The 56,113-nt window shown below is 68.1% G+C and carries 52 protein-coding genes (2 of these 52 running past the window's edge); 22 read left to right on the forward strand and 30 right to left on the reverse strand.

Features of this window, described 5'->3' with window-relative positions; genetic code table 11:
• The 5 genes from FHT32_RS07845 to FHT32_RS07865 form a co-directional block, all read right to left on the reverse strand.
• Positions 1-599: the 5' portion of a response regulator transcription factor gene (locus FHT32_RS07845; RefSeq protein ID WP_176664072.1), read on the reverse strand. Its footprint begins 88 nt before the window's first position; the window shows 599 of its 687 coding nt (coding positions 1-599); the start codon lies at positions 597-599; its stop codon lies beyond the left edge, outside the window.
• A gap of 66 nt (positions 600-665) precedes the next feature.
• Positions 666-2,348: a sensor histidine kinase gene (locus FHT32_RS07850; RefSeq protein ID WP_176664073.1), complete on the reverse strand. Its 1,683-nt coding sequence runs from the start codon at positions 2,346-2,348 to the stop codon at positions 666-668.
• 337 nt (positions 2,349-2,685) lie between these two features.
• On the reverse strand, positions 2,686-3,165 hold the full coding sequence (locus FHT32_RS07855) for a hypothetical protein (RefSeq protein ID WP_176664074.1): 480 nt from the start codon (positions 3,163-3,165) through the stop codon (positions 2,686-2,688).
• Between the two features lie 339 nt (positions 3,166-3,504).
• On the reverse strand, positions 3,505-4,905 hold the full coding sequence (locus tag FHT32_RS07860) for a DUF5666 domain-containing protein (protein ID WP_176664075.1): 1,401 nt from the start codon (positions 4,903-4,905) through the stop codon (positions 3,505-3,507).
• Positions 4,906-4,919: 14 nt separating this feature from the next.
• On the reverse strand, positions 4,920-5,750 hold the full coding sequence (locus FHT32_RS07865) for a DUF6502 family protein (RefSeq protein WP_176664076.1): 831 nt from the start codon (positions 5,748-5,750) through the stop codon (positions 4,920-4,922).
• A gap of 309 nt (positions 5,751-6,059) precedes the next feature.
• Between FHT32_RS07865 and fusA the strand changes: the two genes are divergently transcribed.
• Positions 6,060-8,120, forward strand: a complete 2,061-nt coding sequence (gene fusA / locus FHT32_RS07870; protein ID WP_176664077.1) for an elongation factor G — start codon at positions 6,060-6,062, stop codon at positions 8,118-8,120.
• A gap of 41 nt (positions 8,121-8,161) precedes the next feature.
• On the opposite strand, the gene FHT32_RS07875 is transcribed toward fusA, so the two are convergent.
• From FHT32_RS07875 to FHT32_RS07885, 3 genes are all read right to left on the reverse strand, one after another.
• On the reverse strand, positions 8,162-10,426 hold the full coding sequence (locus FHT32_RS07875; RefSeq protein ID WP_371132146.1) for a hypothetical protein: 2,265 nt from the start codon (positions 10,424-10,426) through the stop codon (positions 8,162-8,164).
• Between the two features lie 134 nt (positions 10,427-10,560).
• Positions 10,561-10,998: a PPC domain-containing DNA-binding protein gene (locus FHT32_RS07880; RefSeq protein ID WP_176664078.1), complete on the reverse strand. Its 438-nt coding sequence runs from the start codon at positions 10,996-10,998 to the stop codon at positions 10,561-10,563.
• Positions 10,999-11,026: 28 nt separating this feature from the next.
• A complete protein-coding gene (locus tag FHT32_RS07885) occupies positions 11,027-11,389 on the reverse strand; it encodes a hypothetical protein (RefSeq protein WP_176664079.1) in 363 nt (120 codons plus the stop codon).
• Positions 11,390-11,641: 252 nt separating this feature from the next.
• On the opposite strand from FHT32_RS07885, the gene FHT32_RS07890 reads away from it, so the two are divergent.
• From FHT32_RS07890 to FHT32_RS07910, 5 genes are all read left to right on the forward strand, one after another.
• Positions 11,642-11,875: a hypothetical protein gene (locus tag FHT32_RS07890; protein WP_176664080.1), complete on the forward strand. Its 234-nt coding sequence runs from the start codon at positions 11,642-11,644 to the stop codon at positions 11,873-11,875.
• 14 nt (positions 11,876-11,889) lie between these two features.
• Positions 11,890-12,915, forward strand: coding sequence for a lysylphosphatidylglycerol synthase domain-containing protein (locus FHT32_RS07895; RefSeq protein WP_176664081.1), 1,026 nt, complete (start codon positions 11,890-11,892; stop codon positions 12,913-12,915).
• A 166-nt stretch (positions 12,916-13,081) separates the two neighbouring features.
• Positions 13,082-13,573: a hemerythrin domain-containing protein gene (locus tag FHT32_RS07900; RefSeq protein ID WP_176664082.1), complete on the forward strand. Its 492-nt coding sequence runs from the start codon at positions 13,082-13,084 to the stop codon at positions 13,571-13,573.
• A 49-nt stretch (positions 13,574-13,622) separates the two neighbouring features.
• Positions 13,623-14,600: a DUF72 domain-containing protein gene (locus FHT32_RS07905; protein ID WP_218088125.1), complete on the forward strand. Its 978-nt coding sequence runs from the start codon at positions 13,623-13,625 to the stop codon at positions 14,598-14,600.
• A gap of 42 nt (positions 14,601-14,642) precedes the next feature.
• A complete protein-coding gene (locus FHT32_RS07910) occupies positions 14,643-16,022 on the forward strand; it encodes an NRAMP family divalent metal transporter (protein WP_176664083.1) in 1,380 nt (459 codons plus the stop codon).
• Here the strand turns inward: FHT32_RS07910 and FHT32_RS07915 are convergent.
• The 3 genes from FHT32_RS07915 to FHT32_RS07925 form a co-directional block, all read right to left on the reverse strand.
• On the reverse strand, positions 16,003-16,746 hold the full coding sequence (locus FHT32_RS07915) for a UdgX family uracil-DNA binding protein (RefSeq protein ID WP_176664084.1): 744 nt from the start codon (positions 16,744-16,746) through the stop codon (positions 16,003-16,005). The two genes, FHT32_RS07910 and FHT32_RS07915, sit on opposite strands and share 20 nt — an antisense overlap.
• 19 nt (positions 16,747-16,765) lie before the next feature.
• Complete coding sequence (locus FHT32_RS07920) at positions 16,766-16,975, reverse strand: hypothetical protein (RefSeq protein WP_176663627.1); 210 nt, start codon at positions 16,973-16,975, stop codon at positions 16,766-16,768.
• Positions 16,976-17,112: 137 nt separating this feature from the next.
• On the reverse strand, positions 17,113-17,889 hold the full coding sequence (locus FHT32_RS07925; RefSeq protein ID WP_176664085.1) for a metallophosphoesterase: 777 nt from the start codon (positions 17,887-17,889) through the stop codon (positions 17,113-17,115).
• A gap of 158 nt (positions 17,890-18,047) precedes the next feature.
• Here FHT32_RS07925 and FHT32_RS07930 point away from each other — a divergent pair, with 158 nt between their 5' ends.
• Entirely contained in the window at positions 18,048-18,920 is an 873-nt protein-coding gene (locus FHT32_RS07930; protein ID WP_176664086.1) for a nucleotidyltransferase, read from the forward strand.
• 10 nt (positions 18,921-18,930) lie between these two features.
• On the opposite strand, the gene FHT32_RS07935 is transcribed toward FHT32_RS07930, so the two are convergent.
• The 4 genes from FHT32_RS07935 to FHT32_RS07950 form a co-directional block, all read right to left on the reverse strand.
• Entirely contained in the window at positions 18,931-19,287 is a 357-nt protein-coding gene (locus tag FHT32_RS07935; protein WP_176664087.1) for a hypothetical protein, read from the reverse strand.
• 34 nt (positions 19,288-19,321) lie between these two features.
• On the reverse strand, positions 19,322-19,474 hold the full coding sequence (locus FHT32_RS07940) for a hypothetical protein (RefSeq protein ID WP_176664088.1): 153 nt from the start codon (positions 19,472-19,474) through the stop codon (positions 19,322-19,324).
• Between the two features lie 106 nt (positions 19,475-19,580).
• A complete protein-coding gene (locus tag FHT32_RS07945) occupies positions 19,581-21,383 on the reverse strand; it encodes a thiamine pyrophosphate-requiring protein (RefSeq protein WP_176664089.1) in 1,803 nt (600 codons plus the stop codon).
• 27 nt (positions 21,384-21,410) lie between these two features.
• Entirely contained in the window at positions 21,411-21,656 is a 246-nt protein-coding gene (locus FHT32_RS07950; protein ID WP_176664090.1) for a hypothetical protein, read from the reverse strand.
• A 316-nt stretch (positions 21,657-21,972) separates the two neighbouring features.
• On the opposite strand from FHT32_RS07950, the gene FHT32_RS07955 reads away from it, so the two are divergent.
• Entirely contained in the window at positions 21,973-23,325 is a 1,353-nt protein-coding gene (locus FHT32_RS07955; protein WP_176664091.1) for an LLM class flavin-dependent oxidoreductase, read from the forward strand.
• Positions 23,326-23,405: 80 nt separating this feature from the next.
• Here the strand turns inward: FHT32_RS07955 and FHT32_RS07960 are convergent, their stop codons facing one another.
• The 5 genes from FHT32_RS07960 to FHT32_RS07980 are packed head-to-tail and all read right to left on the reverse strand — an operon-like array spanning position 23,406 to position 28,612.
• Entirely contained in the window at positions 23,406-24,275 is an 870-nt protein-coding gene (locus FHT32_RS07960) for an ABC transporter ATP-binding protein (protein WP_176664092.1), read from the reverse strand.
• A 29-nt stretch (positions 24,276-24,304) separates the two neighbouring features.
• Positions 24,305-25,120 carry an ABC transporter permease gene (locus FHT32_RS07965; RefSeq protein WP_176664093.1) on the reverse strand — a complete coding sequence of 272 codons (816 nt, stop codon included), beginning with the start codon at positions 25,118-25,120 and terminating at the stop codon, positions 24,305-24,307.
• Complete coding sequence (locus tag FHT32_RS07970) at positions 25,117-25,986, reverse strand: ABC transporter permease (protein WP_176664094.1); 870 nt, start codon at positions 25,984-25,986, stop codon at positions 25,117-25,119. Before FHT32_RS07970 ends, FHT32_RS07965 begins: the two co-directional genes overlap by 4 nt.
• Positions 25,983-27,098 (reverse strand): ABC transporter substrate-binding protein, encoded by a 1,116-nt coding sequence (locus FHT32_RS07975; protein ID WP_176664095.1) that lies wholly within the window; start codon positions 27,096-27,098, stop codon positions 25,983-25,985. Before FHT32_RS07975 ends, FHT32_RS07970 begins: the two co-directional genes overlap by 4 nt.
• Positions 27,095-28,612, reverse strand: coding sequence for an amidohydrolase family protein (locus FHT32_RS07980; RefSeq protein WP_176664096.1), 1,518 nt, complete (start codon positions 28,610-28,612; stop codon positions 27,095-27,097). Before FHT32_RS07980 ends, FHT32_RS07975 begins: the two co-directional genes overlap by 4 nt.
• Before the next feature lie 273 nt (positions 28,613-28,885).
• Between FHT32_RS07980 and FHT32_RS07985 the strand changes: the two genes are divergently transcribed.
• From FHT32_RS07985 to FHT32_RS08000, 4 genes are all read left to right on the forward strand, one after another.
• Positions 28,886-29,692 carry a MetQ/NlpA family ABC transporter substrate-binding protein gene (locus tag FHT32_RS07985; protein WP_371132147.1) on the forward strand — a complete coding sequence of 269 codons (807 nt, stop codon included), beginning with the start codon at positions 28,886-28,888 and terminating at the stop codon, positions 29,690-29,692.
• A 204-nt stretch (positions 29,693-29,896) separates the two neighbouring features.
• Positions 29,897-30,751 (forward strand): LysR family transcriptional regulator, encoded by an 855-nt coding sequence (locus FHT32_RS07990; RefSeq protein WP_176664097.1) that lies wholly within the window; start codon positions 29,897-29,899, stop codon positions 30,749-30,751.
• Positions 30,752-31,064: 313 nt separating this feature from the next.
• A complete protein-coding gene (locus tag FHT32_RS07995) occupies positions 31,065-32,054 on the forward strand; it encodes an agmatine/peptidylarginine deiminase (RefSeq protein ID WP_176664098.1) in 990 nt (329 codons plus the stop codon).
• 18 nt (positions 32,055-32,072) lie between these two features.
• The gene (locus FHT32_RS08000) at positions 32,073-33,167 is read left to right on the forward strand and encodes an agmatine/peptidylarginine deiminase (protein ID WP_371132157.1); all 1,095 of its coding nucleotides are present in this window, start codon (positions 32,073-32,075) and stop codon (positions 33,165-33,167) included.
• A 21-nt stretch (positions 33,168-33,188) separates the two neighbouring features.
• Here FHT32_RS08000 and FHT32_RS08005 read toward each other — a convergent pair whose 3' ends face one another.
• The 6 genes from FHT32_RS08005 to mltG form a co-directional block, all read right to left on the reverse strand.
• Positions 33,189-33,869 (reverse strand): ankyrin repeat domain-containing protein, encoded by a 681-nt coding sequence (locus FHT32_RS08005; RefSeq protein WP_176664099.1) that lies wholly within the window; start codon positions 33,867-33,869, stop codon positions 33,189-33,191.
• Positions 33,866-34,672: a TatD family hydrolase gene (locus FHT32_RS08010; RefSeq protein ID WP_176664100.1), complete on the reverse strand. Its 807-nt coding sequence runs from the start codon at positions 34,670-34,672 to the stop codon at positions 33,866-33,868. The genes FHT32_RS08005 and FHT32_RS08010 overlap by 4 nt, the downstream gene beginning before the upstream one ends.
• A gap of 117 nt (positions 34,673-34,789) precedes the next feature.
• The gene (locus FHT32_RS08015; RefSeq protein ID WP_176664101.1) at positions 34,790-35,176 is read right to left on the reverse strand and encodes a PilZ domain-containing protein; all 387 of its coding nucleotides are present in this window, start codon (positions 35,174-35,176) and stop codon (positions 34,790-34,792) included.
• Entirely contained in the window at positions 35,173-36,186 is a 1,014-nt protein-coding gene (locus FHT32_RS08020) for a DNA polymerase III subunit delta' (RefSeq protein ID WP_176664102.1), read from the reverse strand. The genes FHT32_RS08015 and FHT32_RS08020 overlap by 4 nt, the downstream gene beginning before the upstream one ends.
• Positions 36,183-36,839, reverse strand: coding sequence for a dTMP kinase (gene tmk, locus FHT32_RS08025; protein ID WP_176664103.1), 657 nt, complete (start codon positions 36,837-36,839; stop codon positions 36,183-36,185). Before tmk ends, FHT32_RS08020 begins: the two co-directional genes overlap by 4 nt.
• The gene (gene mltG / locus FHT32_RS08030; RefSeq protein ID WP_176664104.1) at positions 36,836-37,864 is read right to left on the reverse strand and encodes an endolytic transglycosylase MltG; all 1,029 of its coding nucleotides are present in this window, start codon (positions 37,862-37,864) and stop codon (positions 36,836-36,838) included. Before mltG ends, tmk begins: the two co-directional genes overlap by 4 nt.
• A 122-nt stretch (positions 37,865-37,986) precedes the next feature.
• Here mltG and FHT32_RS08035 point away from each other — a divergent pair, with 122 nt between their 5' ends.
• Positions 37,987-38,913: a folate-binding protein YgfZ gene (locus tag FHT32_RS08035; protein WP_176664105.1), complete on the forward strand. Its 927-nt coding sequence runs from the start codon at positions 37,987-37,989 to the stop codon at positions 38,911-38,913.
• A gap of 147 nt (positions 38,914-39,060) precedes the next feature.
• The gene (locus FHT32_RS08040; protein WP_176664106.1) at positions 39,061-39,999 is read left to right on the forward strand and encodes a hypothetical protein; all 939 of its coding nucleotides are present in this window, start codon (positions 39,061-39,063) and stop codon (positions 39,997-39,999) included.
• On the opposite strand, the gene FHT32_RS08045 is transcribed toward FHT32_RS08040, so the two are convergent.
• The 4 genes from FHT32_RS08045 to FHT32_RS08060 all read right to left on the reverse strand — a co-directional run bounded on the left by FHT32_RS08045 (position 39,993) and on the right by FHT32_RS08060 (position 46,090).
• Positions 39,993-40,868, reverse strand: coding sequence for a YbgC/FadM family acyl-CoA thioesterase (locus FHT32_RS08045; RefSeq protein ID WP_176664107.1), 876 nt, complete (start codon positions 40,866-40,868; stop codon positions 39,993-39,995). The two genes, FHT32_RS08040 and FHT32_RS08045, sit on opposite strands and share 7 nt — an antisense overlap.
• 70 nt (positions 40,869-40,938) lie before the next feature.
• Positions 40,939-43,731, reverse strand: coding sequence for a DUF6493 family protein (locus FHT32_RS08050; RefSeq protein ID WP_176664108.1), 2,793 nt, complete (start codon positions 43,729-43,731; stop codon positions 40,939-40,941).
• A gap of 14 nt (positions 43,732-43,745) precedes the next feature.
• On the reverse strand, positions 43,746-45,116 hold the full coding sequence (locus FHT32_RS08055; protein ID WP_176664109.1) for an SWIM zinc finger family protein: 1,371 nt from the start codon (positions 45,114-45,116) through the stop codon (positions 43,746-43,748).
• The gene (locus tag FHT32_RS08060) at positions 45,113-46,090 is read right to left on the reverse strand and encodes an alpha/beta hydrolase (RefSeq protein WP_176664110.1); all 978 of its coding nucleotides are present in this window, start codon (positions 46,088-46,090) and stop codon (positions 45,113-45,115) included. The genes FHT32_RS08055 and FHT32_RS08060 overlap by 4 nt, the downstream gene beginning before the upstream one ends.
• A gap of 78 nt (positions 46,091-46,168) precedes the next feature.
• Here FHT32_RS08060 and FHT32_RS08065 point away from each other — a divergent pair, with 78 nt between their 5' ends.
• The 8 genes from FHT32_RS08065 to FHT32_RS08100 all read left to right on the forward strand — a co-directional run.
• Positions 46,169-47,305 carry an iron-containing alcohol dehydrogenase gene (locus FHT32_RS08065; protein WP_176664111.1) on the forward strand — a complete coding sequence of 379 codons (1,137 nt, stop codon included), beginning with the start codon at positions 46,169-46,171 and terminating at the stop codon, positions 47,303-47,305.
• A 184-nt stretch (positions 47,306-47,489) separates the two neighbouring features.
• Complete coding sequence (locus tag FHT32_RS08070; RefSeq protein ID WP_176664112.1) at positions 47,490-49,832, forward strand: type VI secretion system Vgr family protein; 2,343 nt, start codon at positions 47,490-47,492, stop codon at positions 49,830-49,832.
• An 11-nt stretch (positions 49,833-49,843) separates the two neighbouring features.
• A complete protein-coding gene (locus FHT32_RS08075) occupies positions 49,844-50,290 on the forward strand; it encodes a hypothetical protein (RefSeq protein ID WP_176664113.1) in 447 nt (148 codons plus the stop codon).
• Positions 50,287-52,929 carry a DUF2169 domain-containing protein gene (locus FHT32_RS08080; protein WP_176664114.1) on the forward strand — a complete coding sequence of 881 codons (2,643 nt, stop codon included), beginning with the start codon at positions 50,287-50,289 and terminating at the stop codon, positions 52,927-52,929. The genes FHT32_RS08075 and FHT32_RS08080 overlap by 4 nt, the downstream gene beginning before the upstream one ends.
• Positions 52,926-54,044, forward strand: a complete 1,119-nt coding sequence (locus FHT32_RS08085) for a pentapeptide repeat-containing protein (RefSeq protein ID WP_176664115.1) — start codon at positions 52,926-52,928, stop codon at positions 54,042-54,044. Before FHT32_RS08080 ends, FHT32_RS08085 begins: the two co-directional genes overlap by 4 nt.
• Positions 54,041-54,790: a DUF3540 domain-containing protein gene (locus FHT32_RS08090; protein WP_176664116.1), complete on the forward strand. Its 750-nt coding sequence runs from the start codon at positions 54,041-54,043 to the stop codon at positions 54,788-54,790. Before FHT32_RS08085 ends, FHT32_RS08090 begins: the two co-directional genes overlap by 4 nt.
• Before the next feature lie 59 nt (positions 54,791-54,849).
• Positions 54,850-55,236 carry a DUF4150 domain-containing protein gene (locus tag FHT32_RS08095; RefSeq protein WP_176664117.1) on the forward strand — a complete coding sequence of 129 codons (387 nt, stop codon included), beginning with the start codon at positions 54,850-54,852 and terminating at the stop codon, positions 55,234-55,236.
• 155 nt (positions 55,237-55,391) lie between these two features.
• A protein-coding gene (locus tag FHT32_RS08100) for an HlyD family secretion protein (protein ID WP_176664118.1) crosses the window boundary here: on the forward strand, positions 55,392-56,113 show its 5' portion. It continues 559 nt past the right edge of the window; the window shows 722 of its 1,281 coding nt (coding positions 1-722); the start codon lies at positions 55,392-55,394; its stop codon lies beyond the right edge, outside the window.

The following is a 56,113-nucleotide window of genomic DNA, read 5'->3' on the forward strand; positions in this document are numbered from 1 at the left end:
GTGAGGTGGTTGCGCAGCGTGTGCTCGGTGACGAAGAGCTTCGCGGCCAGTGCCTTGTTGGAGGCGCCGCTGCCGGCGACGACGGTGTGGATGATCTCGCGCTCCTTCTGCGTCAGGCTGGCCCGCCTGGCGGCCTCGGGGTCGGCCTTCTGCGGCTTCTTCACCGCCGTGAGTTCGTAGAAGACGCGGCCGATGGATTGGGCATCGACGCAGAGTTCGCCGTTGTAGACGCGCTCGATGGCGTCGATCACCTCCTGGGCCGGGGCGTCCTTGCGCATCACGCCGCGCGCACCGTGCAGCACCGCGAGGTCGAGCGTGCGCTGTTCGCGCTCCGCCGTGAGCACCATGACGCGGGACCCCGCGTTCGACACGAGCTTCGGCAGGATGTCGAGGGCGCAGTGGCCATCGAGGTCCAGGTCGAGCACGATGACGTCGGGCGCGAGGCTTTCCGATGTCGCCACCGCGTCCTCGCAGCAACGGGCCGTGCCCACCACCTTCATGCGCGGATGCTCGCCATCGATCAGCCTGGACAGGCCCCACAGCATGGTCTGGTGGTCGTCCACGAGCAGGACGCCGATGGGGTGGGCAACTGGTTGCATGGTGGGCTCCTTGACTTGTCTTCTCATCGATGCAGTGCTTGCTGCACGGGGGGGTGTTGTTGTTTCTCAGATCGGAATCTCTACCAGCACCGCGGTGCCGCCGCTTTCGCACTGGCGGACCTGCGCCCGCCCGCCGAGGGCCGTGGCGCGTTCGGTGATGGAATGGGGACGGAACTGCGTGAAGCTCTCCTCGCAGGCCTCGTTCTCGATGCTCAGCTGAAGCCGCCCGTTCCTGCAGGCGATGTGGACGCTGCCGTGGCGGGCCTGGGTGTGCTTGCAGATGTTGTTGAGGCCTTCGCCGACCATCTGGAGGACTTCCGCGCTCACACGGTCGTCCAGGTGGAGCGGGCCGTCGACGTCCACGGCGATGTCGATGCCGTAGAGCCCCTTGATGCGCGCGGCCTGGCGGTGCAACTGGGGCAGCACGAGGCCGCGGGAGCTGTTGGCGCCTTGCCGCACCTCGCCGGCATAGCGGCGCAGGTCGGCGATGACGCCTTCGGCCACGCTTGCGAGCTTGTCGAGGTCTTCGCTCAGCGGGTTGTCGGCGGCCGCCTTCCTGCGCAGCGCGCACAGGCCCATGCGCAGGCCGATGTACGGCTGCACGGCCGTGTCGTGCAGGTCGAGCGCGAACTTCAGCCGCTCCGCCGAGGCCGCCTCGGACGCCATGCGGTCGAGCACCTCGATGGTCTCGATGGTCGGGAAGATCTGCTCCATGAGGTGCGAGAGGAAGAGGGCGTCGGACTTGTTGAAGAGCCCGTCGCGCGACGACACGAAGACCCGCCCCTCGCCCAGCCGCATCGGCAGCGGGGCGCTGATGAAGGCGCGTGCTTCGAGCATGGCGGCGATGGCCTCGCAGCGTTCGGCGCCTTCCTCGTCATCCGTGCGCCAGCCGTCCGTACCGGCTTGGAAGAGATGGCTCTGGGCGTAGAGCTGGCTCAGGGGCCAGGGCAGGTGGTTGCTCAGCACGGTGCAGTCCGGCGCCAGTGCCATCAGCGGAGACTCGGCGATGCGGCCGATCGTCTCCACGCTGACGTGCTCGCAGGTGTCGTCCTTGCGCAGCGTGCGCAGGGTCCAGTTGCCGGTGGAGGTGTCCCGCGTGAGCAGGATGCAGTGGCTCGCCCTGAAGAAGGCCAGCGTCTTCTCCATGGTGCGGGCGATGGTGCGGCCGGCGCCGAAGCGGGGGTTCGACAGCTGGCTGACGTCGCCGAGCAGGGCCAGGCGCCGTTGCAGTCCCAGCTTCGAGCCGCCCCAGTGCACGATCATGTGGCCCAGCGCCAGCAGGAAGGTGCTGCGCATCAGGAGCTGGGGGGCGTCGTTGCCGGTGCTGGTGGCCAGGCCGCAGGCGGCGAACGAGGCGACCGAGGCGATCGCCACCCGAGCGCCTTCCTCGAAGCCCCAGCGAAACGAGGAGGTGAGGATCGCGAAGAAGTAGAAGAGGAAGAAGAGGCTCTGTACGCCGTCGGTCACGAAGATGATCAGCGTGAACCACAGCACGTCCGACCAGTGGATGACCTTGCCCCGGAAATAGGGGCGGCCCATGCGCGTGCAGGCATAGACCAGCAGGCTGTGCAGTACGTATCCCGAGAAGGCCAGCCAGACGGCGCTCTGGATCTGCTGGCGGGAATCCCCGGCATCAACGACGACGGCCAGCAGCGCCGAAACCGACAGCACCAGCCGCATGCGAGCCACCATGAGCGCATCCGCGCCGACGCTGGCGTCGACGTCGGGAGCAGAGGGGCGGGCCAGCATGGGAAAGATTCCTTGGCATGAGGCGCGTCACGCCAGGCGGGCCGTCGTAGGGACGTGGGAGGGTCGGCTCGACCGTGTCATTTTGGAAATCATTCGTCCCACCTGAAAGTGACGTATGTGAAGGTTTCACATTACTACTTTGGTAGTCGAAAACAATGGGGGCGACCGTATCTGCCCAGCTTGTGACGTTTGTTGCATCCGGTAACAACACGAGGTTTGCCTTGGTCACGCGAGCGTTTGTCGAGGAGCGGCCATTCTTGGGATGGGGAGGCGCGCGATATTTGCGGGTACCCGGTCAGTGCGTGGCAGCGAGGCTGTTGCCGGGGCGGGGGATTGGTTACACCCGCCGCCCGACCAGCGCCGTGCGGCCCAAAGGCGTGACCCGCAGGACGATCGCCTGCCTGAATTTCTGCTGGGTCTGCCGGGCGCGGCAGGTGGGGGGAAGCGTGGCTTCGACCATGCCGGCCGCATTCAGCACGGCCACCGAGTTGATGCCGGCTGGGTCGTCCACGCGCAGGGGGAAGACCGAGTTGCCTATCTTGCGCAGGTAGTCGAGCGGCATGACGGGCCAGTCCTGCTCGTCTGCAGAGGCGGCCGAGCGGTCGCCCTTGAGGCTGGCGATCTCCGCGTGTCCTTCTTCGGTGATGGCGAACACCACCGCGCTCTCGTACTGCTGGTAGCCGAAGTGGTCGAGATGGAATTCGGCTTCCACGAGCCCGGTCGCCAGCAGGACCGATGCATTCCTGATGTCCGGGTCGGAGGTGAGCGTGACCGGAAACTTCTCATGCAGGAGCTGGAGGAGGAGGTTGAGCGGCATACATGCTCCTATCTGCACCTTGCGTGCAATTCGAGCCGTGGGGGAGTGGAGACCAGCTGAAAAGCCCACCAGAACCCCCGGTTCGCATCACCTCCTGGGCGCCGCTTCAGGGCGTGTGACGACACCGCGGACTGAAAGCCGCGGCGGCACGAATCCTGTTCGTCACGAGGTTCGGGAGCCATTTGCGGTTGAAATGGGATTTTTTCACTTTAGGAATTTCGTTGTACATCAACCCCATGCCTCTGTCGAGAGGGCATGCTCGTCGAACGGAATTTCGGGGGTGATTGGCGAGCGGAGCAGGGTGCCCGGGCAATGCGGGCGCCCTCGTGACGCGCTAGGTCAGGGCGTGAACGTCACCCGCTGGGCAATCAGCACACCGTCGACCACGCGGTCTCCCACGACGGTCACGCGCCGGCCGTTGGCCAGGTCCGAGGCCGAGCCATTGACGAAGTCGACGGTGCCGCTGCTGGCGTCGACCGGCTGGCCGCGCACCCTGAAGTCGGCGGCGGAGTGGTATGCCCCGATCGCCCCGATCAGCGTGAACGACGCCGGCCCGCCGGTGCCCGGCACATTGCGGATGCGCAGCTTCTTCACCACCAGCACGCCGCCCGACATGAAGCCGTCCACCTCGACCTTCACGCCGTTGCCGAGCGAGTTCGCGGGGCCGCCGGTGATCTGCCCGTTGGTCGCGTCGACCGGCGTGCCCAGCACCTTGAACGAGCCGCGCGAGACGAAGTCGGTGATGACGCCCGCGAGCTGAACGGCGATGCCGTCGCTTACCGGAATCGCGTACCAGCCCTGGATGGTCGTGGCGATGAGCACGCCCGCGGCCGGCGCGGCGGTCCCCCGGACGCGCACGATGGCACCGTTGGAGAGCGACGATGCGTTCATGCCCTGGAAGGCTGCCGTTGCGTAGTCGATCGTCAGCTGGCCGAGCGTGAAGGTCTTGTGCAGCGTGTCGAGGTTCTGCACGGTGCCCGTGACCAGGGGCGCGGTCAGCGTCGGCGCGACCTGGATGCGCGTGGCGCGCAGCGCACCCGGAGCGCCGGGCAGGCCCCACACCTGGACGATGCCGCCCGCGCGCACGTCGGCCAGGCCGTCCGCGTCGCCCCAGACGGTGGCCGAATCGATGCTGACGACGGTGCCCATCACGACGAAGCTGCCAGCCGAGGTGTCGATGCCCGAGGCCTCGCCCCGCAGCTCGGCAGCCGACTGGACCTGTGTGGCGATGCCGCTCGTGAAGTTGCCGTCGACCTTGCCGGCGACGCGCGCGCTCATGCCGATCTGCAGTTCGCTGGCGTCCTCGATGCTGAAGGTGGCGCTGTCGGTGTCGTAGCGCAGCCCGTTGAGGATGATGCTGCCCAGCCCATCCGCAGAGCCGATGCCGGCGGCGTCGGCGGTCACGCCCGTGCCGCCCGAACCCACGCCGGAGCCGTCGGTGTTGCTGTTGCCGGCGGTGCTCGTGCCGCCGCCGGTGCCTCCGGAGCCGCCCGCGCTGCCGGTGCCGCTGCCGCCTCCCGTCCCGTCGGCGCCGGTCCCCGTTCCTGCGGCGGCGTCTCCTCCGGTGCCCGTCACCGCCGCGCCACCTGTTCCGGCGCCACCGGCACCAAGCCCGCCGGCCGCCAGGCCGCCGCTGCTGCCGCTGCCTCCGCCACCGCCGCACGACAGCAGCAGCGCGATGAAGCCTGCGGACAGGAGGCCGAGCATGAATCGCCGCCAGGGGGTCTTGATGTTGTTCATGGCGTGGCTCGCTTTCAGTCAGGTGGTCTCGGTGGTGGCACCGGCACGTTCTCGGCGTTCTCGTCTTCGTAATAGGTGTAGATGCCGACCCGGATGCGCCCCGTCGAGCCGGGCGGGGCGCGGTCGACCGCCTGTGTCATTTCCTGGGCCAGCTCATGGTGCAGGGCGGCCCAGCGCTCCCTGACCAGCCGCTGGATCTGCTCGCATTCCCTCAGCGTGAGCCCGCGCGCGTACACCGCGCGCTCGAGCATCCGGGGCTCCTCGCCGAGGGTGTTGGACACGGCCGCCAGCAGGTGGTCGCGGCCGTTGTCGCCCAGGAAGGCGAGCATCGACTGGAGGTCTTCCACCGGCACGAAGCCGTCGGTCGTGAGCTCGACCACGCCTTCTTCCTCGCTCACCATGTTCAGGCGCACCAGCTCGTCGAGGATGGTGCGGTGATGCACGTCGCCGCGGCTGCTCATCCGCGCCACGGCCTCGAAGGAGGGCGCGGCGTTGCCCGCCGTGATGGGCAGGCGCCGGAAGGAATCGTCCTGGGTCAGCATCTGCAACCACAACGTGAAGGTCTTGGCCGCTGCCGACAGCTCGGTGTGGGGCAGGGGGTCGACGGTGGCCCGCACCTTGGCGGTCACGGCCTTGCGGTTCAGCCCGGTCGTGATGGACAGCTGGCTCAGGTTGGGCCTGGGCACGCCCTGGAAACGCCAGCTGCGCTGCGCTTCCTCGATCAGCAGGTCGCGCAGCAATTCCTCCAGGTGGGGATGCTTGACCCCCATCGCGAGGGCAAGCCTTACCACCGGGCGAAGAATGCGGGCACAAGCGGCGAGGGCCCAATCCAGCCGGCGTTCCATGAAAGCGAAGGCTATTCCAGAAAGTGCGTTTCAAAAGGCGGCTGCGGCAACTGCCGCCACCGGACGGTTTGCACACTATTGTCCTGCGCAACAGTGTTCATGTGAAAGCTTTGGACTACTGTTTAAGCCCTACGCAGTGCGGCATCGGCGCCTGGTCCACCGGCCGAACGCCTTATGCCGACCCGGCAGGCAGGGGTGCTCGCCGTGGCCTGCTTGCAACAGCCCGTTCAATCCCGTACGCTGGCCCGGCGTCCACGCCCAGCAGCCGGGACCGCCGGGCCGGCCTTGCGGACGCCAAGGAGTCCAGCCATGCCAAGCCGATCGAACGGCCCCGCGGCCGAAATGGAAGCAGTGCGAACGCTGGCGCTCGTCGGCGCCGCAGCCTCCGGCAAGACCTCCCTGGCCGAGGCCCTGCTGCACAAGGCGGGCGCCATCGGGGCCTGCGGCAGCGTCGAGCGCGGCAGCACCGTCAGCGACCACGACCCGCTCGAGCGCCGCATGCAGCACTCGCTCAACGCCTCGGTGATGCACCTCACCCATGCCGGCACCCGCATCCACTTCATCGACACGCCCGGGGGCGCCGACTTCCTCGGCCAGAGCCTGCCGGCGCTGGAGGCGGTGGAGACGGCGGCGGTGGTCATCAATGCCGCCACCGGCATCGAGCCGATGACGGTGCGCATGATGGAGTACGCGGCCTCGCGCCACCTCGCCCGCATGATCATCGTCAACAAGATCGACTCGCAGGGCGTCTCGCTGGCGGGGCTCCTGACCGACATCCAGGCCGCATTCGGCCGCGAATGCCTGCCGCTGAACCTGCCCGACGGCGTGGGCAGGCAGGTGGTGGACTGCTTCTTCAACCGCTTCGGGCAGTCCGACTTCGGCCCCGTCGAGGCGGCGCACCGCGCGCTGGTGGAGCAGGTGGTCGAGGTCGATGCGGCCTTCGTCGACCGCTACCTGGAAGAGGGCGACGTGAGCCCGTCGGAGCTGCACGCGCCGCTCGAGCAGGCACTGCGCGAAGGCCACCTGATTCCGGTGTGCTTCGTCTCCTCGCGCAGCGGCGCCGGCGTGGCCGAGCTGCTCGACGTGATCGTCAAGCTCCTGCCCGACCCGACCGAGGCCAACCCGCCCGACTTCCTCGTCGGCGAGGGCGCGGAGGCGAAGCCCATGGAGGCCAGGCCCGACCCGGCGCTGCACGTGCTGGCGCACGTGTTCAAGGTCACGATCGACCCTTACGTCGGCAAGATGGGCATCTTCCGCGTGCACCAGGGCACGGTCACGCGCGACAGCCAGCTCTACATCGGCGACGGCCGCAAGCCCTTCAAGGTGGGGCACCTGTTCATGCTGCAGGGCAAGGACCACGTGGAGGTGTCGCGCGCGGTGCCCGGCGACATCGTCGCGGTAGCCAAGGTCGAGGAGATCCATTTCGACGCCGTGCTGCACGACGCTGCGGAAGACAGCCACGTCCATCTCGCGCCGCTGGCGTTCCCGGTGCCGGTGCACGGCCTGGCCGTGGAGCCCAAGCGCCGCGGCGACGAGCAGCGCGCCTGGGAGATCCTCGGCAAGCTCGCCGCCGAAGACCCGTGCCTGCGCATCGAGCACGTGGTCGCGACCAACGAGACGGTGCTCTACGGGCTGGGCGAGCTTCACCTGCGCATCGTGCTCGACCGCCTGCGCGAGGTGTACCGCTTCGAGGTGCAGACGCGCCCGCCGCGCATCGCCTACCGCGAGACCGTGACCGCGCCCGCGCAGGGCCATCACCGCCACAAGAAGCAGACCGGCGGCGCGGGCCAGTTCGGCGAAGTGTTCCTGCGCATCGAGCCGCTGGCGCGCGGCGCGGGCTTCCAGTTCGACGACGAAGTCAGGGGCGGCGCAATACCCAACCAGTTCATCCCGGCGGTCGAGAAGGGCGTGCGCGAGGTACTGCTGTGCGGCGCGATCGCCGGCTACCCCGTGGTCGACGTCCGCGTGGTGGTGCACGACGGCAAGCACCACAGCGTGGACAGCAAGGACATCGCCTTCGCCACCGCCGGCCGCAAGGCCTTCATGGCTGCGATCCGCGAGGCCCGGCCGGTGGTGCTGGAGCCCATCGTGCAGATCGAGATCGACGTGCCCGAGCATGCGGTGGGCGACGTCACCAGCGACCTGTCGTCCCGGCGCGGGCTGGTGACCGGAACATCGACCCTGGGAGCCGGCACCGTGGCCGTCGGCGGGCAGGTGCCGATGGCCGAGCTGGCCAACTACCAGTCGCGGCTCAATGCCATGACCAGCGGCCAGGGGCGCTACACCATCGCGCTGTCGCACTACGAGGCGGTGCCGCCGAACGTGCAGCAGACGCTCACGGACCAGTACCGGGTGCGTGAAGAGGATTAGGGCTGCTGTCATCCTGCTCACGCACTCGCCTTCGGCGTGGGCTACTGCCCTGAAATGGTGGTCCCGTGCTGCAGCCGCGGCGGCAGCCGGTCGTCGAGCCAGTCCATGCGCCAGGCCAGCACCACGCCCATGCCGACGATGCAGACCGCGGCCAGCACGCCCGCAAGGCCGTGCCGTTCGCGGTAAGGGTCGGCGGCGATGCGCTTCGCGCCGGGCGGCACGCGAGCGGTCTGCGACAGCAGTCCGCCCAGCCGCACGTTCACCTTCATGCGCCCGTTGATGGCCCAGCCGCTGGCGTCGAGGATCGGCCCCAGGCTGCGCTGGCGCAGCTTCAGCCAGGCGATCAGCATGCTCGGCCCCGAGATCGCGACCACGATGCCGGCGAGCGCCACCGGTATCCACTGCCCCAGGTCGATGAACTTGCCGAAGATGCCGACCAGCACCGCGCTGATGCTGCCCAGCGCCACGCCGATGGCGGCCACGGTGCCGACGTCGACGCGGCCGGCCGTTGGCGTCGCGCCCGGCCGCCCCGGCGGTTTCGCGGCATCCGCGGCCGCAGGTCGATCGGCCGTCGCGACCCGGCCCGCCAGCGACTGCAACGCGCTCTGCGAGCCGGCCTCGCTCGCCGCCGCACGCTTGGCCACCTGCTCCTCGACCAGGCGAACGAACTTCTTGTACGGCGCGAAGAAGGCCTGCGCGACGCTGGTGGGGTTCTCGATGAGCCTGGTGATGGTGGCATCCCAGTCGCGCCCCTGGCGGTCGTAGAACACGCCATTGCGCCCGACGAAGAGAAAGTCGACGTCGCCGGCCGTGAACGCGGCGACGATGCTCATCTTCTGCCCCTGTCGCGTGCAGTCGCAGTACGCGAGGCAGGTCTTGGCCAGACCTGCCAGCGCCGCGTGCCGGGCCGTGTCCTGCACGTGCACGGTGAGCTCGCAGCTGCGCCCGTCGAGGTAGAGCGTGCCCGCCTGGAAGATGGCGCCTTCGCGCTGGTAGAACGCCTTGAAGGACACGAAGTTGTGGAGCAGCACCCGCAGGTCGCGCTGCAGGCGCAGGAGCTTCTCCAGGTCGACCAGCAGCCGGTTGTGGTGCTCGGCCGCTTCGTCTTCGGCGATGAGCGCGAACAAGGCGTCGCGGGTCGCGAGCAGTGCGTCGACGCGGTCGCGCGAAAGGCCGCTGAGTGCATTGGCCGGACGCGCCTCCATCCAGGCTTCGCAGGGCGCGAGCCGGCGGCGCAGCGCCTGCCATCGCTCTTCCTCCAGCGCATCGAGTTCGCCGAGAAGCGGGGCAACCGCATCGCGCGCGAACGCGGCCATCGCATCGGCCCAGGCCGGATTAAGGCTGGTGCCGCGCAGCGGCAACGAACGGCTGGGCGTGACGGGCGCCAGCGGCAGCTCGGCGATCGGCGGTGCGCCCACGTCGAGTGTGTGGCCCGAGAGCGCGTCATAGGCCTCGGCCGAAGGATTGAGCGCCGCCACCGCCTGCACGTCGTAGGCGGCCACACGGCAGCGTGCGAAGAAGTCGTCGACCTTGGCCGCGACCGCGCGCATGGCCTCGGTGGCGGCCAGGGTGCGCTCACCCAACGGCAGCAGCGCTTCCGCATCGCCTTGGGCATACCACTCGTGGACCGCCTTCGCCTCGGCCATGAAGGCTTCGGCGCGCGCGCGGTCGAGGCCCGGCCGGTTCTCGTGGCGGTCGGGCGTGCTGCCGTGGGTACGCATCGCTTCCTCGATGGCCGCGCGCAGCGCGTCGTCGTCGCCGGCGGTTTCGGGTGTGACCACGCCGTCGCCGTTGAAGCGCATCGACGCCAGCCACTCGCCGCGATCGGAAATGTCGGCAAGCGTCAGCGTGTTCGCATCCTTCTTGCCGAGCAGGTCGAGGATGCGGCGGCCCTCCCTGGCAAGGTCCGCCCCCGGCGAGCGTGTGCCGTCGAGGTCGTCCAGCGACAGCGTGCCGCCGCCCGCGAGCAGCACGTCGGCGCTGCGCAGCCGCTCGCAGGCCCACTGGCAGGCCGCGATGACTTCCGGCGGGCGTACCCGGCCGTCGCCGTCGGAGTCGATCAGGTCGAGCGTGCGCGGGTCGAAATCGATGCCGCGGGTAGGGCAGGCGAGCGCAACCCACAGCTTCTGGTCGAGTTCGGCGATGTGCGCGATGTCCTCTCCGCAGCGAAACACCACCTGGTCCACGCCGCCCGCGCGGATGAACTGCCAGCGGTGCGGCTGCCGGGGCGGCAAATGTGTGCCATGGGTGCCGGGCACGCCGGCGGGGATTGCTGTGTTTGCAGGGCTGGAGGAGGTTGTCGTCACTGGATCGGTTTCCTGCGGCGCGGTTTGTTCGTATGCGGACGCAGCCTAGACCGCAAGAAACCGAATCACTGAGGACAGACGGCGCGCAGCCCTGTCGGCCTATGCCGACACCGCACGGCGACCAATGGACGCACTCAGGCGTCGATGTCGATGAGGGCCAGGCCCGTCTCGCGATCGCAGGTCTTGCGCAGGTAGCCCGGCGACTCGATGAGCAACACCTCCAGCGTCGGCTGCACCGTGGCCTGCAGCACGTGGCCGCCGACGGTGCTGCCATCGCGCCGCCCCAGGACGGCGTGCGCGTGCACCTTGGGCTGGTCGCCGTCCAGCGCGATGTCGCCGCTGAAGGAAAGCACCTCGACCTGCTCGTCGACGGGAATCCGGTCGTAGTCCTTCCTGTCCCAATCGAAGTAGCCCAGCACCGCCGAGCGCAGCGCGCCGATGGCGCTGAAACGGCTGGCCGACAGCGCGTTCTCCTTCGCGAACCGTTCGAGGATGGGCATGACGTCGTCACCCTTGTCGAACACCAGCGCAATGGTGCGTTCCGGAGCCGTGTTGAGAATCTTGGATTTCATTCGGGGTATCTCCATCTGTCTTCATCGCTCAGCGCGGGGAGCTTTGTTTGCAGTCGCCGGCGGTTCCCTTGCAGTCGCCCTGGCGCGATTTCGGGGATTCCGGGGGAGGGGCATTGCGGTGGCTGCGGCCATCACCAGGGCCTGGATTCGCCTCGGCCGGGGGCTTTTCGACCAGGCCGGTGTCCTTGCTGGGCGGTGCCGGCTTCGCCAGCCGCGAGTCGCCGGTGGCGGGCGGCTTCACGGCGATCTCCGCGTCCGTGCCCGGCTGCGCTCCGGAACCGGGTGGCACCAGGCGCTGGCCGGAGGGTTGCGCTACGGCCGATCCCAGCGAGAGCGATGCGGCGACCAAGGCCACCAGGGCGGCTTTCTTGGTTGCTGCATCAGCGCGCATGACGTTCACTCCTTCGAGCCTGGACTTGCCGGTAGTCATGGATTGAACATTCCACGCGCTCGTCCCCTCTCGTGTAGGCGTCCTTCTCGGATGCAGGCAAGTCCCGGGGGCAAGAGGTGAGCTCATCCGCATGTCGGAACCACGGCTATGGCAAATGTCCTGCACCCACCATCGCCGACGGATGGCGATGCGGCAGCGCCGGACACCGAAGACTCCCTGCATCACAGACAGAGTCCGAGGAGGCGCCCCGCCATGTCCAAGCCCAAGCCGACCCCCGCCCGTCATCCGACGCACGAAGAACCCGAAATCACCCAGGAGGAGTCCGTTCCCACCGACGGCCGCGACATCGAGGGAGAGCGGCTGATGAAGGAAGTCGGCAACAGGAAGCTCCACGAAAAAGGTGAAGCCGAGCACAAGACACCCGCCAAGGCCCGCACCCAACCGGGCACGCACGGCGAAGAGAACGACGACGAGCAGGGCTCGTGACCGAGGCCGGCCCCATGAGTTCCACGCTCGCCTCTGTGCCGGCAGCGGGCGCCACCGGCGCGCCTGCCTCGGCCTCGGTATGGCGCCGCTGCCGCCGATGGGTGCTGCCCCTGACAGGCGTCGCCGTGCTGGGGCTTCTGCTTTCGCACGCGCACAAGGTCGACTGGGCCGGGGCGTGGCAGGCGCTGCAGCGGTATTCGCCCTGGCTGCTGCTCGCGGTGCTCGGCATTGCGACGGCCAGCCACGCGCTCTACGGCTGCTTCGACCTGATCGGCAAGCGTCATCTGCGCCACGGCGTGCCATGGTGGCGCACGTGGGCCATCGCCATCACTAGCTACGCGTTCAACCTCAACCTCGGCTCGCTGGTCGGCGGCATCGCGATGCGCGCGCGTCTCTACGCACGCGCGGGGCTGGACGAGGCCTCCGTCGCCCAGATCGTCGGGATCAGCCTCGCCACCAACTGGCTCGGCTACGGGCTGCTGGCCGGCGGGCTGTTCGCGGCCGGCGTCATCGAGCCGCCGCGGCAGGCGCATATCGGGCAGGGGGCGCTGCGCGCGCTCGGCGCGGTGATGATCCTGCTGGCATTGGCCTATGTGGTGGCATGCGCGACCTCGCGCAAGCGCGAATGGGCGCTCATGGGCAAGAGGCTTCAGCTGCCGAGTGCGCGCATCGCGGCGATGCAACTGGCGATCTCCGCGGGCAACTGGGCGCTGATGGGGGCGGCCATGTATCTGCTGCTGGGCCGGCAGGTGCCGTATGCGACCACGCTGGGCGTACTGCTCGCGGCCTCCATCGTCGGCGTGCTCACGCCCATTCCCGCCGGCCTGGGCGTGCTGGAAGCCGTGTACCTCGCGTTGCTTTCGGGCACGGTGAAGCAGGGCGCGCTGATGGGCGCGGTGCTCGCGTACCGGGCGCTGTACTACCTACTGCCGCTCGGCGGCGGGCTCGTGCTTTACCTCTTCCTCGAACGGTATGCGGCGAGCCACTCGGCGCCGGAAGGCGCCGCGCCGTCGCTCGATGCGCCGGTTGCGTCCGCGTAGCGGGCAATCTCGCCCGGGGCAGCACGCCCGTGCCCGGCTTCGAGGAGGGCACGTTCCACGAATCGCCTCGCGCTGCTATGCGGACAAGGTTCATTCCTACGCCGGCTGCGGGAGCGCGGATTGATCGTGCGATCTCCCTGCAACCCCGAACCTATTGGAGTCCACGATGCCCACCTCCCACCGCGCCGAGCCCGATGCCTGCAGTCTCCTGGACGCCGATCACCGCAGCGTCAAGAAGATGTTCAAGGAATACGAGGAGCTCGCCCATTCGCGTGCCGCTTCCGCGGAGCAGAAGAAGCGCGACCTCGCCAACGAGATCTGCATGGCACTCACCGTCCATGCGCAGATCGAAGAAGAGATCTTCTATCCGGCCCTGCGCGAAGCCATCAAGGAAACCGACCTGCTCGACGAAGCCGAGGTGGAGCATGCGAGCGCGAAGGACCTGATCGCGCAGATCCAGGAAGCCACCGAATTCGACGACAAGTTCGACGCCAAGGTCATCGTGCTGGGCGAGTACATCGACCACCACGTGAAGGAAGAACGCAACGAGATCTTCGTGAAGGCGCGCGCCGCCCGCGGTCTCGACCTGGTCGCCATGCGCGAGCAACTGGCCACGCGCAAGGAAGAACTGATGGAAGAGCTCGGCGCCATGGCCTGAGCCTCGGCCAAGCGTCAGTTGCGTTGCCCTGGAAGCCGGAGGCGCGAGCTTGGCGAAGCAGGCAGGAGCAAAACCCCGGAAGACGGCGTGGCGTTCCGCGGCGCCGCGTGGCGACATCCGCATCGGGATTTCCGGATGGCGCTACGCGCCGTGGCGCGGGCGCTTCTATCCAGCTGGGCTGGTGCAGCGCAAGGAACTCGCGTTCGCGTCGCGGATGCTGCCGAGCATCGAGCTCAACGGGTCGTTCTACTCGCTGCAGCGGCCCGAGTCGTACCGCGCCTGGCATGACGAAACACCGGATGATTTCGTCTTTGCCGTCAAGGGCTCGCGCTACATCACGCACATGCTGCAGCTCGAAGACGCGGGCACGGCACTGGCCAACTTCTTCGCGTCCGGCGTGCTGGCACTGGGAAAGAAGCTGGGCCCCGTGCTCTGGCAGTTTCCGCCGCGCATGCGCTACGACCCCGACCGGATGGAGCGCTTCCTGTCGCTCCTGCCGCGCGACGCGAAATCGGTGACGGCGCTGGCCCGCAAGCACGACGACAGGGTGAACGGCCGCAGCGTGATCAAGGCCGCGCGCGGGCTGAAGATTCGCCACGCCGTCGAAGTGCGCAACCGCAGCTTCGTCGACCCGGGCTTCATCGCCATGCTGCGGCGCCATGGCGTGGCGCTGGTCGTGGCGGACACCGCCGGCCGATGGCCCGTGCTCGAGGACATCACCGCCGACTTCGTCTACATCCGGCTGCATGGCGACAAGGAGCTCTACGCCAGCGGCTACAGCGACGAGGCGCTCGACCGCTGGGCGGCGCGCATCGATGCCTGGAGCCGGGGCCGCCAGCTGCCCGGCGCGAAACTGGCTTCGGCCACCTCCGCACGGCGCGGCAGGCGCGATGTGTATTGCTATTTCGACAACGACATCAAGGTGCACGCGCCCTACGACGCCGCGCACCTGGCAATGCGGCTAGGCCTCGCCACAGGAATGGATGCCGACGGCAAGTTCGCCGCGGCGGACTTCGACAGCGGCTGAGTTCGCATCCTCCATCTCGAAGCAGCCTCCGGAGCGAAAACCATGACCCAACAACCCGATGCGACTGCACAGACATCCGCCTTGCTCGTGGACGGGCCGGGCGGCACGTTGCCGCCCCATGCAACGCAGGAGGCGAAGAAGACGCCAACCCAGGAAGATCACGAGCGCGAGCAGGGCTTCTGGAGCAGGCTCGGCCCCGGCCTGATCACCGGTGCGGCCGACGACGACCCCAGCGGCATCGCCACGTACACCCAGGCCGGCGCAAAGTTCGGCTACGGCCTCGGCTGGACCTTGCTGCTGACCTATCCGCTGATGGTCGGCATCCAGCTCGCGAGCGCGCGCATCGGCCGAACCACCGGGCGCGGGCTGACCTCGGCCTTTGCCGCACTCTGGCCGCGGCCGGTGGTGGCGGTCGCGGTGATGCTTCTGCTGATCGCCAATGTCATCAACCTCGCGGCCGACCTGGGCGCCATGGCCGAGGTCACCCGGCTCGCGATAGGCGGGCCAGAGGCCCTCTATGCGCTGGCCTTCGGCGTCGTTTCCCTCGGCCTGCAGGCGTGGCTGCCGTATCACCGCTACGTTCGCGTCCTGAAGTGGCTCACGCTGTCGCTGCTGGCCTATGTGGGCGTGGCCATGGTCGCGCACGTGGACTGGAAGGCGGCGCTCGCGGGCGCCTTGCTGCCGCGCGTCGAATGGAATGCCGACACGGTGAAGATGATCGTGGCGATCCTGGGAACGACGATCAGCCCGTACCTCTTCTTCTGGCAGGCGGCGCAGGAGGTCGAGGAGATCGAACGGGTCGCGAAGGACCAGCCGCTGCGCAAAGCGCCTCGCCAGGCACCGGCCCAGTTGCGGCGGCTGCACTTCGACACCTGGCTGGGCATGGGTTTCTCGAACGCAATCGCCTTCTTCATGATCCTGGCCGCGGCGGCCACGCTCCATGCCGACGGCAAGCTAGACATCGAATCGACCGCGCAGGCCGCCGAGGCGCTGCGGCCCGTCGCGGGCGATGCGGCCTTCGTGCTGTTCGCGCTGGGCATCCTCGGCACGGGGCTGCTGGCCCTGCCGGTGCTCGCGGGCTCCGCCGCATATGCCTGCGCCGAATTCCTGAAGGTGCGCCGGGGCCTCGAAAAGCCGGTGGGCGCCGCTCCGGCGTTCTACGCGATCCTCGCGGCCGCCATGGTCTGCGGCATGGGCATCAGCCTGGTCGGCATCGATCCCATGAAGGCGCTGGTGTGGGCGGCCGTGATCAACTCGCTGATGGCGGTGCCCATCATGGTCGGCGTGATGCTCGCGGCGGGCAGCCGAAGGCTCATGGGCGACCTTGCGCTGCCGCTGGGCTGGCGCGTGCTGGGCTGGGCGGCAACCGCCGCGATGGCGGCCGCGTCGGCCGCCTTCGTGTTCACGAGCCTTGCGTCGTAGGGGGCCTTCGCCTCCTCGTTTTGCCGGCTGTGGCTGGATCGAGGTGCGGGACGGCAGGAGCTTTCCGCCCAACACGCCCTGCGCGCCCGGCGGAACGGGCCGCCGGCTTCCTGAACTCGCCCGAGGCGAGCGACAGGTCGTCCAGCCATGCCCGCCACGCCTGCTGCTTCTGTTCCGGGTCGCCGCGCAGCAGGGCGGACGGATGCAGCGTGACCAGCACACGTCGCCCGGCGGCATCTTCGAGCCATTGGCCGCGCTCCTTCATGACGGCCACGTGCCTGCCCAGGAGGGAGCGCGCCGCAACGGCGCCGAGGGCGATGAACGCAGCGGGCTGCACCACCTCGATCTCGCTTTCCAGCCAGTGGGCGCAGGCGTCCGCTTCACGTTGGGCCGGCGTCTTGTGGATGCGCCGCTTGCCGCGCAGCTCGTACTTGAAGTGCTTGACCGCGTTGGTCACGTAAAGCTTGTCGCGGGACCAGCCGAGCTCCGCCACGGCGCGATCGAAGAGCCGCCCGGCCGGGCCCACGAAGGGGCGGCCTTCGAGGTCTTCCTTGTCGCCCGGCTGCTCGCCGACCACCATGAGGCGGGCCCGCACGGGCCCTTCGCCGAACACCGACTGCGTCGCATGCTCGCCGATGGGACATTCGCGACAGGCGTTCGTCCGCTCGCCGAGCTCGCGAAGGGCGATGACGGCCGAGCTCAGGCCGCGGCCATGCGCCGGCATTGCGTTCGGCCCCGGCCGGTCATCTCGTTGCGCCTCCGCGCCGGGCCTGGGTCTGGTTGCCGCTGCCGACGTGGCTTTCGCGATCGTGGCGGCTCTCGGGCGTACGGTTCGGCTCGTTGCGCGGCGTGAGAGGCTGGTTGCCGGCCTTGTTGTGCTTCTTCGACGAGGTGTCGGACGAGGTGTCGTCGCGCTCTGCGTTTTCGTTTTCGGGAGTGTTCTGGTTGGCCATGGCTGCTGCTCCGGAAGAAGGGTAAGAAAGGTAAGGGGAGATAGTTCTTGTCATCCTTCGCAAGCTGCGTGCGTGTGGGAGCAGGCCGACCTCGAACGTCGTCCAAGCCTTGAGAGGGAAGGGGCGGGAACGGGAACCTATGCCGCCGCCGGAGCCTGTTCCTCGACCGGCGCGCGAGGCAGCTCGTACAGGAAGAAGGGCGGTGTGTCGGGCCGGGTGCGCTGCAGCAGCGGGCGGGCGACGTTGTAGACCGGCACGTCGTTGATGGTGCGCGCCTCGAAGGTGCCGCGGTGCGCATGGCCATGGAAGACCGCATCCATCGGATAGCGCAGCAAAGGCTCTTCCAGCCGGCTGCTGCCAAGGAACGGGAATATCTCCGCCGGCTCGCCCTGCACAGTGCCCACGACGGGCGCGTAGTGCAGCAGCGCGATCCGCCGGCGCGTGCGCAGCTTGGCCAGTGCCGATTCCAGCTTCATCGCCTCGTTCAGCGCCTCCTGCACGAACAGCTTGATCGCCGGCTCGCCCCAGGCACCGAGCGACCCGCGCCCGAAACCGCCGCCGAAACCCTTGACGCCGGCGATGCCGACACCCTCGATCTCGCAGATGGAGCCATCGAGCACGCGCACACCGGCATGGGCGAGCGCCGCCGTCACCAGTTCGGGCGTGCCTGCCTCGAAGTCGTGATTGCCCAGCACGGCCACGACGGGAATCGACACGGCGCTCAGTTCCCTGGCCAGGATGCCGGCCTCCTCCGCGGTTCCGTAGTCGGTCAGGTCGCCGCAAAGCAGCAGGGCGTCGGCCTTGTCGGCGGCGTGCGCGAAAAGCTCACGCAGCTCGCCGGCGGAGTCGCTCTGGACATGGAGGTCTCCAACGGCGGCAAACCGGATGTGGGAAGAGGATTTCGGCTGGGGCATGGTGGTCAGGCGGTATGAAGAAGGAGCCAAGCCAGACTGCGCCCTCGCGCGACTCGCCGTCATCGGCTGCATCCCGCTGCGGTTGTAGGTATCAGCCGACGCAGGATGAGGCCGTTTGCGCCGGCCGTGGGGTCGCCCGTCGAACCTACGCTGCCCGCATGAGGCCTCCTACCGTCACCGCCACTGGTCCTGCCGGCCTTGCCGCCCTGGCACCCTCGCTGGAAAAGGAGGTCGAGCCTCATGTCGCGGCCTTCTACAGGAAGAGCCTGCGCGCCCTGAACGCTGCAGGCATCCCGTTTCTCGTTGGCGGCGCCTTTGCCCAGGCTTGCTACACCGGCATCCGCCGCGCGACCAAGGACCTGGACCTGTTCATCCGCCGCGAAGACTACGAGCGCATCGCGCGGCTGATGCGCCGGCACGGCTGGCAAGTGGAGATGAGGCATCCGCACTGGCTGGCCAAGGTGCATGAGGGGCAGGAGTTCATCGACCTGATCTTCAATTCGGGCAACGGCCTTTCGCCGGTGGACGATCGCTGGTTCCGCGGCAACTGCGGCGCGGAGATCCTCGGCGAGCCGGTGCTCGTCGCCAATGCCGAGGACTGCGTGCTTTCCAAGGCCTTCATCATGGAGCGCGAGCGCTACGACGGCGGCGACATCGCGCACCTGCTGCTGGCCCGCGCCGAGCTGATGGACTGGGCCAACCTGCTGGAGCGCTTCGGCCCGCACTGGCGGGTGCTGCTGGCCCACGTGACGCTGTTCGGCTATGTCTATCCCGGTGAGCGCCATCGCATTCCCGGCTGGCTGGTCACTCGCCTGATCGATCGCCTTGCCGAGGAGACGCGCGAGGCGCCCCGTCCGGACGAGCACGTGTGCGCGGGAACCCTGCTGTCGCGGCAGCAGTACCTCCACGACGTCGAGAAGATGGGCTACGTGGACGGGCGCCTTACGCCGGTGAGCGGCATGACGAAGCGGGACGTGCAGGCGTGGACCGAGGACATCCAGGCCGGCAAGCCCGCGGACCGGGGAAGGTGAGGGCGGGCGCTCACGGGGTGCTCCTCGATGGCGTTTGCCCCTCCGGCGTGGAGCGGGCAGCGGAGCCGATGTCCGTCATGCCCTTGGCTCTTTCTGCTTCGGCGCGAGACGTGCAGGCGGGCTTGTCGGCATTCTTCAGGCTCTCGCACTTCTTCATGGCGATGCCGTAGTCCGACTCCACCTTCTCTTCGGCGGCCTTGCGTGCGCTGTCGTTGCTGCCCGCAGGCTCCCCTCTGACGATGCCGTGCCCGGAGCCGGTTGCATCGATCTCGGCCGGCAACGGGAGCGCCACCTGCGCACCTGCGTGGATGGCGAGCAGCCAACCCGCGGCAAAGGCAGCGAATTTCAGAAGAAGAGGGCGTGTCATGGTGCTGTCCGCGTTACGCGGCACCTCAGGGCGCTCAGCCGTGGCGCTTGAAGTACTGGACTTCGCGCTCGTGCTGCTGCGCCTGTTCCCGCGAACCGAATGTGCCCAGGTTGCGTCGCTTGCCGGTCTTGGAGTCGGTCTTGCGCGAATAGAGGCGGTATTCCCCCGAGGCGAGTTTCCGGATCATCCGAGACTCCTTTGGGTGTTGAAAGAAACCCAATCTGGTCCGCGGCCGGGAAGCTCCCTGTCGGACGATTCCACCTCGCGCTGACAGTCCGGGGGAGGGACGCGGGTCAGGACGTCGTTTCCAGCCGGCCCGCGGTGAGGCTGGCCCAGTATTCCCGGATCACCGCCTTCAACGTGCGCATGCCTTCCGGATCGCCCTGCCACAGCGCCGAGAAATACGCCTTGGCCTGCGCGAGCGAAACATCGGGCGGCAAGGGTGGCACGGCGGCATCGGTCACCATTTCGAGCAGCATCGGCCTGTCGGCGGCAAAGGCCGCGTCCCAGGCGGCGCCTACAGCATCGGGCGAGTCCACCCGCATAGCCTCCAGTCCCAGCATCTGCGCGAAGCGCGCATAGGGGAAATCAGGCAACTCCTGCGATGCCTCGAACTTGGGGTCGCCGCCCAGCACGCGCTGTTCCCAGCTCACGAGGTTGAGGTCGCGGTTGTTCAGCACCATCACGACCAGCCGCGGATCGCTCCACTCGCGCCACAGCCGTGCGATGGTGATGAGGCCGTTGAGCCCGTTCATCTGCATTGCGCCATCCCCCAGCAGCGCGATCACGGGCCGATCGGGGTGGACATGCTTGGCAGAGATCGCATAGGGCACCGCCGGCCCCATGGTCGCCAGCCCGCCCGACAGGCTCGCCTTCATGCCCCGGCGCAGCTTGACGTCTCGCGCGTACCAGTTGGCGGCCGAGCCGCTGTCGCAGGTGAGCACGGCATCGTCGGGCAGGCGCGGCGACAGCTCCCAGAACACCCGCTGCGGGTTGATGGGCGATGCAGGCACATGCGCGCGCGCTTCGAGCACGCGCCACCAGCGCGCGACTTCGCTTTCGATGGACTCGCGCCACGACGAATCGCTCCTGGGCGAAAGAAGCGGCAGCAGAGCGGCGAGCGTGGCGCGGCTGTCGCCGGTCAGGCCCAGCTCCGTCGGGTAGCGCAGGCCCAGTGCGCGCGCATCGGTATCTATCTGCACGCACAGCGCCTGTCCCTCTTCGGGCAGGAACTCGGCGTAGGGAAACGACGAGCCCACGATCAGCAGCGTGTCGCACTCTTCCATCATCCACGAGCTCGGCCGCGTGCCGAGCACGCCGATGGCGCCGGTCACGTAGGGGAGGTCGTCGGGCACCGCGGCCTTGCCCAGGAGCGCCTTGGCGATGCCCGCGCCCAGGCGCTCGGCCACGGCGACGAGTTCATCGGTCGCATGGAGCGCGCCCGCGCCGGCGAGGATCGCCACCTTGCGGCCGGCGTTCAGGATGTCCGCCGCGTACTGCAATGCGTCCGGCGGTGGCACCACCGACTGCGCGGTGATCCCGATGCCGCTGTGCACCGTGCCGTGCTCGCGCGGCGGCACCGGCACGGCGGGAAGCTCCTGCAGGTCGTTGGGAAAGATCACGCAGGTCACGGCGCGGCGATCGCGCGAGATGCGCATCGCCCTGTCGATCAGGTGCCGCACCTGCTCCGGGCTGGTCGCCATCTGCACGAACTCATGGGCCACGTCCTTGAAGAGCGAAACGAGGTCGACTTCCTGCTGGTAGTCGCCGCCCAGCGCGCTGCGCTTCTGCTGGCCCACCAGTGCCACCACGGGCTGGTGATCGAGCTTGGCGTCGTACAGGCCGTTGAGAAGGTGGATCGCGCCGGGTCCGGAGGTCGCCAGGCACACGCCCACCTCGCCAGAGAACTTGGCATGGGCGCAGGCCATGAAGGCCGCAAGCTCCTCGTGGCGGGCCTGGACGAACTCCATGCCGTCGTCGACGCGGTCGAGCGCGCCCACGATGCCGTTGATGCCGTCGCCCGGATAGCCGTAGATGCGGCGCACGCCCCATTGGCGCAGCCGCTCGATGACGAAGTCGCTGACAGTCTGTGTCATGGTGCTTCTCGATTCGGGACGCTGGCGCTACTTCGGCGGCGCACTCGGCGCCTGAACCGGCGGCGTCTGCGCGCCGCCCTGCACCTGTGCCGCCGGCGGCGAGGCGTCGTTCGAGGCCTCGTGCGAGGGGCCTTCGCCGCGCTTGTCGACCGCGTAGAAATAAAGCAGCGCGCCGGCCATGACGATGATGGCCACGGCAATGCTGAACACGAAGACGCGCTGGTTGTCGATACGGTCGTTTCTGGCTTGCTGTCTTCTCGATGGCTCGCTCATGGCGTCTTCCTTTCCGGGCTGGGTGGTTTGGCTTGGTCGGCTTGGCGGGTTCTTGGTTGGTTCGTTTTCTGGTTCAAACGCTAGGCTTCCATGCCAGGCGGCGTGTCGGACATCGGCTGAGGCAGTTGTGGCGAAAAACCTCCCCGGATTCGGCCGTTCCTGTGAGAGGAGCGGGGGCGGCCTCCTGGCGATCCTGTGCCAGCGAGCGAATAAGGAAGCGCGGATTTCTTATTTGGCGCGGCCCCCGCGCCGCTCTAACGTGGCGTGCTTTGCGGCACGCCAGATGCCGTTCCGTTCATTTCCAGCACGGCATCTCATGAGTCAACGCAAGCTGCGCCTCGGCGCCTTCATCATGGCCACCGGCCACCACGTGGCCGCATGGCGCCATCCGGGTTCGCAGGTCGATTCGGGCGTCAACATCGACCACTACATCGAGGTCGCCAGGACCGCCGAGCGCGGCCTGTTCGACCAGGTGTTCGTGGCCGACACACCCGGCGTCGGCTTCCATGGGGACAAGGAAGCCTTCAGCCGCCAGGGGCGGGTGTCCTACTTCGAGCCCGTGACGCTGTGGGCGGCGCTTTCGGCGGTGACGCGGCACATCGGCTTCGTCGCGACCGCCTCGACCACCTACGAGGACCCCTTCCTCCTGGCCCGCAAGTTCGCCTCGCTGGACCATCTCAGCAAGGGGCGCGCGGCCTGGAACGTGGTGACCACCAGCGCGGACAACGTGCACGGCAACTTCGGCCTCGACAGGCATCCCGACCCGGCCTCCCGCTACGAGCAGGCGCACGAGTTCATCGACGTGGCCAAGGGCCTGTGGGACAGCTTCGAGGACGACGCGTTCCAGCGCGATCCGGTCTCGGGCAAGTACTTCGACCCGGCCAAGCTGCATGCCATCAACCATTCGGGGAAGTACTTCAAGGTTGCGGGCCCGCTCAACCTGGAGCGGCCGCCGCAGGGCTATCCGGTGATCGTGCAGGCCGGGTCGTCGGAGCCGGGGCGCGAGCTCGCTGCCGCGTCGGCCGAAGCCATCTTCACCGCCTGGACCAGCCTGGCCGAGGCGCAGGCGTTCTATCGCGACGTGAAGGGCAGGCTGGCCAGGTACGGGCGGCGGCCCGAGCAGCTGCTGGTGCTGCCCGGCATCTCGCCAGTGATCGGCCGCACGCAGGAAGAGGCCGAGGCCAAGTGGGCGAAGCTCCAGGGGCTGATCCACCCGTCGGTGGGATTGAACACGCTGCACACCTTCTGGCCCGGCGAGGACCTGTCGACCTGGGACCTGGATGCGCCGCCGCCCTACATCCCAGAGCCGCCGGCGGGGCGCAACAGCCGCGCCCACGTGGTTCTGGAGCTGGCGCGGCGCGACAGGCTCACCGTACGGCAGCTCTACGAATACCTCGCCGGCGCGCGCGGCCACTGGGTGGTGGTGGGCACGCCGCAGACCATCGCGGACAGGATGCAGGAGTGGTTCGAGAACGGCGCGGCCGACGGTTTCAACGTGATGCCGCCGGTGCTGCCCGAATCGCTCGAGGAGTTCGTGGACCTGGTGATCCCCGAACTCCAGCGCCGCGGGCTGTTCCGCACGGCATACGAAGGGCGAACCCTGCGCGAGAACCTCGGGCTGGAGCGGCCCGTCAACCAGTTCTCCGTCAAGGGACGAAAGGTCGCTTGAAGGCGGCTACGCCCCGTCGCGGGCGGAGGCCGCACGAAGCAGGCTGAACCGCGGCCGGCGCAGTACGCGATTCGAGCGCGTCACCAGGCGAGCTGCAACTGCGGCAGGGTGGCGCTCCCCGCGGCGATGCCGCCCCTGGCCGGCGGCTCGGCGCGCGGCACCGGTCCGGTGTCCAGGAAGTCGCCGAGCACGTCGTCGCGCAGCCGGATGAACTCCGGATCGCTGCGGTTGCGCGGATGGGGCAGGTCGACGTCGACGATGCGCCGGATGCGCCCCGGCGAAGGCTGCATCACCACCACGCGGTCGCCGAGAAAGACGGCTTCCTCCACGTCGTGCGTGACCAGCAGCATCGTGATGCGCTCCTTCTGCCAGATGCGCTGCAGCTCGTTCTGAAGGCGTGAACGCGTGAGCGCGTCCAGCGCGCCGAAGGGCTCGTCGAGCAGCAGAACGCGCGGACGGTTGACGAGCCCGCGGGCGATCGCCACGCGCTGCGCCATGCCGCCGGAGATCTGGTGCGGCCACGAGCGCTCGAAGCCGTTCAGGCCCACCAGCGCGACGTGCTCGGCCACGAGCTCGGCCTTCTCCTTCGCGGTGAAGGGCGCGTTGCGCAGGCCGACGGCGATGTTCTGCGCCACCGTCAGCCACGGAAAGAGCCGGTGGTCCTGGAACACGATGCCGCGCTCGCGCCCGGTGCCCGCGATGGGCTGGCCGCCTAGCAGGATCTGGCCCTCGTACTGAGCGTCGAGCCCGAGGATGAGGCGCAGCAGCGTCGACTTGCCGCAGCCGCTCGCGCCGACGATGCTCACGAAGCGCCCGGCGGGCACGTGCAGGTCGATGCCTTCGAGCACCTGCAGCTCGCCGCCATCGGCCTGCGTGCTCGCGTAGCGCTTGCCCAGCGCGCGGATGTCGAGTGCGTTCGACGAAGCGTTCGGGATCGTTGCGTTGCTCATTGCTTGTTCTTTGCTTGCGTTGTGCGGTTTCAGTTGCTGCGGCCGGTCCAGCGCGCCAGCTTGCGCTCCAGCGCGCGTGCCGAGGCGTTCATGAGCCAGCCGACCAGGCCGATCACGAACATGCCGAAGATCACCAGGTCCATCTGGAAATGCTCGCTGCCCTCGATCAGCGTGTTGCCGATGCCGCGGCCGGCCACCAGCAGGTATTCGGCGCCGATGGTCGCGAGCCAGGAATAGATCAGCGCCAGGTACACGCCCGTGAAGATCGAGGGCAGGGCGGCCGGCAGCACCACCTGCGTGACGGTCTGCCAGCGCGTGAAGCCGTAGACGCGCGCCACTTCGAGCAAGGGTGCCGGCGTGGTGCGGATGCCGTCGCAGGTGTTGACGACCACGGGCACCAGCGCGGCCAGCGAGAGGAACACGACCTTGGCCACGTCGCCCAGCCCGAACCACACCGAGATCAGCGGGATCCAGGCAAACAGCGAGATCTGCTTGAAGGTGTTGAAGCTCGGTCCGACGATGCGGTTGAAAAGCGGCGATAGTCCCAGCAGCGCGCCCAGCACCAGGCCCGAGGCGGTGCCGATCAGGAAGCCCGTGGCCTCGCGCGCCAGGCTGGCGCTCAATGCGCGCCAGAGGCGCCCGCTCGCGACCTGGTCGACCGCGGTGCCGAACACCTTGGCCGGGGAGACCAGCAGCGCGGAATTGACGACGTCGAGCGACGACAGCAACCACCACAACGCAACCGCCGCCACCGGCAGCACGAAGCCGCGCCACCGGCCGCGCTGCTTGGGCCGCAGCGGCTGCACCACGGCCAGCTCGGCCGCATCCTGCGTGGAGCTGCTCATCGCGAGGCTCCGCCGGGCTGGCGCCTGCGCACGGCGGCTTCGAGCCGGTCGAGCAGGCGGTCGATGGCATAGCCGATGGCGCCCACCACGATCACGGCAGCCATCACCAGGTCGAGCTGGAACAGCTGGCGCCCATAGACGATGAGATAGCCCAGCCCTTCGCTGGAAGCCACGAGCTCCACGACCACCAGCGAGAGCCAGGCCTTGGTGAAGCCCAGCCGCACGCCGGTGAAGAGCGTGGGCACGGCGTGCGGCAGCACGATCTCGAGCACCTGCTGGCGCCTGCTGTAGCCGTAGACCTCGCCCACCTCGCGCAGCGCGGCGGGCGTCTGGCGGAAGCCCTGCAGCGTGTTCAGCGCCACCGGCACCAGCGCCGCCTTGGCGATCAGGATGTACTTCAGCGGCTCGCCGATGCCCACGATCAGCAGCACGAAGGGCAGCCAGGCCAGCACCGGGATCTGCACCAGCGCATTGAAGCTGGGCAGCACATAGGCCTCGACGCTGCGCGACAGGCCCATGGCGGTGCCGAGCACGAAGCCGAGCAGCGTGCCGACGATGAAGCCGATGCCCACGCGCGCGAAGCTCGTGCTGACGTGCAGCCAGAGGTCACCGCTGGTGGCCAGGTCGCGCAGGGTTTCCCAGACGAACTGCGGCGGCGGCAGCACCTGCGGCGAGATCCAGCCCTGCTCGGCGCCCGCGTACCAGAGCGCGAGCAGCGCGACGGGCAGGAGCCAGGGCAGGGCGCTTTCTCCGATGCGAGCGATGCGGCGCCAGGGCAGCGTCGGCACAGGAATTCGCGCCCTGCCGGACGCGGATGCGTCGTCGCGAGGCTGCAGGACGGCCGACAGTTCGGCTTCGGCGCTCATCGAGCCGCGACCGATGCAGCAGCCCCGGCCTTGGGATTGCCCTTGGCGTCGTAGGCCGTCCAGTAGTTCTCCAGCCCTTGCTTCTTCAACGCGTTCTTGAGGTAGCGCGTGTCGAACCAGTCGTCGATCGACACCTCGCGGCGGATCAGCTTGAGCTTGAGCGCGTCGGCGACCACGGCCTTGTAGCGCCCGATGATGAAGTCGTCGACCAGCGGCGAGTTGCGCGGGGCGAGCTGCTGCTGGTCGAACTCCGCCGCCCAGGACGCGACCGGCGTGCCGCTGCGCGCCCAGATGCGGAACAGCTCGTCGCGGTTCTTCTCATCGGACGACCAGCGCGCCGCGCGCACGAACACGTCGACCACGCGCTGCACCTCGGCGGGGTTGGCCTGCTCGAACTCGGAGCGCACGAGAAGCGAGGCCTGGCGCGTGAAGGCCGGGTCTTGCCCCTGGGTGGAATACACCACCTTGGCCAGGCCCTCGTCGCGCACCTTGAACCATTCGTAGCCGCCGAAAGCCGCGTCGACGCCGTTCGACACCAGCGCTGCCTGCGCGCTGCCCACGTCGAGGTTGACGCCCTTGACGTCCCGCTCCGTCAATCCGCTGGCCGCGAGCACGTTGATGGCGACGAGATGGCCATTGGTGCCGCGGAAGATCGAGACGGTGCGGTCCTTCAGGTCCTTGATCGACTTGATGTCCGATTTCGGCGGCGCCACCAGGTAGAGGTTGTTGCGTGCGCCGCTCACCAGCAGCAGCTTGGTCTTCAGGCCGTTGGAGCGGCCCACGATCTGCGGCAGGTCGCCCTGGTAGGCGAAGTCGATCTGCTTGTTGGAGAGGGCCTCGTTCACTGCCGGGCCCGCGCCCTTGAAGAACAGCCACTCGACCTTGACGCCCGATGCCTTGAACTCTTCTTCCAGCCAGTTGTTGACGCGCGCGACGCCGCCCGGCGATCCGCCCCAGGTGACCGGGTCGCCGCCGCCGGCCGTGGCCACGCCGATGCGGATGGTGTCGGGCGCCGCCTGCGCGGACGAGACGGCAGCCGCCGTGAGCGCCAGGGCGAGGGGCAGGGCGGCCCAGCGGCGCAGGCCGGCGAGGAATGGATGCAGCCGGCTCATTTGCTGCCTTTCAGGCCGAGCTTGCGGCCGACCTCGGTGTCTTCGAAGAAGCGCGGATTGGCTTCCGTGTAGAAGCGATGCGGGTTCTCGAAGACGAAGGCCCTGAAGTCGGCGGCGGAGATCACGCCCTGCTGCACGAGGTCCCAGGTCTCGGCCAGCGGCTCGGTGAACTCGGGCACGTCCCAGTGGCCGACGTCGGACGACCAGATCGCGTTGATCTTGGTGCCCAGCGGGTTCACGCGGTCGTTGAAGGCCGCGGCCACGGTGCGGTCGTCCGCCTCGGAGCCGAAGTAGAAGTTGTCGACCCAGCGGTCGCGGATGTCCTCGACCTTCTCGATGCCGGCGAGCGCGAAATCGTCGATCTCCGATTCGTTCGGCTCGCGGCTGTGCGGCAGCGCGGAGATGCCGAGGCTGTCGCGCAGCAGCTTCGACTTGTCGAGCGTGCGGTCCTTGAGGAAGTCGGCGCCGTAGCGCTCGAACAGCGAGGCGAGCAGCTCCACGTCGGCCTCGGCCGGGTCGTAGTTGCGCACCGCGTGCCTGTTGCGCTTCTCCCATCGGTCCACGAGGTGGGTGTAGACGTGTGCGCCCCAGTCGGCACCGCCTTCGAGCAGGCCCACGCGCAAGCCCGGAAAGCGCCGCGTCACGCCGCCGAAGAACAGCGCCTTGGCGAAGGCCTGCGAGCCATCGGCGAAATGGCCGATGTGGTTGTTCATGTAATTGCTGATCGACTGCCGCCCCGTCCAGCCCTGGCTGCCGTAGTGCGTGGTGACGGGCACGCCGAGCTCCACCACCTTGGCCCAGAAGGGGTCGTAGTCGTGCTCACTGTCGATGCCGTAGAAGTCGATGTAGCCCACCTGCTTGGCGATCTCGGGGTGCTCGGCGGGCGGGTACTTCTCGGCGATGGCGCGGATCGGACGACGCACGCCGCCGGCGATGTTGATCACCTTCAGCCCGAGCGTCTTGACCGCGAACTCCAGTTCCTCGATGCCTTCCTGCGGCGTGTGCAGCGGAATGCCCGCCACCGGGGTAAGGCGGTCGGCATAGGGCCGGTACTGGTCGGCATGGAAGTGGTTGATGGCGCGGTGCAGCGGCTGGCGGTATTCGCTGCCGGCCGCGGCAGGGGAGAGCACGTCGTTGGGGAAGAGGATCGAATAGTCCGAGCCCTGCTCGCTCAGGCGCTCGTAGAGCAGCGCGGGCAGGGTGTAGGTGGCGAGGTCATAGGTGTTGCGCGTGACGCGGGCCCACCAGGGCGCGCGCAGCGTGCGATGGAACTGGCGCTCCTCGGGCGTCTGCTGGTACCAGTCCTTGCCGCCGCCGTTGCGCGTGACGAAGCGCCCGCCCAGCGCCTTGCGCAGCGCATCGACCAGCTTGTTGCCGCCGTACTGCGCCACGTAGTCCTCGAGCACGGGCGCGTAGTCGTTGACGTGGACATCCGTGTCGATCACGGGATGGTCGAGGCCGGCCTTCACGGCGGCGGAGCGCGATGCGTGCACGCGGTTCAAACGATCGTTCATCTGCGGAGTCCTCGGTGGGAAAGGAAGGAACGGCGCAGGCTACGCGTGGCGGGCAGGCTCGCCAAAGAAGGCTTTTGGGATTGCTTAGCCGGTGCATGCATAAGAAGCGCCGGGCCGGCCTTGCGACACCGCGCATGCAAAAAACAGATATGGAAGCGCCCATCCGTTGTTTGGGCGGAAGGGCTGCGCGGCTAACCTGCGGCGCCCCGGCCTTCTCGTTCGAAGAAGGCCATCGACAAAACCCATTTCATATTTCCCGAGGGAACCAGAACCATGTTGTTTTCATTCCGACGCGCTTTCTCCGTGATGACGCTTGCCGCCGTCGCAGGCCTGGGTGCCGCCGCGCATGCACAGGAGGTGCTGCGCGTGGCAGCCTCGCCGGTGCCGCACGCCGAGATCCTCGAATTCATCCGGCCGCAGCTCAAGGCGCAGGGCGTCGACCTGCAGGTCCGCGTGTTCAACGACTACGTGCAGCCGAACCTGGCGGTGAGCGACAAGCAGCTGGACGCCAATTTCTTCCAGAACCGGCCGTACCTCGAGTCCTTCAACAAGGACCGCAAGACCGACATCGTGGAAGTGCCCAACAGCGACGTGCACATCGAACCCTTCGGTGCGTACTCGCAGAAGATCCGCAAGGCTTCGGAGCTGCGCGAGGGCGCCGTGGTCGCGATTCCGAGCGACCCGTCCAACTCGGGCCGGGCGCTGTCGCTGCTGGCGCGGGAAGGGCTGATCAAGCTGAAGGACCCGTCCAACATCAAGTCGACCGCACGCGACATCGTCTCCAACCCGAAGAAGCTGGTGATCCGCGAGCTCGAATCCGCCCAGCTGCCACGCGCGCTGCCCGACGTGGACCTGGCGCTGATCAACACCAACTACGCCCTGGAGGCGAAGCTCGATCCGGGCAAGGACGCGCTCTTCATCGAAAGCGGCCAGAAGTCGCCGTATGCCAACTTCATCGCCTCGCGAAAGGACAACGCGAGCTCGCCGGCCGTCGCGAAACTCGTGGCCGCGCTGCACACGGCGGAGGTCCGCAAGTTCATCCAGGACAAGTACAAGGGTGCGGTGATCCCGGCTTTCTGAGCGGAGGGCGGGACGTTCCGGACTTGGGACTCATATGCCGGCCCTGATGCTGGCAGCCGGCAGCGGGGGCTGCCGGTACACAGCCGGTGATTCGAGCCCTTCTTTTATTTAACATAATGCACATTGTGTGGATGATGAATGTCTACGAGCAAGAGCTCATCCACCGAGCATTAGCATCGAATCACCACAAGAAGCCCCCGCACCATGTCGAACGCCAGACTGCCTTCCTTCAGATTCCTGATCGGCTTCGAAGCTGCCGCCCGCCTGGGAAGCTACTCGCGCGCCGCGGAAGAACTCTGCATCTCCCAGTCCGCCGTGAGCCATCAGATCGCGCAGCTCGAGGAGCAAGTCGGCCAGCCGCTGTTCCGGCGCAAAGGTCGCGGCGTCGAGCTGACCGTGTCCGGGCGACTGCTGCTCGACAGCGTGGGCAAGTCGCTCGACCAGATCCGCAGCGGCCTGAGCCGCATCGAAACCTACATGGACGACAGCCTCGTCACGCTGGTCTGTCCGGCGCCTGTCGTCAAGGGCTGGCTGCAGCCGCGCGTCGACAGGCTTCTGCGGGAGCACCCGGGCCTCTGTCCGATCATCTCCATCGACGAGACCGCACGCTACATCGACGAAATGGATGTCGACATCGCCATCACGCGCGAACCGCTCAGGCAGCGCGGCGTGCTCGAAGTCCCACTGCTCGACGACGAACTCGTGGCGGTCGAACACGCAACCTCCGAGGGCCAGCCCTCAGGATTGCTGTGCCTGGAAACCGACCTCACCAGCGACCGCATCGGCCCCTTCATCCGCGAACATTTCGGCAACTTGCGCAAGCTCGCGATCTACGACGATCCGCGCCTCTTGCTCGATGCGGCCTTGCGCGGCCATGGCGTAGCGCTGTTGTCGCGCCTGCTGGCCGACGAAGCCTTGCGCAGCGGCCAACTGCGACACCTCGCCACATACCCGAGCCTGCCGCTCGGCACGCTCTGGATCTCGCGCACCGAGGGCGAGCCGCGCCTGCCGCTCGTTCGGCAGGTATTCGACAGCCTCCTGGCTTACGCCAAGAGCTGACGTCCAATTCATGAGCTGGATTGGCCAATCAGTCCAGAAAAGATCAGTTTTTCAAATGAGTGAAGGTCGACAGAATCCGATGCCTCAGTAGTTACCCTCAATTTTTTCAATGACGACCAGACGTGCCCTGATGGGCCTTGGCAGCCTCGGATTCATGAGCGGAGTCCTTGCCGCATGTGGCGGTGGCGGTAGTGGCGGTGCTGGCTCTCAGCCCCTTTTTCCGATGCCGGCGCCTTCTTCCACTCCTCCCACTCCTTCCGCTCCCTCCCCGAACGCCCCTTCGCCCTCCCCGCAGCCCGCCGACGCCTGGCGCATGCCCGACGAAAGCGCTGCGCACCGCGCCGTCTGGATGGCCTTTGCGGCTCGTGAATCCGTGTGGACCGCACCCATGCGCCAGCCGGTGCAGCAGGCCCTGGCCCGAATCGCCAACGCGATCAGCGTCTACGAACCGGTCAAGATGCTCGTGGGCGCGGACGACTTCGCTACGGCCCGGCAACTCTGCGGCTCCAACGTGCAGCTGATCCAGCATGAGATAGACGATCTCTGGATGCGCGACACCGGCTGCGTCTTCGTTCGCAACGCCCGCGGCGAGCGCGCCGCGGTGAGCTTCAATTTCAACGGCTGGGGCAACAAGCAGCCGCACGCCCGCGACGCCACGGTGGCCGCGCGCATGGCCGAACTGTCCGGTGTCCCGCTGCTGCGCAGCAAGCTGGTCATGGAAGGCGGCGGCATCGAGGTCGACGGCGAAGGCACGGCCATCATCACCGAGAGCTGCGTGCTCAATGCCAACCGCAACCCGGGCGTCAGCAAGGCCGACGCCGAAGTCGAACTCAAGCGACTGCTGGGCCTGGAAAAGATCATCTGGCTGCCGGGCATCGCCAACCGTGACATCACGGACGGCCACACCGACTTCTACGCCCGCTTCATCAAGCCGGGCGTGATCGTCGCGGCGCTGGAAAAAGAAGAGAGCTCCTTCGACCACGCCGTGACACGGCGCCACCTGGAGCTGCTGCGCACGGCCACCGACGCGCGCGGCCGCGCCTTGCAGATCGTCGTGCTGGAAACGCCAGGCAAGGTGCGGCCCGAATTCGCCCGCAAGGACTTCGCCGCCGGCTACGTGAATTTCCTCATCACCGACAAGGCCCTTTTCCTGCCCGAATTCGGCGATGCTGTCGCCGACCAGGCGGCCCGCAATGCGCTGGCGGCCCAGTTGCCCAGCCACCAGATCGTGCAGTTGAACATCGACGCCATCGCCGCGGGCGGGGGCGGCATCCACTGCACGACGCAGCAGGAACCCGTCTAGCAGGACACCGACATGCGCATGCCCCCTCCCCTGACCCGCCGCCGCCTGCTGGGCGGCCTGAGCCTTGCGCCGCTGGGACTGGCAGTGCCGTCGATGGCGGCGGCGCCCGAGTCCTGGCTCATGCCCGACGAGGGCGATCCGCACCGGGCCACATGGATGTCCTTCGGCCCCAACGAGGACGTCTGGGGCCGGCGCCTGCTGAAGCCGGTGCGCGAGCACCTGGCCAACGTCGCCCGGACCATCGCGGCCTTCGAGCCCGTGCGCATGCTGGTGAACGAGGAAGACCACGACCTCGCGGCCCGCCTTTGCGGCAACGGGGTTCAGCTCGAAGTGCAGCCGGTCGACGATCTCTGGATGCGCGACACCGGCCCTGTCTTCGTGCGCAACGGCGCCTCGGGCCAGTGGGCCGGGGTGGACTTCAACTTCAACGGCTGGGGCCGCAAGCAGGCGCATGAACACGACGCCGAAGTCGCCGGATACGTGACCGGCGCGGCGGGCGTGCAGCGGCTGCGTACCAGGCTCGTCCTGGAGGGCGGCGGCATCGAGGTCGACGGCGAAGGCACGGCCATCATCACCGAGAGCTGCGTGCTCAATGCCAACCGCAATCCGGGCGTCAGCAAGGCCGACGCCGAAGTCGAGTTGAAGCGGTTGCTGGGCCTGCGCAAGATCATCTGGCTGCCGGGCATCGCAGGGCGCGACATCACGGACGGTCACACCGACTTCTACGCGCGCTTTGCCTCGCCGGGCGTCGTCGTGGCTGGCCTGGATGAAGACCCCGATTCCTACGACCGTGCCGTCACCCGGCGGCACCTGGAAATCCTGAAGCAGGCCACCGATGCACGCGGCCAGCGGCTGCGCTTGGAAGTGCTCAAGGGGCCGGAATCGGTGCGCAGGAAGCTCGAGACGCCCGAGTTCGCTGCGGGCTACATCAATTTCTACGTCTGCAACGGCGCGGTGATCGCGCCGCAGTTCGGCGATGCGCGCGCGGACGGCAATGCCCGTTCGCTGCTGCGCGAGCTGTACCCGCGCCGCGAGGTGGTTCAGCTCGACATCGACGCCATCGCCGCGGGCGGCGGCGGCATCCACTGCACGACGCAGCAGCAGCCGCGCTGAGAGGCTGGCTCCCTCAGCGTCCTACCACTTGCCGTCCTTCGGAACCGCCTTGGCCGCGCTGGCCTTCGCGTTGGCGGCCGCGGCGATCATCGAAGCGGCTTCGGAACGGTTCGCCTTGTTCGCGAAGTCGACGGCGGTCATGCCCAGCTGGTTCTTCATGGTGGTGTCGGCACCCTCGTCCAGCAGCAGTTTCACTGCATCGTTGGAGCCATACATGGCCGCCATCATCAGCGGCGTGGTGCCGTTGGGCGACTGCGCGTCGATGAAGGCGAAGTTCTCCAGCAGTACCTTCATGATCGCGATCTGCCCGCTGGTGGCGGCGTAGTGCAGCGGCGTCCAGCCGGTCTTGTTGACGGCAGCGTCGCGCTTGAGCAACTGGTCGACCACGTCCTGCTGCCCCTTGATGGCGGCCAGCATCAGCGGGGTTTCGTCCTTCGGGCTGGCGATGTCCACGTCGGTCTGCGGCGCCTCGATCAGGACCTTGATCACCTTGGGCGACGGCTCCCGCAGCGCGATCAGCAGGCCCGTCTGGCCATGTTCGTCGCGCGTGTTGGGGTCGAAACCGCGCTGGATCAGGTTGCGCACGCCGCTGGCGTTGTCGCCGCGCACGGCCCGGAAGAAGTCTTCGAACGAACCGGCATGCACTGCAAAAGATGCAGCAATGACAATGAGATAGATCGATTTCTTGAAGTAGTTTTTCATGATTTGACTTCCCTGAACAATGCCTCGAAGTTGTCGCTCGTGGCCTTGGCGACGGCCTCCACGGGCATCTTCCTGAGCTCGGCGATCTGCTGCGCCACGTAGGGCACGTACGACGGATTGTTGGTCTTGCCGCGGTACGGCACCGGCGCGAGGTACGGGCTGTCGGTCTCGATCAGCATGCGGTCCAGCGGCACGAAGGCGGCCACGTCGCGCAGATCCTGAGCTTTCTTGAAGGTCAGGATGCCGGAGAACGAGATGTAGAAACCCAGGTCGAGCGCCGCGCGCGCCACCTCGGCGGTCTCGGTGAAGCAGTGGAAAACACCGCCGGCCGCGCCGGGCGAGGCGTCTTCGCCCTCCTCCTTCAGGATCGCCAGCGTGTCCGCCGAGGCCTCGCGGGTGTGGATGATCAGCGGCTTGCCGGTCTGGCGAGCGGCGCGGATGTGCACGCGGAACCGGTCGCGCTGCCATTCCAGGTCGGAGATGCTGCGGCCGCCCTTGCGCTCTTCCATCTGGTAGTAGTCGAGGCCGGTCTCGCCGATGGCGACTACGCGCGGCCGCTGCGAGAGGCTCACCAGGTCTTCGACCGAAGGCTCGGCGATGTCCTCGTTGTCGGGGTGCACGCCCACGCTGGCCCAGAAGTTGTCGTAGCTGGCGGCAAGGGCCTGCACTTCGTCGAATTCCTCGAGCTTGGTGCAGATGCAAAGCGCCCGGTCGACCTGCGCCGCGGCCATGGCGGCGCGAATCTGCGGCATCTGGCCCGCGAATTCGGGAAAAGTGAGGTGGCAGTGGGAGTCTGTGAACATCGGAAATGAGGGTGAACGCGGCGCCCGCCCTGGTCTGGCCCTCGCCCGGTTGTCGGGGGCCTGTATGGGAGGTCGGCGCCGTCGAACGAGTTCCGCGTCACCGGGACGGCGGGAAACTCAGATGGTTTGCGTGGGGCGGTCGGAGGCCATCGAGCCGCCGAGCGCCGCCTCGATGCGCGCCTTCAGCTGACGCGACTTCTCGTCGGAAGGAAAACGGATGCCCACGCCCGGAGCCCGGTTGCCGGCGGCGCGCGGCGGCGTGATCCAGGCCACCTTGCCGGCCACTGGGTAGCGCTGCGGGTCTTCAGGCAGCGTCAGCAGCACGTAGACGTCGTCGCCAAGGCGGTATTCGCGGGAGGTGGGAATGAAGATGCCGCCCTCGGCAAACAGCGGGATGTAGGCCGCGTACAGCGCGCCCTTTTCCTTGATCGCGAGCTGGATGACACTCGGCCGGGCGGGTGTGGAGGCTGCTGCGGGCGCAGCTGGGGCGGCAGGTTGGTTCATGGGCGACGAGCGGCAGAGTTTAGGGTGGTTCGCGCTTCGCTCACAAGCGCTTCGAGCATGAGGCCCGCATTGAACGGGTGTTCCGCGGTTCTTGCGGCACTTGCGAGCGACTTCGACCAGCGCGCGAGCGCCAGCCGGGACGGAGCCGCCGGCAGGTCGACGGCATCGAAGAAACGGGGCGCGGCGCCGTTGCCGACGGCCATCAGATCGTGGCAAAGCTTCTGCAGGGCGCCGACGGCCTGCGCGGGCGCGTGATCGGCCAGCGCCCCGACCTCGCCGCGGGCCATGGCCTTGGGCAGGAGCGCCCAGGCCTTGGGCGACTGCCCCGAGCGCGCAAGCTTCAGGGCATCGGTAGGCCGGCCGCCGGCGGCACGCAACAGCGCGCCGGCATCGGCGACAGGAATGTCCTGCGCGGCAAGCCAGGCCTCGGCCTCTGCAGGCTCCGGCCAGGGCAGCGTGAAGCCCAGGCAGCGGCTGCGGATGGTCGGCAGCAGCTGCCAGGCGGCCTCGCTGGCGAGCACGAAGCGCACGTCGCCGACCGGCTCCTCCAGCGTCTTCAGCAGCGCGTTGGCGGTGATCGTGTTCATGCGCTCGGCCGGATACACCAGCACCACCTTGCCGCGCCCGCGCGCGCTGGTGCGCTGCGCGAAGCCGACCGCGTCGCGCATCGCCTCCACGCGGATCTCGCGGCTGGGCTTGCGCTTCTTGTCGTCGATCTCGGCCTGGGCCTTCTCGTCGAGCGGCCAGTTCAGCTCGTGCATGGCGATCTCGGGCATCAGCACGCAAAGGTCCGCATGCGTGCGCACCTCGATGGCGTGGCAGCTCGGGCAATGGCCGCAGGCGACGCCTTCCTGCGTCGGCTGTTCGCACAGCCAGGCGGAGGCCAGGGCCAGCGCCAATTCGTACTGGCCGATGCCGGAGGGGCCCTGCAAGAGCCAGGCATGGCCGCGCTGGCGAAGCAACTCGGTCAGCGGCTTGCGCAGCCAGGGGGACAGCGCCTCGGCACTCATCGGTCGCCTCCGCCGGCCAGCACGCCGCGCGCCGCCAGCTCGGATTCGATCTGCTGCCAGACCTGTTCGCGCGTCTGGCTGGCATCGATGCGCACGAAGCGCCGGGCATCGGCGCTCGCGCGGTCCGCATAACCCTGTGCCACGCGGCGGAAGAACTCGACCGGCTGGGCCTCGAACTTGTCGGGCACGCGGGCGCCGGCCAGCCGCTGGGCAGCGATCTCGGGGGCCAGGTCGAACCACAGCGTGACCTGCGGCTGCAGCAGCTTCGCGCTGCCGGCCTGCGCCTGGACCCATTGCTCCAGCGTGGACAGGACGGTGTTGTCGAAACCCCGTCCCGCGCCCTGGTAGGCGAAGGTTGCATCGGTGAACCGGTCGCAAAGCACCACGTCGCCCCGCGCCAGTGCCGGCTCGATGACCTGCACGATGTGATCGCGCCGCGCCGCGAACACCAGCAGCGATTCGGTCAGCGGGTCCATCGGCTTTTTGAGGATCAGCCCCCGCAGCGTTTCGGCCAGCGGCGTGCCGCCTGGCTCGCGCGTGCGCACCACCGTGCGGCCCTGGGCCTTGAACAGCGCCTCCAGCGCGTCGAGGTGGCTGGACTTGCCGGCCCCGTCGATGCCTTCGAGCGTCAGGAACAGGCCGTTGTCACTCATTGGGTCGTCGCCTTCTGTTTATTGGAGTCGCCGCCACCGCGCTGATATCGGTTGACCGCGCGGTTGTGGTCGTCGAGCGAGCTGCTGAACTGGCTCGTGCCGTCGCCACGCGACACGAAATACAGCGATTTGCTTTGCGCCGGCTGCACCGCGGCCAGCAGCGCTGCCTTGCCCGGCATGGAAATCGGCGTGGGCGGCAGGCCGCCGCGCGTGTAGGTGTTCCAGGGCGTGTCGGCCTGCAGGTCTTTCTTGCGCAGGTTGCCGTCGAAGGCCGTGCCCATGCCGTAGATGACGGTCGGGTCGGTCTGAAGCGGCATGCCGATGCGCAGGCGATTGGTGAACACGGCCGCGATTTCTGCCCGGTCGTTGGCCTTGCCTGTCTCCTTTTCGACAATGCTGGCCAGAATCAGCGCCTCATCGGCCGATTTCAGGGGCAAGTCGGAGGCGCGAGCGGCCCAGGCGGCTTCGAGCTTCTTGTCCATGGCCCGCATCGCGCGCTGCAGCAGGGCGATATCGGTCGAGCCCTTCGAATAGGTGTACGTGTCCGGGAAGAAGCGCCCTTCCGGGTGCACGCCCGGCTTGCCCAGCTTGGCCATGAGCGCGTCGTCGGTCATGCCCACGCTCTCGGGCTTGAGCTGGTCGGCCTTGGCGAGCGCGGCGCGCACCTGGCGGATGTTCCAGCCTTCCACCAGCACCACGCTGCGCGTGGCTTCCTCGCCGCGCACCAGGATGTTGAGCAGCAGCTTGGGCGTGACGCCGCGTTCCAGCTCGTAGCTGCCGGCGCGCATCTGGCGGTCTTGTCCGGAGATGCGGAACCACAGGTAGAGCAGCTGCGGCTGCACGTCGACGCCCGTGTCGGCCACCGCCTGGGCGATGCCGCGCGGCGTGGTGCCGGGTTCGACAGACAGGTCGACGCTGGGCGCAGGCAGCTTGAGCGGCTGGTGCACCCACCAGAGGCCGGCGCCGCCGAGCGCGAGCGCGGCCAGGGCGGCGAGCAGGAAGAGCGTGAGGAAGAAACTGCGCACGAGTCCGATGTGGGGATGACGGGGAAAAAGCCGGAGGCAATCAAAAAACGGTGCCCTTGCGAACCGAAGGGCTGGAACCCCTGCCGCCTCGAAGGAACAGGCACGGCCATGATAATTCAGCGATGACCACTGTCGTTCTCAATGGGGTGACCGCCCTCTCCCATCTCGGCGTGATCCGGGCCGAAGGTCCCGACGCCGCCAGTTTCCTCCACGGCCAGCTCACACAGGATTTCTCCCTGCTCGGCGCCTCCGACGCCCGGCTGGCCGCGCTGTGCACCGCCAAGGGCCGTGTGATCGCAAGTTTCATCGGCATCAAGCCGCAACCCGATCTGATCCTGCTGGTGTGCAGCCGCGACATCCTGGCCGCCACGCTCAAGCGCCTGTCGATGTATGTGCTTCGCGCCAAGGCCAAGCTGAGCGATGCCACGGGGCAATACGCGCTCTACGGCCTCGCCGGCACCGCCCTGACCGCCAACGGCCTCGACGCCGCCGCCCCGCCCGGCAAGCGCACCGCCGTCGGCGACGATGTCAGCGCCGTGTCGCTCTACCCTGCGGACGGCGTGCCGCGCGCCCTGTGGATTGCGCCGGCCGGCCATGCCGCCCCCGCCGGCCCCACGCTCGACGACAACCTCTGGCAGTGGAGCGAGGTCCGCAGCGGCATCGTGACCCTGACCACGCCCGTCATCGAGGCCTTCGTGCCGCAGATGATCAACTACGAATCCGTGGGCGGCGTGAACTTCAAGAAGGGCTGCTACCCCGGCCAGGAAGTGGTCGCGCGCAGCCAGTTCCGCGGCACGCTGAAGCGCCGTACCTACCTCGTGCAGGCCGACGCGCCGGTTTCCGTCGGCCAGGAAGTCTTTGCCGCCGGCGATGCCGAGCAGCCCGTGGGCACCGTGGCTCAGGCCGCGCCGGCGCCCGGCGGCGGCTGGTCCGCCCTGATCTCGATGCAGATCGCCGCGCTCGAGGCCGGCGGCCTGCGCGCGGGCGCGGCCGATGGGCCGGCGCTTACGGTCGAGCCGCTGCCCTACCCTTTGCTCGAAGACATCTGAGCCACCCAACCCCCAACGCCCCTGGAGAAAAGGAGCGTTTGGCGCTATCCAGGAGATAGCGCCATTTTTTTGCGCGTCGTTTAACCCTGCCGGCGGTGCTGCTCCGTAGAAGCCTGCACCGATCAACTCCGGCAAGGAAGACACACCATGAAGCGCAGATTCTTTTCCACCGCCTTGGCCGCGACAGCCATGACCGCCATGGCCTCGCTCCCGGCCTGCGCGCAGACCTCGGAACGGCCTTATGTTCCCTCCACGCCGTCCAGCCGCATCGGCTCGCTGATGCAGATCAGCGTGGTCGACCGCGGCACCGGCGCCGAGCTGCCGATCTACCGCCATCGCGGCGAATACTGGGTGGCCGGCCGCCCCGGCGCGCGCTATGCCATCCGGGCGCGCAACGCGATGGGCGAACGCATCATGGCGGTGATGTCCGTCGACGGCGTCAACGTGGTCACCGGCGAAACCGCGGGTGTGCTGCAGAACGGCTACGTGTTCAGCGCCCGCGAGCGCAGCGACATCACCGGCTGGCGCAAGAGCGATTCGCAGATCGCGGCCTTCGAGTTCGCCGCGGCCGGCAACTCCTACGCCAGCCGCACCGGTCGGCCCGACGACGTGGGCGTGATCGGCGTCGCGATGTTCCGTGAGCGCATGCCCGAGCCGCCACCTCCGCCCGTCACTCCTTTCCCGCGCCGTGACGACTACGGCGGATATGGCTCCGAACGCGAGCGCCGCAGCGAATCGTCGTCGTACCAGGGCGACGCGCGGGCGAAGGCCGGTGCAGCCGACAGCGCAGCGCCCGCAGCGGCCGCCGAGTCTTCAGGCAGCCTGGCCCGGCAATCGGCGCCCAGCCCGAGCCTGGGCACGGCGCACGGACGTCGCGAGACCTCGTACGTCGGCAAGACCACCTTCGAGCGCGCGCAGTCGTCGCCCGACGAAGTCATCCGCATCCGCTACGACAGCCGCGAGAACCTCATCGCCGCCGGCGTGATCCCGGTGCCGCCCGCTCCACGCTGGCCGCGCCCGGCGGGGCCGTCGCCGTTCCCGGGCTCGGATCCGGGCTACGTCCCCGATCCGCCGAGCCGCTACTGAGCGGAAGAAGAAAGAAGAGATCGGCGCATCTCGATGTGCGGGATGCCGGCCTCCTCGAAGCCCTCTCCGTGCGGCACGTAGCCCAGCCGCGTGTAGAAGCGCTCGGCACCGCGTTGCGCGTTCAGCGCGACCACGCTGTCGCCGCGCTCCCGGGCGGCGTCTTCCAGCACCTGCATCACCGCGGCGCCATGGCCGCCGCTGCGCAGGTTGCGATGCACCGCCACGCGGCCGATGTGCGAAATGCCGTTCTCGGCCGGCAGCAGCCGGGCCGTGGCGATGACCTGGCCGAGCCGGTTGCGCGCCACCGCGTGCAGCACCACGGCGTCCTGCTCGTCCCACTCCAGCGATTCGGGAATGTTCTGTTCCTCGATGAACACGGCTCGCCGCAGCGCACCGGCACCTTCACCCAGCGTGGCCCAGTCGCCCGTCTCGATGGTGCGCATTGACTCACCGGCCTCGTAGCCCAGCAGCACCTCGCGCAGCGCCGGCGGCACCGGCTTCGAGGTCTGCGTCGCCGGATCGGCGAACACATAGACCAGCTCGCAGCCGACAAGGAACTGGTCCTGCCGGAACAGCCCGCCCTCGAACACGATCGACGAATTGCCGATGCGCGCGCAGCGCATGCCCACGTCGAGCACGTCGTCGATTCGCGCAGAGGCGCGGAAATCGACTGTCGCCTTGCGCACGTAAAGGTCGCCGCCCATCGCATGCATCGATTCTTCGTACGGCAGCGCCAGCGCACGCCAGTAGTCGGCGATGGCCGTGTCGAAGTACATCAGGTAGTGGGCGTTGAAGACGATCTTCTGCATGTCGACTTCGGCCCAGCGCACGCGCAGGCGGTGGAAGAAGCGGAAATCGCTACGTTGCATTCATGTCTCCGGAATAGTTGGTTGGTGGGATCAAAGTATGGAAATGGATGCCGGTCTGAAGCGCCCGGGCTCAGTGCGCCGAGACGTGGTGCAGGGCAAGCAGGTTCTTTTGTACCGCACGGCCCTTGCCGCCGAGCTTCAGCTCTTTCAGCAGTCCCAGCGTAGCCGCGGGCAGCACACGCTGCGAGTTCAGTGCGATCTCGAGCAGTAGCTCCATCAGCGCCGCAAGGTCCTTCGGCGGGTTTTCGACATCGGCCGCCAGCATTTCGCAAAGAAGCTCGAAGACCGGCGCGGCCAGCCGGGCATCGGCGCGCATCGCTGCCTGCAGGCTCTTGCTATACCGCTTGGCCATCGCGAGCGAGGACGCCAGCAGCGCCCGCATCTGCGCGGCCAGTGCCTGCACGTCGAGCCGACCTTCCATGAAGGCGTGCACGAGCGCATCGACCGCAAGCGCCGTCTGCCCGGGCTCCTTTCCTGCGAGCGCCAGCGCCAGCAGCAGCACTGCCATCGGCTGCGATGCGGTGATGGGCACCGTGGGATCGAGCAGCGGCGCGAGGTAGGCGCGGTTCTGCCACTGCGCTTCCCACCAGTCGAGGTTGTTGCCGATCTCGCGGCATCCGGCCGCGAAGAAACTCTCCAGAGACGACGGGAGCACCGTGGCGGCGTAGCGCAGCAGGGCTTCGTCGTATGTACCCTCCAGGCCGGCGCGGCGCACGGCCGTGAGCGCATGCGGCGTGTCAGGATGCACTGTCGCGGACTTCAGCAGGAAGTCGTGATGGACGTAGGTCCTGCCGTCGTAGGTGGAACTCCGGGAGCTCACCGACCACGTATAGCGGGCGACCGTCGCGCCGTCGGGGCCGATGTCGCCCAGCGCATCCTTCACGCGCGGATCGTCCGCGCCCGGGCACCGGATGCGTGCTGCGGCAGCGAACAGGGCTTCCTGAGCCTGGTCGGCCTTGGCTGGAATGGCGATGCCATCGTCGCCGAGCGCGTGGCGCAACGCCCGCACCAGCGGGACATCGGCCAGCCGGCGCGCCTGCTCCAGCAAGGCTGCCGCGCCCTGCCCATGCGCCGGCGCCAGCCGCAGCAGCCCCCTCACCTGCTCTCCGAGGCCCGGTTCCGCGCCCCGCGCCTGATATGCCGCGATGCGCTCGATGAACATCGCCGCATCGATGAGGCCTCGTGAATGCGTGGCCGCCGACAAGGGCGCGAGGCCCCAGCCGCGCGCCGCCTGATTGATCAGGTCGTCCACGCGCAGCGCCAGGAACTCGTCAGCCTGCGGTTTTTGCAAGCCCTGCCGATGAGGGCTGTCGCGCAGGTCGGGCAAGCGCTCCCCGGTCGTGACGAAGACCAGCAGCCGCGCAAGCCGGCTCGGCACTTCCTTGCCGTGGAGCTTGCGCGCTCGCTTGACCACGGGTGCACATTGCTTCACCAGCGCTTCGGGCAGCGGCGCCATGCGCACCAGCGCTTCCACGACGCGCTCCAGTTCGTCGGTGTCGTTGTCGTTCTCAAGCACGAAGGCGATCTGCTCGACCAGCTCGGAGGCATCGGCGATCGGCACGAGCGCGCGGCTGGCGTCGAGCGGATCCATCGGGCCGTCACGAGCGTCTGCGTCCGGCAACAGGCCGGGCGCCGCCGACGCAAGCGGCTCAGCGGCAGGCACATCCCCGAGCAGCGCCACAAGCGCCGGTCGGTTGATCGCCGCCACGCCGTCGACATACGCGGCCAGCTCGCCTCGCGCCGCGGCGTCCATGCCCCAGCTCTTGAGCCGCTCAATGATCTTCTTCTGCAGGTCGGCCGCCTCGTGCACGAGTCCGCACAGCGCCACCGCCGAGGCTTCGTGCGCCAGCGAGGGTTCGCGCTTGACGGCGGCTTCCGCCAGCTTCAACGCGGCATCGACCTGCGACTTGGCACTGGCATGAAACACCGGGCGCAGCCCGCCCAGCACCGACGCTCCATCGACATGACCCGCCGCCTGCAGCGTTTTCAGCGCGCCGAGTGCCAGCGCGACGGTCGGCGGAATGCGGCTCTCGCACAAGCCGAGGTAGCGCGCTGCAAAGGGTGCCATCTCGCCGGCGTCCGGAGCCAGCGTCTCGTGAAAGCGCGAGAACCAGCCCGCGCGGAACTGGGGCCAGTCTTTCTCCAGCGTGCCAAGCGTCTTGTCGAGCAGCTGCGCACGGGTGAATTCGCCTCGCGCGATGCCGTCCATGAAGATGTACGACCAGGAGTTCTTCGGCGAGTGGTTGTACTTGTCGACCGCGGACAGGTTGTGCTCGCCGGTTCCCTCCACATCGAACAGGCGCAGCAAGGCCTGGTACAGGCTGGGGTCGCGTTCGAAGTGCTGGTCCATGGTCACCAGGCGGGAAAGCGCACGCGGCAGGGCCATGAGGCCGATGGCGTATTCGTCGCCTTGCGGCCGGTCGATCAGCCCCGCGGCGACCAGGTTCTGAACCGGCAATATGTGCTGCGCGAAGGCTTCCAGCCTGGCCTTGGCGGCCTGCTGCAACGCGGCCCGCCAGCCGGCAGCGTCGATGCCGAAGCGTTCGAGGAGCCCGGCGAGGCTTTCCCGGTCGAGCGATACCCGCAGGCTCGCATGATCGAGAAAGGCCCCAGGCTCCATGCAAACGGCCACTGCGGCCTGCAGCGCCTCGTACTGCGATGCCTGGGCCTCTCCGCCCCACTGGCGTGCGTACGGGCTGCCCTGCCAGTGGGTCGACCGCATGATCTGGCCCAGCTTCGTGAGCGACGGGCCACAGGCCTGGCGGCCGGCGGCAGGCATGGCTTCCAGGCTCTGGAGCGTCGCCTCGACGTTACCCCGGTACACCGCCTGTTCCAGTGCGTCGGCCGGCACAAATGCCGGCAATTCCTTCGCATTTGTCACTTTCCGCCTTCCACCGCGAAGGCTGCAGCCTCCACCGCCAGTACATGCTTGCAGGGGCCGCGCTCGCCCTGGTGCTTGGCATACCAGGGACATGTGCAGCGCAGCTCCCCATCGATTTCGCGAACGCTGTACGCCGTACCCGAGCTGCTCACCTGCGCCTCGACCGGGCTGGTGTTGGCGATGGTGACGGCGCCGCGCGCCATGAGCTCGCGCGCATCGGCAAGGCGCGGGTGCATGTCCTCGACCGAAGACAGGTCGAAAGGCAGTACGCGATGAAAGTAGCGCCGTTCGACCACGTCGAAGCCCACCAGGCCCGAGGCGCCGAGGATGCGCAGGCTGTCTTCCACGCTCGCTTCGGCGATGCCCAGCGTGCACGCCAGCGCCGGTGCGTCGATCAGCGCCTGCCAGTTCAGCTGCGCCTTCACCTGCGACACGGCGCGTTCGTCGTCCATGCGCATCAGCGCGCGCAACGCCTGCCCCTCGCCCGAGAAGCCGCGCCAAGGCTCGGCGCTCAGTGCCAGCGTGAGCCGCGCGCCCGGAAAATCCAGCACCCATGCGCTGGCCTGCTGCCCTTCGTCGGCATGCACGGCCAGGCTGCGCGCCTTGGGCAGCAGCGCTTCGAGCACCCGCAGGCGGCTCGTGTCGGTCACCCGCACACCTTGCGGATGCGGGCGGGTGGTGGTGAAGGGGCCTTTGGGCGACGGCACCACCCACAGCGGCGTGCGGCTGGTCGAAGCCTTGGGCAGCGTGCGGAGAAAGCGCAACGCCTCCAGGCCCTTGAGTTCGAAGCGCCGCCCCATGCCGGCCAGGTACGACTGCACCTCGACCATGCCGCGCAGCCAGCGAAGCGGAAGCGCCACCTTGCGCTCGACCACCTCGCTGTTGCCCGACTGCAGCGTCAGCGCATCGCGCCCGACCGAGAGCGCAAGCCCGTCCGCGTCACGCAGCCGGGCCAGCGCGGCGCGCATCGGGGCGTTGAAATCGACGTTGGTCGTGCCCTTGCCGACCACCTCCCCGTCGTAGGAGTCGGGCAGCAGGTCCACGCGCACGTAGCAGCTGCAACATGAGGAAAAGCCTTCGAAGCGCAGCAGTTCGCCGCCGGCCGTGACCACCGGGTCGGCCAGCGCGATGGCGCGCGCGACACTGTTGGCGGGCGTGAAGAAGCGCGAGCCGACCACCAGGTGCACGGCACTCAGCAGCTCCGCGCACAGCCGGGGCTGGAGCAGCCGGCCTTCGAAGAAATGCGGATGCGCCGCGCCGCCGTCGGCCTGCGGACTGGAAGTCGCAAGGCTCAGCCGCGGGCCCGACGGCTCCGCCAAGGTGGCGGATGCGTGCGCGTACCGGTAGGCATGTGCGACGGCGCTCAAGGCTGCAAGGCCTCCCGCAGAGCCCGGGCCGCATCGTCCTGCGCCTGCAGCGCCTCGGGAATCGCCCGGCCCATCTTGATGAATTCGTGGATCACGCCGCGGTAGATCTCCAGGTCGACCGGCACGCCCGCCGCGCGCAGCTTGTCGGCGTAGGCGATGCCTTCGTCGACCACCGGGTCGCATTCGGCCAACCCGATCCACGCCGGAGCCACGCCGTCGACGTCGTCGGCCAGCAGCGGCGCGAAGCGCCAGTCGTCGCGGTCGGCCGGGGTGTTGACGTACTGCGCGAAGAAGAAATCGATCATGGCCTTGGTCAGCAGCGGGCCGTCGATGTGCCGCAGGTGGGAGGCCGTGTCCTGGTGCGCGGTGGTGCCGGGGTAGATCAGCATCTGCAGCGAAAGCGGCAGGCCCGCGTCGCGCGCGAGGATGGCGCACACGGCCGCGAGCGTGCCGCCCGCGCTGTCGCCGCCCACCGCCAGCCTCGAGGGGGCGAGGCCCAGGCTCGCGCCCTCCTTCGCGATGAACTGGAAGGCGTCCCATGCGTCGTTCGATGCGGTCGGGAACTTGTGCGCAGGGGCCAGCCGGTAATCCACGGAGATCACGGCGCAGCCGCTCTTCTTGCTCAGCACGCGGCACAGCGTGTCGTGCGTGCGGATGTTGCCGACGGTGAAGCCGCCACCGTGGAAATAGATCAGCACCGGCAACACCGCCGACGAAGGCGCGTAGAGGCGAGCGGGGAGCGCATGGCCGTCGCGCGTCGCGATGGTGAAGTCTTCGACGCGCGACAGCTCGGGCTTCTGCACTTCGAGCACGCCGGCGCCCTTTTCGTAGGAGGCTTTGGCCTCGTCGGGCGTCTGCTTGTCCAGCGGCGGGTGGCCCGCGCGGGCCATGCGTTCGACCACGCTGGCCATCTTCGGCGTGAGCCGCGTGGCGGCCGGTGTGCCCGGCGCGACAGCGGCAAGGGTTTCTTTCATGTGCAAGGCGGTTTGCTCTTGTTAGATTTGGCTGGTCGGCAATCGTACTGCCCCGGGCTCCCCGAGGCCTTCATCCCCATGGCACTCATCCAATACCTCACCCAGATCCAGTTCGAGTTCGGCGCGATCAAGCTGCTTTCCAGCGAATGCGCGCGCATCGGCATCAATCGTCCTCTCATCGTGACTGACGCCGGCGTGCGCGCGGCCGGCGTGCTGCAGAAGGCGCTCGACGCCATCTCCGATCTCGAAGTCTCGGTGTTCGACCAGACGCCCTCCAACCCCACCGAGGCCGCGGTGCGCGCGGCCGTGGAGCTTTATCGCAGCGGCCGCTGCGACGGCCTCATCGCCGTGGGCGGCGGTTCCGCCATCGACTGCGCCAAGGGCGTGGCCATCGCGGCCACGCACGAGGGCCCGCTCAAGACCTACGCAACCATCGAGGGCGGCTCGCCGCGCATCACCAATCGCGTGGTGCCGCTGATCGCGGTGCCCACCACCAGCGGCACCGGCAGCGAGGTGGCGCGCGGCGCCATCGTCATCGTCGACGACCATCGCAAGCTGGGCTTCCACAGCTGGTTCCTGATGCCCAAGGCCGCCATCTGCGACCCCGAGCTCACGCTGGGCCTGCCGCCGAAGCTCACGGCCGCCACGGGCATGGACGCCATCGCGCACTGCATGGAAACCTTCATGTCGGCCGCGTTCAATCCGCCTGCCGACGGCATCGGCCTCGACGGACTGGAGCGCGCCTGGGGCCACATCGAACGCGCGACCAAGGACGGCAGCGACCGCGAGGCGCGCCTGAATCTCATGAGCGCGTCGATGCAAGGCGCGATGGCGTTCCAGAAGGGCCTGGGCTGTGTGCACTCGCTGAGCCACAGCCTGGGCGGCGTCGATCCGCGCCTGCATCACGGCACGCTCAACGCCCTCTTCCTGCCGGCGGTGATCCACTTCAACTCGGGCGCCGAGTCGGTGCAGAAGGAGCAGCGCCTGCAACGCATGGCGCAGGCCATGCACCTCGATTCGGCCGGCGACCTGGGCGACGCCATCCGCGACATGAACGCGCGCCTGGGCCTGCCCAAGGGCCTGGCCGAAGTGGGCGTGACGCCCGCGATGTTCGAGCAGATCATCGACGGCGCCATGGCCGACCACTGCCACAAGACCAACCCGCGCCTGGCCACGCGCGACGATTACAAGGCGATGCTCGAAGCCTCGATGTAAGGCTCGCGCAAGAAGCCTGTAATGGCTTCTTCTACACATTGCTTCAGTGAGCGTTCCGAGGGGTGTTTCAGAGGGGAAAACGGCCCTCTCGCACCCCTCGCGTCATTTATGTGACATAAGGGATTTCTAGACTGTCACCGAAGGTTTCCCAACCGCGGAAACCCAAGGGTCAGGGAAGTTCCGAATGCAGCGCACAGTCCAAGTCCACACCGTCCTGAGCTCGGAGCAGCTCAAGTTCCGCTCGATGCGGGGACGGGAAGGACTCTCCGAGCTTTTCGAGTTCGAGGTGGACATGGTCAGCAGCAGCTTCAGCCTCGACCTGAAGCAATTGCTCGGCACTTCGCTCACGCTGGAGCTGGCCGACGAAGGCGCACCGCGATTCCTCAACGGCACCGTGGTGCGCTTCGAGCTCGTGGGCCGCGCCAACGAGACCGGCCGCCACTACATCTACCGCGCGCTGGTGCAGCCGTGGCTCTGGTACCTCACGCGCACCACCGACTGCCGCATCTTCCAGAACAAGAGCGTGCCCGAGGTGCTCGACGAAGTGCTGGGCAAGTACGGCTTCCAGTTCGAGAAGCGCCTCACGGGCAGCTATTCCGCCCAGGAGTACTGCGTGCAGTACCAGGAAAGCGACTTCGCCTTCGTCAGCCGCCTGATGGAACACGAAGGCATCGCCTACCACTTCGAGCACGGCAACGGCTCGCACCTGCTGGTGCTGGCCGACGACTCGGGCAGCTACAAGCCGCTGCCGGGCCACGCGAGCATCCCCTACCGCCCGCGCGACCGCGTGGTCAACGCGCTGGAGCCCTGCATCGATCAGTGGCGCGTGGCCGAGCAGATCACCTCCGGCCGCGTGATGCTCGACGACTTCGACTTCAGGAAGTCGCGCGCCTCGCTGCAGAGCGTGCAGCAAGACCCCAAGCCGCACGAGCACTCGACCTACGAGGTCTACGAATGGCTCGGCGGCTACACCGAGCACCAGCAGGGCGACGCCTACGCGAAGATCCGCCTGCAGGAGCTGCAGTGCGCGCACGAGCTGGCCGCGGGCCACACCAACGTGGTGGGCATGGCGCCGGGCTACCTGTTCCAGATGACGCATTGCCCGCGCGAGTCGGACAACCGCGAGTACCTCGTCACCGAAACCCGCTACGACCTGCGCGAGCCCGAGTACTCCTCGGGCGGCAGCAGCGAGTCGGTGTGCGAGTTCGACTTCACCGTGCTGCCCTCCTCCGTGCCCTACCGCCCCGCACGCAAGACGCCGCGCCCGCGCACCAACGGCCCGCAGACCGCTACCGTGGTCGGCCCCGAGGAAATCTGGACCGACCGCTTCGGCCGCGTCAAGCTGCAGTTCCGCTGGGACCGCTACGGCCAGTCGAACGAGAACAGCTCCTGCTGGGTGCGCGTGTCGAGCAGCTGGGCCGGCGCCAACTTCGGCACCATGCACATGCCCCGCGTGGGCCAGGAAGTGATCGTCGATTTCATCGGCGGCGAGCCCGACCGCCCCATCGTCACCGGCCGCGTCTACAACAGCGATCAGATGCCGCCATGGGAGCTGCCCGCCAACGCCACGGCCAGCGGCATCCTCACGCGCTCCAGCTCGGGCGGCGCGGCCAACCAGGCCAACATGCTGCGCTTCGAGGACCGTACGGGCGCCGAGCAGATCCTGCTGCACGCCGAGCGCAACCTCGACGTGGAAGTGGAAGCCGACGAGACCCACACCACCGACGGCACCCGCACCACGCTCATCAAGGGCCACGAGTCGGCCACCTACAAGGACGGCGAGACGCGCGACATCACCGCCGGCGCCAAGGAAACCATCACCGGCGGCGACACCCGCAGCGTGACCGGCGGCTTCACCGAAACCGTGACCGGCGGCGTGAACCAGACCATCTCTGGCGGCAAGACGCGCGTGCTCAGCGGCGGGCTGAACGACACCATCACCGGCGGCGTGCAGCTCGCCATCACCGGCGGATTCAACGGCACCATCGACGGCAAGGAAATCCGCTTCGTCAGCGACGGGCGCGACGACACCATCAACACGTCGAACAACGTGCTGGTCAACGGGCCCTCGACCACCACGGTCACCGGCCCGACCGTGCACACCTCGCCCGACGTGACCTTCAACACGACGAACCACATCCACAACACGACGCAGCACGTCATCAATACGACGATCTACAACACGACGTCGAACACGTACAACAACCTGACCAACAACTACACGAACAACTCGGTCAGCTACACCAACAACTACGCCAAGAGCAGCGACTGGCGCCTCGCACGCTCGGGCGGCGCGGGCTTCCGCTTCGGCGCGGTGGGCATGTCGCTCGACTTCTGGGGCGTGCGCCAGCAGTTCTACGGCATCAACTCGCAGTACGCCGTGCTCAAGGTCGACTTCATCACCTGGAAGATCGCCAACAAGGGCATCGACATCACCCAGAAGGCCGCCCAGGTGGCCAGGGCCGCGCTGCGCCTTTACATGGATGGCATGGCCGCCTATGCGCAGGGCATGCACATCGTGATGTGATGACGGAATCGATGCCTCTCTGGGAAATCCTTATCTGGGTCTTCTTCGCCATCGTCATGACGGCCGTCGTCGTGCTGGGCATCGGCGCGGTCGGCTACATGCGCCGCGAGAACCGGCTCTACTCGGCCGAGCAGGAGCTGTGGGCCTCGCTGGCACAGACCGGACAGCCGGCCGACGGCGTGATCCGCAACTTCCGCATTCACCCCGACAACATGACGCGCGCCGGCTCCCACGGGCAGACCGTGTGCGCCGTGGTGCTGGACGTGGACTACGCCGACACCGCCGGCACCCAGCGCGTGGCCTCGATCCGCACCTTCGTCGAAGACGCACTGGTGCCGCGCTTCCAGGAGCCGATGAAGGTCGTCCACCTGCGCTACGACCCGCGCAATGCCACCTCGGTCGCCGTCGACCGGGAGCGCACGCCGCTGGAGATCCCGCGAGCAGCTCGGCATCCATGAAGACAGTCAAACCGCTGCGGCTGAGCGTCATCACTCGGCCGTTCATCCGCGCGGGCGAGCAGCGCCTGGCCGTAACCACGTTGTGCATGGTGTCGATGGGCGAGCAGCCCGTGCTCACGCCGGAAGCCGAGTTCTGGAAGATGCTGGCCGACGAGCTCGGTCCGGCCACCGCCATCGACATGGGCATTCCGAAGAGCCGTGCCGAAGTGCTGGCCACCGGCTTCGCCTACACCGCGCACCAGGAAGAGAAGGCGCAATGTGCCGTGCGCCTGCAGCTGGGTGGCATCTCGAAGGACCTGGCCGTCTTCGGCGACCGCTACTGGGTCGGCGGCCGGCCTACGCGGCCGCAGCCCTTCGAGTCCATGCGCATCGATTGGACGCGCGCCTACGGCGGCCCCGCCTTCGCCGACAACCCGCTGGGCCGGGGCCACGGCTTCGAGCAGGTCAACGGCCACGAAGTGCAACGCCTGCCCAACATCGAAGACCCGTCTCGCCGCGTGCACCGCAGCGACGACCAGCCGGAGCCCGCGGGCTTTGGCCCGATCGACATCGCCTGGCCGAGGCGCATGCGCCTCATCGGCAGGCAGTACGACGAGCACTGGCGCAACAACCTCTTCCCGGGGTTCGCGCAGGACATGGACTGGCAGCTCTTCAACGCCGCGCCTGCCGACCAGCGCCTGCCCGGCAACGCCATCGAGATCGAGCCCGGCACGCCCTACGCGGTGTGGAACATGCACCCCGGGACGCCCATCCAGCGCGGGCGCCTTCCGGACTGGCGCGGCCTCGCATTCATCGCGCGCAGGCAGTCTCCCGGGCAGGTCGAGGAAGTCGCCCAGCGTCTGAGCACGGTCTGGTTCTTCCCGCACCTGGAACGTGTCGCGCTCGTCTTCCACGGCGAGGCGCCCAACGAGGAAGACGACGCCAGCGACATCACCCACGTGATGCCCGCGCTGGAAAAGGTGGGCGCGCCGCGCGGCCTCGCGCACTACGCGAGCGTGCTGGGCCAGCGCTGCGATCCGGAAAAGGCCGCTCTCTACATGTTCCGCGACGACGAGTTGATTCCGGAGGAGGCCATCGGCCCCTGGATGGACAAGCTGGAGCAGCCCGAATCCGCCCTCACCCGCAACATGCGCGAACGCGGTGCGCAGGCCCGCGAAGAGCTCAAGCAGCTGGCGCTGGAAGCCGGCCACAAGGCACGCCATTTCCGGGAGCGCCCTCCGCCGCCGCCCTTTCGCCGCATGCCCACGCTGCGCGAGTTGCCGCAGTTCGTGGAGCAGGCAGACGCCTACGCGCTCACCCAGCGCGAGCAAGGCGCCATCGAGCGCGAGCGCCTGCAGCGCGAGGCCGATGCCAATGCGAAGGAATCGATGAAGGTCGGCTTCGACACAGGCAAGCTGGTGCGCGAGCACGACCGCACCGAAGTGAAAGGCCCGCCTCGCGTGGACGGTGCCTCCGTGCTCAGCGGATTCACCGGCATTTCGGCGGCGACGGGCACGCCGCCCATTCCCGAGGCGCAGGTGGAGTCGATGCGCAGGATGACGGAGGACGGCGAGCGCGGCCTGCTCGCGCTGTATCGCGGCACGGCGCAGCACCAGGCAACCGTCGATCCCTTGCCGCCAGAGCGCCTTGCCGAGCTGCGTGCGAAGGTGGACACCGTGCTCGAAGGCAGCCGCGACTTCACCGGCATCGACCTCACGGGCGCCGATCTCGGCGGCCTGGACCTGCGCGGCGCGTGCTTTCGCCGCGCCCTGCTGGAAAGCGCCGACCTGCGCGGCGCGCAGTGCGACGGCGCCGACTTCAGCCAGGCCGTGCTGGTGCGCGCCCAGCTCTCGGGCGCCCGTATGCGCGGCGCATTGATGCGCGAGACCAACCTGGGCGGCATCGCCTGCGAGCGTGCCGACTTCTCGCAGGCCGACCTCGAAGGCGCGAGGCTGGAGAAGGTGACGCTCGCGGATTGCAGTTTCGAAGGCGCCCGCCTGCACCACCTGCATGTGATCGAGTCGCGCATATCGCGGTGCGACTTCGGGCGGGCGGACATTTCGTACGCCGGCTTCATGTCCGATGCGACCATCGAAGACTGCAGCTTCCGCGGCGCCCGCCTCTTCAAGGCTGCGTTCCTTTCTTGCCACGTCGCGCGGCTGGACTTCACCGGCGCCACGCTCGAAGCCTGCGCCTGGACGCACATGGTCTGCGACGACGGCATGGTGTTCGCATCCGCACTGCTGCGCACCACCTGCTTCACCGGGAAGAGCAGCCTGCGCGGCGCGAGCTTCGAGGCCGCGACGCTGGTGCAGTGCAGCCTGCGCGAGATATCTCTCGAAGGAGCGCGCATGGCGCGCTCCACCCTGGATACCTGCGACTTCTCTGCCTGCAACCTCACGGCAGCCGACCTCACCGACACCCTGGCGCCGGAAAGCCTCTTCATCCGCGCCGACCTGAGCCGGGCATCCCTGCGCGGCGCCAACCTGATGACCGCCAATTTCAACAAGGCCCTGCTGCCTTCCGCCGACCTGCGCGAAGCCAACCTGTTCCGCGCCGACATGTCGCAGACCCGCATCGACACCATCACCGCCACCCAGGGCGCCTACATAGAGCAGACCAAGACCGTGCCAGCCCTGCGCGCGATGCCTGGCCGATGAGCCCGCAGGAACTGGCGACCCGCATCCGCAACGGCGTGCGCATGGAACGCGAAGACTTCACCGGAATGCAGCTCGGCGGGCTGGACCTGTCGGGGGGCATGTTCAGCGAATGCCGCTTCGCGCAGGCCTCGATGGCCGGCAGCCGCCTCGACGATTCGGTGTTCGAGCGCTGCAACTTCGACGGCGCGGTGCTGTCCGCGGCGCGGCTGGATGGCGTTTCCTTCCTGCGCTGCAGCCTTGCGCAGGTGGAGGCGGACGCGAGCCATTGGCCGCGCGCGGTCGTCGCCGAATCCGACCTGAAGAACGCCCGCTGCGCCGATGCCGAGCTGGCGGAAACGGTCTTCCACGACTGCGAGCTGCATGGCGCCAGCCTGGAACGCGCCAGGCTCGCCAAGGCCATCTTCAACGGCAGCCGCCTGGGCAACGCCAGCCTGCGCGATGCAACGGTCGCGAGCGCCGTGTTCTTCCGCGTCGACCTGCGCGAGGCGGGCTTGCAGGGCGCGCGCTTCCACAACGCCGTCTTCTCCGAGGCCGACCTGAGCGGCCAGTCCTTCGCGGGACAGTCGCTGGAGTTGTGCCAGTTCGCGGACGCGCGCATGTCCGGCTGCGTCTTCGAAGACGCCCGACTCCCGCAGTGCAACTTCAAGGGCGCGATGCTGGACGGCGCCCGCATGGCCCGCGTGCATGCGCCGCAATCGCTTTTTCCCGAAGCGGACCTGCGAGGCGCCGACTTCCGCGAGGCCACGCTCGACCATTCGCTCTGGATCGATGCGCTGCTGGGCGGCGCCGATTTCTCCGGCGCGAGCCTGACGCAAAGCGTCTTCCACCGTACCCGCTGCGAGAACGCGCGCTTTGCCCGCAGCCGGCTCGACTACGCCGATTTCTCCTATGCGGATCTGCGCGGCGCGAGCTTCGAGAAAGCCACCTTCCTGCGCACGCAGATGCATCGCGCCGACCTGGCCGGCTCGCACTGGAGCGACCGCATCGGCGTACTGGACAACGATCCCGCCCTCCATGAAGCCGAGCGCGCCGCATGGCAGCGCCCCACCCGCGCCGCCCGCCTGGACCGCGATGCCCATGGCCGCATGCTCACAGACGAAAAGAACACCCGATGACGATGACCGCCGGAACGTCCATTTCCACCAGCGTGCACGCGCCCGCTCTTGCCGAAAGCGAGCTCGCGCCGCTGCTGCAGAAAGCCGCGCCGGCCAGGCCGCTGCAACAGTCGGCGGTACTCCAGGGCATCGCGATGGCGAAGGTCGTGGCCAGCCATTCGGACGACAGCCACGATGTGATGGTGAGCGGAAGCCCCCACGCCATCGCTTGCCGGCGCGCCGCGAGCTGCCTGCTGGTGCCGGCGCCCGGCGACACCGTGATGGTCGCCGGCCCGGGTGGCGACGAGCTCTATCTGATCGCCATCGTCGCGCAGGCCGATGCGCGGCAAGCCACGCTGGCCGTCGAAGGCGAACTGACGCTGGCCTCGCGCAGCGGCGGCATCGCCGTGCGGGGCGCGGGCGCGCTCGACATGCAGTCGGACACCGCCATCCACACGCGCGCTCCCGAATGGAACCTCAGTGCCGCGCGCAGCCAGTGCAAGGTCTCGGAGCTCGAATACCAGGGTGCCGAGGTGCGCTTCAGCGTGCTGGTCTCTCGCTTCGTGGGCCGCGCCTGCGAGGTGGTGCTCGACCGCCTGCACCTGCTCACGCGCTCGAGCTTCCGCCTCACCGAGGAGATCGAGCAGGTGCGCGCGGGACAGATCGACATGCAGTCGTCCAGCACGATGCGCCTGCACGCGAAGAACACGCTGGTGACCAGCAAGGAGCTGGTCAAGGTCGATGCCGAGCAAATCCACATGGGCTGACTCGCCATACGAGCCGCAGCCGAGAAGAGAACCGAACAACCGCCGAAGGAGCCTTCGCCATGTTTGCCAATGCACAGATGATGGGCATGGACCTCGCCTTCCCCGACGTCTGCAAGACGCCGCCGGCGCTGCCCATCCCCTACCCCAACTTCGCCCTCGGCCCGACCGCCATACCCAACGCCTGGAACATCCTCTACGGCGGCACGCCCGCGCACAACATGGCCACGGTCACGCCCATCACCAACGGCGACAACGCCGGGGTGCTGATGGGCGTGGTCTCGCAGACCGTGATGGGCCCTTCGCGCCACATCACCGGCGCGTTCACCGTGCTGCTCAAGGGCACGCCGTGTACGCGCATGACGAGCCTGTCGGTGCAGAACCGCTGCAACATCGTGGGCATGCGCATCGTGCCGAGCCAGTTCAAGGTGCTGGTGCTCGCGCCCTGAATGCACATTCGGTTGCTTTTGTAAGCGGAAATAGTTCACTTTTGGCATGTGTATTGCTGCAATGCAGCAAAGCAGATGGCATGCCCCAATGATGTGCCACGGCAGTGGAGACGCAGGTCCTGAAAAGCCACCACGTCGTCGATTGCGAGGCGCCAATGAATGCAAGCACCGTCCAGGAGTCGCACCAGATCGCGAAGGCGGAGGCCTCCGCATGGCATGAGCGCTGGCGACGATGGCGAGGCGGCACCGCCGAGTCGCTGGTGCCGCGCATCGCGGGATACGCGCTGCTCGCCTTCGTGCTCTGGCTCGTCGTCACCACGCTGATACAGCCGCTGGTATCCAGGCAGGCCACGCGCGCGGTGCTGCAGGCACCGGTGACGCTGATCACCTCGCCCATCAGCGGCGTGGTCACCCAAATGACGGTGCGCGCGCTCGACAAGGTCGATGTCGGCGCCGTGGTGGCCACGGTGCAGAACCCGACCATCAACCGCGACATCCTCACCACGCTCAGCACGCAGCGGCTCGCACTGCAGAGCCAGTTGGCGCAGTTGACGAACCAGGCCAATGCATCGGGCGACGAACTCCAGTTCGTGGAGCAGCAGGTCAAGCTGTATCGCGCCGCATCGATGGCGCAGACGCGCGATGCGTGGCAGATCGCGCAACGCCAGCGCGAGGTGGCGCAGTCCAGCGTGGCGGAGCAGGAGCAGAAGGTGCGCCGCACTTCCGCCATGCTCGACGAAGGCGCCGTGAGCCCGCAGACCATGGACGCGGCACAGGCGCAATTGAGCACCTCGCGAGCCAGCGCGGCCGTGGCCGAACAGGCCTATGCAGGCCTCGGCCAGAGCATGGCGAGCGCGAGCCGCGGCGTGTTCGTGGG

The organism is Variovorax sp. SG517, assembly GCF_013376045.1.
In the GTDB taxonomy this organism is placed as follows: Bacteria; Pseudomonadota; Gammaproteobacteria; order Burkholderiales; family Burkholderiaceae_C; genus Variovorax.

Excerpts from the sequence above, each read along its gene's own strand:
- FHT32_RS07850 (WP_176664073.1), bottom strand. The coding sequence starts at position 2,348 with ATGCTGGCCCGCCCCTCTGCTCCCGACGTCGACGCCAGCGTCGGCGCG.
- FHT32_RS07855 (WP_176664074.1), bottom strand. The coding sequence starts at position 3,165 with ATGCCGCTCAACCTCCTCCTCCAGCTCCTGCATGAGAAGTTTCCGGTC.
- FHT32_RS07860 (WP_176664075.1), bottom strand. The coding sequence starts at position 4,905 with ATGAACAACATCAAGACCCCCTGGCGGCGATTCATGCTCGGCCTCCTG.
- FHT32_RS07865 (WP_176664076.1), bottom strand. The coding sequence starts at position 5,750 with ATGGAACGCCGGCTGGATTGGGCCCTCGCCGCTTGTGCCCGCATTCTT.
- fusA (WP_176664077.1), top strand. The coding sequence starts at position 6,060 with ATGCCAAGCCGATCGAACGGCCCCGCGGCCGAAATGGAAGCAGTGCGA.
- FHT32_RS07880 (WP_176664078.1), bottom strand. The coding sequence starts at position 10,998 with ATGAAATCCAAGATTCTCAACACGGCTCCGGAACGCACCATTGCGCTG.
- FHT32_RS07885 (WP_176664079.1), bottom strand. The coding sequence starts at position 11,389 with ATGCGCGCTGATGCAGCAACCAAGAAAGCCGCCCTGGTGGCCTTGGTC.
- FHT32_RS07890 (WP_176664080.1), top strand. The coding sequence starts at position 11,642 with ATGTCCAAGCCCAAGCCGACCCCCGCCCGTCATCCGACGCACGAAGAA.
- FHT32_RS07895 (WP_176664081.1), top strand. The coding sequence starts at position 11,890 with ATGAGTTCCACGCTCGCCTCTGTGCCGGCAGCGGGCGCCACCGGCGCG.
- FHT32_RS07900 (WP_176664082.1), top strand. The coding sequence starts at position 13,082 with ATGCCCACCTCCCACCGCGCCGAGCCCGATGCCTGCAGTCTCCTGGAC.
- FHT32_RS07910 (WP_176664083.1), top strand. The coding sequence starts at position 14,643 with ATGACCCAACAACCCGATGCGACTGCACAGACATCCGCCTTGCTCGTG.
- FHT32_RS07915 (WP_176664084.1), bottom strand. The coding sequence starts at position 16,746 with ATGCCGGCGCATGGCCGCGGCCTGAGCTCGGCCGTCATCGCCCTTCGC.
- FHT32_RS07920 (WP_176663627.1), bottom strand. The coding sequence starts at position 16,975 with ATGGCCAACCAGAACACTCCCGAAAACGAAAACGCAGAGCGCGACGAC.
- FHT32_RS07925 (WP_176664085.1), bottom strand. The coding sequence starts at position 17,889 with ATGCCCCAGCCGAAATCCTCTTCCCACATCCGGTTTGCCGCCGTTGGA.
- FHT32_RS07930 (WP_176664086.1), top strand. The coding sequence starts at position 18,048 with ATGAGGCCTCCTACCGTCACCGCCACTGGTCCTGCCGGCCTTGCCGCC.
- FHT32_RS07935 (WP_176664087.1), bottom strand. The coding sequence starts at position 19,287 with ATGACACGCCCTCTTCTTCTGAAATTCGCTGCCTTTGCCGCGGGTTGG.
- FHT32_RS07940 (WP_176664088.1), bottom strand. The coding sequence starts at position 19,474 with ATGATCCGGAAACTCGCCTCGGGGGAATACCGCCTCTATTCGCGCAAG.
- FHT32_RS07945 (WP_176664089.1), bottom strand. The coding sequence starts at position 21,383 with ATGACACAGACTGTCAGCGACTTCGTCATCGAGCGGCTGCGCCAATGG.
- FHT32_RS07950 (WP_176664090.1), bottom strand. The coding sequence starts at position 21,656 with ATGAGCGAGCCATCGAGAAGACAGCAAGCCAGAAACGACCGTATCGAC.
- FHT32_RS07955 (WP_176664091.1), top strand. The coding sequence starts at position 21,973 with ATGAGTCAACGCAAGCTGCGCCTCGGCGCCTTCATCATGGCCACCGGC.
- FHT32_RS07960 (WP_176664092.1), bottom strand. The coding sequence starts at position 24,275 with ATGAGCAACGCAACGATCCCGAACGCTTCGTCGAACGCACTCGACATC.
- FHT32_RS07965 (WP_176664093.1), bottom strand. The coding sequence starts at position 25,120 with ATGAGCAGCTCCACGCAGGATGCGGCCGAGCTGGCCGTGGTGCAGCCG.
- FHT32_RS07970 (WP_176664094.1), bottom strand. The coding sequence starts at position 25,986 with ATGAGCGCCGAAGCCGAACTGTCGGCCGTCCTGCAGCCTCGCGACGAC.
- FHT32_RS07975 (WP_176664095.1), bottom strand. The coding sequence starts at position 27,098 with ATGAGCCGGCTGCATCCATTCCTCGCCGGCCTGCGCCGCTGGGCCGCC.
- FHT32_RS07980 (WP_176664096.1), bottom strand. The coding sequence starts at position 28,612 with ATGAACGATCGTTTGAACCGCGTGCACGCATCGCGCTCCGCCGCCGTG.
- FHT32_RS07985 (WP_371132147.1), top strand. The coding sequence starts at position 28,886 with ATGTTGTTTTCATTCCGACGCGCTTTCTCCGTGATGACGCTTGCCGCC.
- FHT32_RS07990 (WP_176664097.1), top strand. The coding sequence starts at position 29,897 with ATGTCGAACGCCAGACTGCCTTCCTTCAGATTCCTGATCGGCTTCGAA.
- FHT32_RS07995 (WP_176664098.1), top strand. The coding sequence starts at position 31,065 with ATGCCCGACGAAAGCGCTGCGCACCGCGCCGTCTGGATGGCCTTTGCG.
- FHT32_RS08000 (WP_371132157.1), top strand. The coding sequence starts at position 32,073 with ATGCCCCCTCCCCTGACCCGCCGCCGCCTGCTGGGCGGCCTGAGCCTT.
- FHT32_RS08005 (WP_176664099.1), bottom strand. The coding sequence starts at position 33,869 with ATGAAAAACTACTTCAAGAAATCGATCTATCTCATTGTCATTGCTGCA.
- FHT32_RS08010 (WP_176664100.1), bottom strand. The coding sequence starts at position 34,672 with ATGTTCACAGACTCCCACTGCCACCTCACTTTTCCCGAATTCGCGGGC.
- FHT32_RS08015 (WP_176664101.1), bottom strand. The coding sequence starts at position 35,176 with ATGAACCAACCTGCCGCCCCAGCTGCGCCCGCAGCAGCCTCCACACCC.
- FHT32_RS08020 (WP_176664102.1), bottom strand. The coding sequence starts at position 36,186 with ATGAGTGCCGAGGCGCTGTCCCCCTGGCTGCGCAAGCCGCTGACCGAG.
- tmk (WP_176664103.1), bottom strand. The coding sequence starts at position 36,839 with ATGAGTGACAACGGCCTGTTCCTGACGCTCGAAGGCATCGACGGGGCC.
- FHT32_RS08035 (WP_176664105.1), top strand. The coding sequence starts at position 37,987 with ATGACCACTGTCGTTCTCAATGGGGTGACCGCCCTCTCCCATCTCGGC.
- FHT32_RS08040 (WP_176664106.1), top strand. The coding sequence starts at position 39,061 with ATGAAGCGCAGATTCTTTTCCACCGCCTTGGCCGCGACAGCCATGACC.
- FHT32_RS08045 (WP_176664107.1), bottom strand. The coding sequence starts at position 40,868 with ATGCAACGTAGCGATTTCCGCTTCTTCCACCGCCTGCGCGTGCGCTGG.
- FHT32_RS08060 (WP_176664110.1), bottom strand. The coding sequence starts at position 46,090 with ATGAAAGAAACCCTTGCCGCTGTCGCGCCGGGCACACCGGCCGCCACG.
- FHT32_RS08065 (WP_176664111.1), top strand. The coding sequence starts at position 46,169 with ATGGCACTCATCCAATACCTCACCCAGATCCAGTTCGAGTTCGGCGCG.
- FHT32_RS08070 (WP_176664112.1), top strand. The coding sequence starts at position 47,490 with ATGCAGCGCACAGTCCAAGTCCACACCGTCCTGAGCTCGGAGCAGCTC.
- FHT32_RS08075 (WP_176664113.1), top strand. The coding sequence starts at position 49,844 with ATGCCTCTCTGGGAAATCCTTATCTGGGTCTTCTTCGCCATCGTCATG.
- FHT32_RS08080 (WP_176664114.1), top strand. The coding sequence starts at position 50,287 with ATGAAGACAGTCAAACCGCTGCGGCTGAGCGTCATCACTCGGCCGTTC.
- FHT32_RS08085 (WP_176664115.1), top strand. The coding sequence starts at position 52,926 with ATGAGCCCGCAGGAACTGGCGACCCGCATCCGCAACGGCGTGCGCATG.
- FHT32_RS08090 (WP_176664116.1), top strand. The coding sequence starts at position 54,041 with ATGACGATGACCGCCGGAACGTCCATTTCCACCAGCGTGCACGCGCCC.
- FHT32_RS08095 (WP_176664117.1), top strand. The coding sequence starts at position 54,850 with ATGTTTGCCAATGCACAGATGATGGGCATGGACCTCGCCTTCCCCGAC.